This is a genomic window from Micromonospora sp. NPDC047738 (genome assembly GCF_040642675.1).
Taxonomy (GTDB): Bacteria; Actinomycetota; Actinomycetes; order Mycobacteriales; family Micromonosporaceae; genus Micromonospora.
Window position 1 is genome coordinate 1 of the sequence record NZ_JBEYSO010000028.1, and the last position, 57,671, is coordinate 57,671.

At 68.2% G+C, this 57,671-nt stretch carries 49 protein-coding genes and 2 pseudogenes; 21 read left to right on the forward strand and 30 right to left on the reverse strand.

The features are described from left to right. Positions 1–461, reverse strand: a 461-nt coding sequence (locus ABZ783_RS30150) for a transposase (RefSeq protein WP_357444040.1), incomplete at its 3' end; no start/stop codon positions are given. 194 nt (positions 462–655) lie between these two features. Here ABZ783_RS30150 and ABZ783_RS30155 point away from each other — a divergent pair. From ABZ783_RS30155 to ABZ783_RS30165, 3 genes are all read left to right on the forward strand, one after another. Then, positions 656–1,747, forward strand: coding sequence for a LacI family DNA-binding transcriptional regulator (locus ABZ783_RS30155; RefSeq protein ID WP_357444042.1), 1,092 nt, complete (start codon positions 656–658; stop codon positions 1,745–1,747). A gap of 319 nt (positions 1,748–2,066) precedes the next feature. Then, positions 2,067–5,825: a carbohydrate-binding domain-containing protein gene (locus tag ABZ783_RS30160; protein WP_357444044.1), complete on the forward strand. Its 3,759-nt coding sequence runs from the start codon at positions 2,067–2,069 to the stop codon at positions 5,823–5,825. 68 nt (positions 5,826–5,893) lie between these two features. Further along, positions 5,894–6,085, forward strand: coding sequence for a hypothetical protein (locus tag ABZ783_RS30165; RefSeq protein WP_357444046.1), 192 nt, complete (start codon positions 5,894–5,896; stop codon positions 6,083–6,085). A 10-nt stretch (positions 6,086–6,095) separates the two neighbouring features. Here ABZ783_RS30165 and ABZ783_RS30170 read toward each other — a convergent pair whose 3' ends face one another. After that, complete coding sequence (locus ABZ783_RS30170; protein ID WP_357444048.1) at positions 6,096–8,021, reverse strand: Hsp70 family protein; 1,926 nt, start codon at positions 8,019–8,021, stop codon at positions 6,096–6,098. Positions 8,022–8,315: 294 nt separating this feature from the next. On the opposite strand from ABZ783_RS30170, the gene ABZ783_RS30175 reads away from it, so the two are divergent. Beyond that, positions 8,316–10,943 carry a transcriptional regulator gene (locus ABZ783_RS30175; protein WP_357444050.1) on the forward strand — a complete coding sequence of 876 codons (2,628 nt, stop codon included), beginning with the start codon at positions 8,316–8,318 and terminating at the stop codon, positions 10,941–10,943. A gap of 173 nt (positions 10,944–11,116) precedes the next feature. On the opposite strand, the gene ABZ783_RS30180 is transcribed toward ABZ783_RS30175, so the two are convergent. Next, on the reverse strand, positions 11,117–12,385 hold the full coding sequence (locus ABZ783_RS30180; RefSeq protein ID WP_357444052.1) for a hypothetical protein: 1,269 nt from the start codon (positions 12,383–12,385) through the stop codon (positions 11,117–11,119). Between the two features lie 779 nt (positions 12,386–13,164). Here ABZ783_RS30180 and ABZ783_RS30185 point away from each other — a divergent pair. Next, a pseudogene (locus ABZ783_RS30185) lies at positions 13,165–13,561 on the forward strand (electron transfer flavoprotein subunit alpha/FixB family protein); the annotation flags it as partial. A 41-nt stretch (positions 13,562–13,602) separates the two neighbouring features. Here ABZ783_RS30185 and ABZ783_RS30190 read toward each other — a convergent pair. Continuing rightward, positions 13,603–14,304, reverse strand: coding sequence for a GntR family transcriptional regulator (locus ABZ783_RS30190; RefSeq protein WP_357444054.1), 702 nt, complete (start codon positions 14,302–14,304; stop codon positions 13,603–13,605). 128 nt (positions 14,305–14,432) lie between these two features. Here ABZ783_RS30190 and ABZ783_RS30195 point away from each other — a divergent pair, with 128 nt between their 5' ends. The 6 genes from ABZ783_RS30195 to ABZ783_RS30220 all read left to right on the forward strand — a co-directional run bounded on the left by ABZ783_RS30195 (position 14,433) and on the right by ABZ783_RS30220 (position 21,236). After that, the gene (locus ABZ783_RS30195; protein ID WP_357444171.1) at positions 14,433–15,290 is read left to right on the forward strand and encodes an oxaloacetate decarboxylase; all 858 of its coding nucleotides are present in this window, start codon (positions 14,433–14,435) and stop codon (positions 15,288–15,290) included. A 40-nt stretch (positions 15,291–15,330) separates the two neighbouring features. Further along, positions 15,331–16,335 (forward strand): tripartite tricarboxylate transporter substrate binding protein, encoded by a 1,005-nt coding sequence (locus ABZ783_RS30200; RefSeq protein ID WP_357444056.1) that lies wholly within the window; start codon positions 15,331–15,333, stop codon positions 16,333–16,335. Next, on the forward strand, positions 16,332–16,904 hold the full coding sequence (locus ABZ783_RS30205) for a tripartite tricarboxylate transporter TctB family protein (RefSeq protein ID WP_357444058.1): 573 nt from the start codon (positions 16,332–16,334) through the stop codon (positions 16,902–16,904). Before ABZ783_RS30200 ends, ABZ783_RS30205 begins: the two co-directional genes overlap by 4 nt. Continuing rightward, on the forward strand, positions 16,904–18,439 hold the full coding sequence (locus ABZ783_RS30210; protein WP_357444060.1) for a tripartite tricarboxylate transporter permease: 1,536 nt from the start codon (positions 16,904–16,906) through the stop codon (positions 18,437–18,439). The genes ABZ783_RS30205 and ABZ783_RS30210 overlap by 1 nt, the downstream gene beginning before the upstream one ends. Positions 18,440–18,460: 21 nt before the next feature. Next, on the forward strand, positions 18,461–19,885 hold the full coding sequence (locus ABZ783_RS30215; protein WP_357444062.1) for a bifunctional 2-methylcitrate dehydratase/aconitate hydratase: 1,425 nt from the start codon (positions 18,461–18,463) through the stop codon (positions 19,883–19,885). A 535-nt stretch (positions 19,886–20,420) separates the two neighbouring features. Continuing rightward, the gene (locus ABZ783_RS30220) at positions 20,421–21,236 is read left to right on the forward strand and encodes a maleylpyruvate isomerase family mycothiol-dependent enzyme (protein ID WP_357444064.1); all 816 of its coding nucleotides are present in this window, start codon (positions 20,421–20,423) and stop codon (positions 21,234–21,236) included. A gap of 222 nt (positions 21,237–21,458) precedes the next feature. On the opposite strand, the gene ABZ783_RS30225 is transcribed toward ABZ783_RS30220, so the two are convergent. Continuing rightward, a complete protein-coding gene (locus ABZ783_RS30225; RefSeq protein WP_357444066.1) occupies positions 21,459–22,145 on the reverse strand; it encodes a Type 1 glutamine amidotransferase-like domain-containing protein in 687 nt (228 codons plus the stop codon). Positions 22,146–22,213: 68 nt separating this feature from the next. On the opposite strand from ABZ783_RS30225, the gene ABZ783_RS30230 reads away from it, so the two are divergent. Together ABZ783_RS30230 and ABZ783_RS30235 are read left to right on the forward strand one after the other, a co-directional pair. Then, complete coding sequence (locus ABZ783_RS30230; protein WP_357444068.1) at positions 22,214–22,339, forward strand: hypothetical protein; 126 nt, start codon at positions 22,214–22,216, stop codon at positions 22,337–22,339. A gap of 122 nt (positions 22,340–22,461) precedes the next feature. After that, positions 22,462–23,136 carry a YdcF family protein gene (locus ABZ783_RS30235; RefSeq protein WP_357444070.1) on the forward strand — a complete coding sequence of 225 codons (675 nt, stop codon included), beginning with the start codon at positions 22,462–22,464 and terminating at the stop codon, positions 23,134–23,136. A gap of 6 nt (positions 23,137–23,142) precedes the next feature. Here the strand turns inward: ABZ783_RS30235 and ABZ783_RS30240 are convergent. The 14 genes and pseudogenes from ABZ783_RS30240 to ABZ783_RS30305 form a co-directional block, all read right to left on the reverse strand. After that, positions 23,143–23,589: pseudogene (locus ABZ783_RS30240) on the reverse strand (XRE family transcriptional regulator); the annotation flags it as partial. Between the two features lie 209 nt (positions 23,590–23,798). After that, on the reverse strand, positions 23,799–24,362 hold the full coding sequence (locus ABZ783_RS30245; protein WP_357444072.1) for a helix-turn-helix domain-containing protein: 564 nt from the start codon (positions 24,360–24,362) through the stop codon (positions 23,799–23,801). A 332-nt stretch (positions 24,363–24,694) separates the two neighbouring features. Beyond that, positions 24,695–25,729: a C40 family peptidase gene (locus tag ABZ783_RS30250; protein WP_357444074.1), complete on the reverse strand. Its 1,035-nt coding sequence runs from the start codon at positions 25,727–25,729 to the stop codon at positions 24,695–24,697. 426 nt (positions 25,730–26,155) lie between these two features. After that, positions 26,156–27,145: a DUF932 domain-containing protein gene (locus ABZ783_RS30255; RefSeq protein ID WP_357444076.1), complete on the reverse strand. Its 990-nt coding sequence runs from the start codon at positions 27,143–27,145 to the stop codon at positions 26,156–26,158. A gap of 76 nt (positions 27,146–27,221) precedes the next feature. Continuing rightward, positions 27,222–28,439 carry a helix-turn-helix domain-containing protein gene (locus tag ABZ783_RS30260; protein ID WP_357444078.1) on the reverse strand — a complete coding sequence of 406 codons (1,218 nt, stop codon included), beginning with the start codon at positions 28,437–28,439 and terminating at the stop codon, positions 27,222–27,224. A 169-nt stretch (positions 28,440–28,608) separates the two neighbouring features. Then, complete coding sequence (locus tag ABZ783_RS30265; RefSeq protein WP_357444079.1) at positions 28,609–29,340, reverse strand: hypothetical protein; 732 nt, start codon at positions 29,338–29,340, stop codon at positions 28,609–28,611. 85 nt (positions 29,341–29,425) lie between these two features. Beyond that, positions 29,426–30,127, reverse strand: coding sequence for a hypothetical protein (locus ABZ783_RS30270; protein WP_357444080.1), 702 nt, complete (start codon positions 30,125–30,127; stop codon positions 29,426–29,428). 297 nt (positions 30,128–30,424) lie between these two features. Then, the gene (locus ABZ783_RS30275) at positions 30,425–31,276 is read right to left on the reverse strand and encodes a replication-relaxation family protein (RefSeq protein WP_357444081.1); all 852 of its coding nucleotides are present in this window, start codon (positions 31,274–31,276) and stop codon (positions 30,425–30,427) included. Between the two features lie 205 nt (positions 31,277–31,481). Beyond that, the gene (locus tag ABZ783_RS30280; RefSeq protein WP_357444083.1) at positions 31,482–33,941 is read right to left on the reverse strand and encodes a DUF87 domain-containing protein; all 2,460 of its coding nucleotides are present in this window, start codon (positions 33,939–33,941) and stop codon (positions 31,482–31,484) included. Next, the gene (locus ABZ783_RS30285; RefSeq protein WP_357444173.1) at positions 33,941–35,644 is read right to left on the reverse strand and encodes a DUF87 domain-containing protein; all 1,704 of its coding nucleotides are present in this window, start codon (positions 35,642–35,644) and stop codon (positions 33,941–33,943) included. The genes ABZ783_RS30280 and ABZ783_RS30285 overlap by 1 nt, the downstream gene beginning before the upstream one ends. Before the next feature lie 44 nt (positions 35,645–35,688). Continuing rightward, the gene (locus ABZ783_RS30290; protein WP_357444085.1) at positions 35,689–36,579 is read right to left on the reverse strand and encodes a PrgI family mobile element protein; all 891 of its coding nucleotides are present in this window, start codon (positions 36,577–36,579) and stop codon (positions 35,689–35,691) included. Further along, a complete protein-coding gene (locus tag ABZ783_RS30295; protein WP_357444087.1) occupies positions 36,576–37,493 on the reverse strand; it encodes a conjugal transfer protein TrbL family protein in 918 nt (305 codons plus the stop codon). The genes ABZ783_RS30290 and ABZ783_RS30295 overlap by 4 nt, the downstream gene beginning before the upstream one ends. A 10-nt stretch (positions 37,494–37,503) precedes the next feature. Further along, entirely contained in the window at positions 37,504–37,800 is a 297-nt protein-coding gene (locus ABZ783_RS30300) for a pilin (RefSeq protein WP_357444089.1), read from the reverse strand. 597 nt (positions 37,801–38,397) lie between these two features. Then, positions 38,398–39,348: a YafY family protein gene (locus tag ABZ783_RS30305; protein ID WP_357444091.1), complete on the reverse strand. Its 951-nt coding sequence runs from the start codon at positions 39,346–39,348 to the stop codon at positions 38,398–38,400. Positions 39,349–39,411: 63 nt separating this feature from the next. On the opposite strand from ABZ783_RS30305, the gene ABZ783_RS30310 reads away from it, so the two are divergent. Then, positions 39,412–40,557, forward strand: coding sequence for an epoxide hydrolase family protein (locus ABZ783_RS30310; protein WP_357444093.1), 1,146 nt, complete (start codon positions 39,412–39,414; stop codon positions 40,555–40,557). 127 nt (positions 40,558–40,684) lie between these two features. Next, a complete protein-coding gene (locus ABZ783_RS30315) occupies positions 40,685–41,854 on the forward strand; it encodes a winged helix DNA-binding domain-containing protein (RefSeq protein ID WP_357444095.1) in 1,170 nt (389 codons plus the stop codon). A 620-nt stretch (positions 41,855–42,474) separates the two neighbouring features. Here ABZ783_RS30315 and ABZ783_RS30320 read toward each other — a convergent pair. After that, complete coding sequence (locus tag ABZ783_RS30320; protein WP_357444097.1) at positions 42,475–42,762, reverse strand: hypothetical protein; 288 nt, start codon at positions 42,760–42,762, stop codon at positions 42,475–42,477. A 264-nt stretch (positions 42,763–43,026) separates the two neighbouring features. Between ABZ783_RS30320 and ABZ783_RS30325 the strand changes: the two genes are divergently transcribed. Continuing rightward, entirely contained in the window at positions 43,027–43,227 is a 201-nt protein-coding gene (locus ABZ783_RS30325) for a hypothetical protein (protein WP_357444099.1), read from the forward strand. Beyond that, the gene (locus ABZ783_RS30330) at positions 43,220–43,642 is read left to right on the forward strand and encodes a hypothetical protein (protein ID WP_357444101.1); all 423 of its coding nucleotides are present in this window, start codon (positions 43,220–43,222) and stop codon (positions 43,640–43,642) included. The genes ABZ783_RS30325 and ABZ783_RS30330 overlap by 8 nt, the downstream gene beginning before the upstream one ends. Before the next feature lie 116 nt (positions 43,643–43,758). On the opposite strand, the gene ABZ783_RS30335 is transcribed toward ABZ783_RS30330, so the two are convergent. The 4 genes from ABZ783_RS30335 to ABZ783_RS30350 all read right to left on the reverse strand — a co-directional run bounded on the left by ABZ783_RS30335 (position 43,759) and on the right by ABZ783_RS30350 (position 47,151). Beyond that, on the reverse strand, positions 43,759–44,286 hold the full coding sequence (locus tag ABZ783_RS30335) for a VOC family protein (RefSeq protein WP_357444103.1): 528 nt from the start codon (positions 44,284–44,286) through the stop codon (positions 43,759–43,761). Between the two features lie 215 nt (positions 44,287–44,501). Continuing rightward, entirely contained in the window at positions 44,502–45,032 is a 531-nt protein-coding gene (locus ABZ783_RS30340; RefSeq protein WP_357444105.1) for a GNAT family N-acetyltransferase, read from the reverse strand. Positions 45,033–45,192: 160 nt separating this feature from the next. Next, positions 45,193–45,681, reverse strand: a complete 489-nt coding sequence (soxR, locus tag ABZ783_RS30345; RefSeq protein ID WP_357444107.1) for a redox-sensitive transcriptional activator SoxR — start codon at positions 45,679–45,681, stop codon at positions 45,193–45,195. Between the two features lie 39 nt (positions 45,682–45,720). Beyond that, the gene (locus tag ABZ783_RS30350; protein ID WP_357444109.1) at positions 45,721–47,151 is read right to left on the reverse strand and encodes an MFS transporter; all 1,431 of its coding nucleotides are present in this window, start codon (positions 47,149–47,151) and stop codon (positions 45,721–45,723) included. 522 nt (positions 47,152–47,673) lie between these two features. On the opposite strand from ABZ783_RS30350, the gene ABZ783_RS30355 reads away from it, so the two are divergent. The 4 genes from ABZ783_RS30355 (at position 47,674) to ABZ783_RS30370 (ending at position 50,787) form a co-directional block, all read left to right on the forward strand. Continuing rightward, a complete protein-coding gene (locus tag ABZ783_RS30355; protein WP_357444111.1) occupies positions 47,674–48,186 on the forward strand; it encodes a SigE family RNA polymerase sigma factor in 513 nt (170 codons plus the stop codon). Next, positions 48,167–48,721 (forward strand): DUF4362 domain-containing protein, encoded by a 555-nt coding sequence (locus ABZ783_RS30360; RefSeq protein ID WP_357444113.1) that lies wholly within the window; start codon positions 48,167–48,169, stop codon positions 48,719–48,721. The genes ABZ783_RS30355 and ABZ783_RS30360 overlap by 20 nt, the downstream gene beginning before the upstream one ends. Before the next feature lie 435 nt (positions 48,722–49,156). Then, complete coding sequence (locus ABZ783_RS30365; protein ID WP_357444115.1) at positions 49,157–49,981, forward strand: sigma-70 family RNA polymerase sigma factor; 825 nt, start codon at positions 49,157–49,159, stop codon at positions 49,979–49,981. Positions 49,982–50,040: 59 nt separating this feature from the next. Continuing rightward, positions 50,041–50,787 (forward strand): hypothetical protein, encoded by a 747-nt coding sequence (locus tag ABZ783_RS30370; protein WP_357444117.1) that lies wholly within the window; start codon positions 50,041–50,043, stop codon positions 50,785–50,787. A 214-nt stretch (positions 50,788–51,001) separates the two neighbouring features. Here the strand turns inward: ABZ783_RS30370 and ABZ783_RS30375 are convergent, their stop codons facing one another. The 6 genes from ABZ783_RS30375 to ABZ783_RS30400 all read right to left on the reverse strand — a co-directional run bounded on the left by ABZ783_RS30375 (position 51,002) and on the right by ABZ783_RS30400 (position 57,479). After that, on the reverse strand, positions 51,002–51,757 hold the full coding sequence (locus tag ABZ783_RS30375; RefSeq protein WP_357444119.1) for a hypothetical protein: 756 nt from the start codon (positions 51,755–51,757) through the stop codon (positions 51,002–51,004). Positions 51,758–53,279: 1,522 nt separating this feature from the next. Then, positions 53,280–53,666, reverse strand: a complete 387-nt coding sequence (locus tag ABZ783_RS30380; RefSeq protein ID WP_357444121.1) for a hypothetical protein — start codon at positions 53,664–53,666, stop codon at positions 53,280–53,282. Between the two features lie 365 nt (positions 53,667–54,031). After that, on the reverse strand, positions 54,032–54,625 hold the full coding sequence (locus ABZ783_RS30385; RefSeq protein WP_357444123.1) for a hypothetical protein: 594 nt from the start codon (positions 54,623–54,625) through the stop codon (positions 54,032–54,034). 449 nt (positions 54,626–55,074) lie between these two features. Then, the gene (locus ABZ783_RS30390; RefSeq protein ID WP_357444125.1) at positions 55,075–55,206 is read right to left on the reverse strand and encodes a hypothetical protein; all 132 of its coding nucleotides are present in this window, start codon (positions 55,204–55,206) and stop codon (positions 55,075–55,077) included. Positions 55,207–55,478: 272 nt separating this feature from the next. Beyond that, positions 55,479–56,216 carry a hypothetical protein gene (locus ABZ783_RS30395; RefSeq protein ID WP_357444127.1) on the reverse strand — a complete coding sequence of 246 codons (738 nt, stop codon included), beginning with the start codon at positions 56,214–56,216 and terminating at the stop codon, positions 55,479–55,481. Between the two features lie 429 nt (positions 56,217–56,645). After that, complete coding sequence (locus ABZ783_RS30400) at positions 56,646–57,479, reverse strand: hypothetical protein (protein ID WP_357444129.1); 834 nt, start codon at positions 57,477–57,479, stop codon at positions 56,646–56,648. Positions 57,480–57,671: the final 192 nt, after the last annotated feature.

Sequence of the window (57,671 nt, forward strand, 5' to 3'; positions counted from 1 at the left end):
GTCGACGGCTGCGCCCCTTCGGGCAGGGGCCGCGACCACACGATGTCCAGCGGGGTGTTCATCTTGGCCAGCGTGAGCTGACCGTCACGCCAACGGAACGCGGAGCGGGTGTACTCCGCCGACGCCCGCGACTTGCGCTTGGACTTGAACCTCGGATACCGGGCCCGCTTGTCCCAGAACGCCACGAACCCCGCCTGCAAATGCCGCAGCGTCTGCTGCAACGGCACCGACGACACCTCGTTCAGGAACGCCAACTCCTGCGTGCGCTTCCACTCGGTCAGCCACCCCGAGGACTGCGCGTACGTGGTGCGCCGGCGGTCCACCGCCCACGCCCGAGTGCGTGCTTCCAACGCCCGGTTGTACACCAGACGCACGCACCCGAAGGTGCGGTTCAGCTGTTCGGCCTGTTCAGGAGACGGGTAGAAGCGGTACTTGTACGCCCGCTTCACCACCTCACCCACGCCTCACACCCTACCAACCGTCCATGTAAGACGATCACTGAGGGGAGGGGCGGCGTTTCCTCCCGGCCGTAAACGGCCGGGTTTCCACGCCGCAATTCCGATGAGCCGCAGCCGCCGCCACGGTGGCAAACGGTTGTCGTCTGTTGTCGCACAACCTAGGTTGAGCGACGTCCCCGTAACCTCGAGGAGGCCCGGTGGCAGCTTCGGCCGGCAGCGACGGGCGGGCGGCCCCCACCATCTACGATGTGGCCCGCGCGGCGGGCGTTGCCGCGTCGACGGTGTCCCGGGCATTCGCCCGCCCGGGCCGGGTCAACGCCGACACAGCCGGGCGGATCCGCAAGATCGCGGCGGAACTGGGCTACCGCACCAATCCCGTCGACCGCGCGCTGCTCAGCGGACGTTCCTCGATGATCGCGCTGGCCATCTCCGACATCACCAACCCGTATTACTTCGAGATCATCCGTGGTGCTCAGGCGGCAGCGATGGAGGCCGGCTACACGATGCTGTTCGCCGACGCGCAGGAGTCCGACCAGCTCGAGCGGGAGGCGTTGGACCGGGCCGTCCAGACGGTGGAGGGCATCGTGCTGGCCAGCACCCGGATGTCCGACACCTCGATCCGGATGATGGCCAAGCTCCGGCCGCTGATCGTGCTCAACCGGGCCGTCGCGGGCGTGCCGTCGGTGGTGACGGATCACCGGCAAGGCATGTGGCAGGCCGTGGACCACCTGCACGGCCTTGGTCACCGCCACATCACCTATCTGGCCGGGCCGGAGGCGGCGTGGTCGGACGGGATCCGCTGGCAGGCGTTACGTGAGGCCACCGTCGAACTGGGCCTGCGACTGCACCGCCTCGGCCCATATCCGCCCACCGTGCTCGGCGGCGTCGCCGCCGCTGCCGACTACTGCCGGCGCCCGAGCAGCGCGGTCATCGCCTACAACGACCTGCTGGCCCTGGGACTGCTGCGCGGCCTGTCGGCCGTCGGGGTCCGGGTGCCACAGGACGTCAGCGTCGTGGGGTTCGACAACATCTTCGGTACCGACCTGGTCACGCCCGGCCTGACCACCCTCGCCGCGCCGCTGCACCTCCTCGGACACACCGCTGTGCAGGGCCTGCTCGCTCTCATCTCCGGCGCCCAGCCTCCGGTCGACAAACCGCTCACGATTCCGACCCGCCTGGTGGTCCGCGCCTCCACGGATCAACCGCGGCGACCCGGATCGGTCCCTACCCCAACAGGCGGAATTCCCCGCCCCGCGGCAAAGCCCGTCGGCCAGGAACAACACGGATAGGCCAGGTCGGACCCGGAGCGGATCGCCGCCGTCTGGGCACCCGAGCTCGTACGCCGACACCGGCGTCGACTCTGCGGCACGCGAGCCGGCGCGGGATGGTGGCCCAGGCGCGGTGGGGGAGTGCCCGACGGGACGGCCGACAGCGACATCCGCTCGGGGTGCGGCGGGGTCGCCTCCTGCGGCCCTCACCACGCGCCATGGCAACTCACGGCAACTGGTGGTGTGCGGGCCCGCACCGGAACTACGGTCAGGTGCGACTCTTCCCCGGGGTCGGCGAGCCCACGCTGCCAGGCGGAACGAAGGTAGAGGTCGTGGAACGATGACGAACGCCACCCGCGCGATATTCCTGACAAGTGCATTGGCGGCTCTGGTGCTCTCCATCTCCCCACCCGCCCTTGCCGCAGGCGGGCGGCTGCCTGACGCGGCACCAGTCGCAGCGCCGGCACCGGTCAGCCGCGCCACTGTCCCGGATTCCGTGGCCGTCGTTCCCTCGGCAGAGGGCATCCACGTCCTTGACGTCTCGAGCAGCACCATCACCCTGGTTTCCGGTGACACGTTCATCTACACCGTGGACACCGCGGAGGGTCAGGGCCGCACCACGCTTGAGGTCAAGACGGTGGACCAGCTGCTGAAGGAGATCACCGCCAAGGACGGCTCCGCTCAGACCTACACGGTCGAGGACTCGCAGGGTGCGCAGAAGCAAGGCACCGACCGCGTCGTGCCGGGCGACGTCCTCACCGTGACCGCCGGACACACGACGCACCAGTACACGATCGACATCGTCAAGGGTGCCGTGCGCGGCCAGCTGGAGCTGCAACACGACGCCATCACCGCGAACACCGCCTCGGACGTGGTCCTGAACTTCACCTCCGGGATGAGAAGCCCCGCCACCGACGTGCGCGTGAAGGTGCCGCGAGGGATCCGCGCCACGATGGACAACACGACCGTCAACGTCATCGGTCGCGGAGAAGTCAGACTGTCCGGGCTCGCGACACAGTCGGTCGGCAGGGTCGCGGCGGGCTACCGGTTCCAGCAGGTGGGGACAGCCACGATCGAGGACGCTCGAGACGGCAGCCAAGTCATCACGTTCCGCGGGCTCGACCTCAGGCCATCGAACGGCGTCGACCTGCAGATCCGGTTCACGCACGTCTCGGTCAAGCAGGGCAGCTACTCGTTCGAAGCCTCCTACACCACCTCGGAGCCCGAGAAGCTGACGAGCCCGGCAGTGACGGCGACCCTCCAGACCGTCAAGACCGTCAGCGACTTCCGTCGGGTGCTGGACAAGAGCCTGACCTACCGGGAAACCCTGGACACGTACACGAAGGCACGATTGCGGTGGACGGCGCCCCAGCACGCGGCGTCCGTCAGGTTGCTGCAGTCGACGGACCAGGGCGCAACCTGGACGCAGAGCAACGCCACGGTCGACCGCCGCGCCGGCGAGGTCGAGGTCAAGGGCCTGACACCGAACACCGAGTACGACTTCAAGCTGGACGTCAGAGGCGGTGAGAACCATGGCGAGTCGAACGTCGCGTCGTTCTACGCCGGCAAGCTGAACGCCAAGCTGATGGGGGCCAAGGGCGACGGGCTTGCCGACGACACGGAGGCGATAAATCGGGCGATCCGCTACCTCAACGAGATCGGCGGCGGGACGCTGTTGTTCGAGAACGGCACGTTCAACGTCCGGACTGTCCACCTGCTCAGCAACGTCTACCTGTACGTCGACAGGGACGCGACCATCTCCGCGATCAAGGGCGCCGACGCCCCCGAGGCTTTGTATTTTTCCGACAAGGCGTATCGCTCGGGTACGTCCCCGACCGACCCCGGACCCTATGAGGACCCCGAGAACTACACGACCAAGCAGGATGTCGGCCACACGTACTTCAGGAACAGCATGTTCTTTGGCGAGCGGGTCGACAACGTCAAGATCATCGGGAACGGTCGGATCACGGGCAACGGCAACATCGTCACCACTGACAAGGTCATGGACAACGCGCCGGACCTGAGGGCCGACAAGATGGTGACCCTGAAGCTCAGCACCAACGTCGAGTTCGGCGGGCTCGACAACGGCTTGGACCTCTGGTACGAGGAGACCAACTCACCCACGACCGACCAGCCGTACTACATCAAGAGCCTGCACAAGGACGGCACGACCGAGTCGAAGCAGACGGACATCAGCAACATGCTGAGGGTCGACAACGCCGGACACTTCGCACTGCTGGCCACCGGCACGGACCACATCAACACGCACGACTTCTACTACGACAAGGGCAAGGGTGGTCAAGCGCGAGACGTCTTCGACTACATGGGGAGCAGTTACGTCACCGCCAGGAACATCTACGCCAAGGGGACGTCCGACGACATCGTCAAACCCGGCAGCGACTCCTCCCTGGGGTTCACCAGGCCGGCGACCGACTTCTACGTCCGGAACATCATCGGCGACACAAACTGCAACCTCTTCCAGATCGGCAGCGAGACAGCCGACGACATCAGGAACGCCTACGTCGACAACATCTATGTGCTGGCCGGCAACAAGGCCGGTTTCTCCATCTCCACGAATGACGGCGCGACCGTCGAGAACATCTACCTGAACTCGGGTAAGACCGGACCGGTCCACCACCAGGCGCAGATGCGGCGCACGCGAGCACCCTTCTTCATTTCGATCTCCAACCGGGGCCGGGTGATCGGCGGACAGGCGCAGCGAACGAAGTTCTGGGAGAACGGTGTGCAGCGGGACGAGTTGCTGAGCACCAACGTCAACATCGGGCATGTCCGCAACGTGCACATCAAGGACGTCAACATCGAGGAGGTCTACGGGGGCAGCCAGTACAGCGACCCCTCGAAGCGATGGGTTCCCTACACCAACCAGAACAAGGCGACGCCGATCATCGCCGGCTACAAGGTCGGTGAGGGCGGACCGGGCCTCCCGGACGGCCGCACCATCGGTTACGTCGAGAACGTCACGTTCGAGAACGTGAACGTGCTGGTGAAGGGCGGCAACAGCTACGAGGACTCGCAGGTCAGTCCTCCCGAGTTGGGCGCGGGTAAGTACAACGTCGCCGACTTCGGGGTGCAGCCCTCCTACGGGTTCTGGGCGCGGCACGTGCAGGGGTTGAGCTTCAAAAACGTGACGACGAACTTCGAGAGCAGCGACGACCGCTACGCCTTCGTGCTCGACGACGTCAAGAACGCGGAACTTGACGGCCTGACGATGGTGAGGGGAAGGAACAACCCCAGCGTCATCGCATTGAAGAACGCCACCAACATCACTGTCCGTAACTCCGCCTTCTACGACGGCACGTGGGGAAACGAGCTGACTCCACTCCAAGACCTCACCAACGTGACAGTTACGGACGCCCAGGCCTATCCGCCGAGGGTGAAGGACCCGCACAACACCGCCATCCAGCTCAAGCGGAGCGGCCACGAAAACGTGACAGACCTGAACACCGAAACGATGGTCGTCACGACGGTACTGGGGTCCACCACGGCCGACCTGACCACGCAGATCGAGTCGACGGACGGCAGCGCCCAGACGTATGCGGTCACCGATCCCGACGGCCGGCCGAGGAGCGCGGAAGCGTTGATCGACACCGGGGACACCCTGGTCGTCACTGCGGAAGACGGCACGACGCGAGCGGAGTACCGGATCGCCGTCTCACCTGACCTGGTGATCGAGGGAGAGTCGCAACTCGGCTCGGTCGAGAGGAGCGTCCCCAGCATCACCCTGTCCACCTCCTCGACGAACGGGAGGACGTACCTGCAGACCAGTTCGGTGCCGGCCGGGGAGTGGATCAAGTTCCTCGTCGATGTTCCCGTCGCCGGGACCTACGACGTCTCGTACCAGTACAAAACAAACACGTCCGGGAGGGCGACGGTCCAGGCTCACGTGGACGGCGTCGCGAGCGGGGCGGCGGTCGACCAGAACAGCTCGACGGCCAACCAGTACATCCCGGTGAACTTGGTGCGAGTGACCTTCGGAAACGCCGGACAGCATCCGATCCGCTTTGAGGCCGTGAAACCAGGGTCGATCGTCATCGACTACATCAAGCTCACGAAGGTGGTCGGCGGGCAAGCAGGTTGACGCGCCTCGCGGGGATGGCACACCCAGGTCGGTGCCATCCCCGCTGCCCGGATGAGCTACGCCCTATCGTGATCATTCCGCTGGCGAGCCACATCGAGCAGATGGTCGAGGTCGCTTCGCGGCCGTCCGGTGGCCATCGCGAGCGCCCCGAGCGGGTCGGCCTGCCCGCGACCGGTCAGGTCCTCGAAGACCGTGAGCTGCCGGCCGATGCGGTGTGCGGTGGATCCAGCTACCGCGTGGCCAGCGGGCGGCCCAGCTGACCGGAGCGCGTCAGGTGTCTCTTCCGTCGACGATGCGGCGGAGGGCTGCGCCTGCGGTAGGGAATGCAAGTTGCAGTGTGTGTGCGGTGAGGCGGATGCCCCACCAGGTGAGGGCGACGAGGTAGCCGACGATGAGCGCGCCGTGGGTGTTGTTGGTGAAGACGATGGCGTAGCCGATGGCGAGGCCTGTTGCGGTGATGGTGCGGATGGTGCGGCTTCGGCTGGCGGTCAGGCCGGTGCCGACGCCGACAAGTGCTGCTCCGATGCTGCCGATGAGGCCTTCCATGCCGGTCAGGTCGACGGGCGCAGTGATCGTGAGCGCCGCTCGCATGAGGTAGATGCCGGCGACGGCGATGGCGGCGTGGATGATCGCCGGTCTGGTGCGCGCGAGCCAGGCGGGCAGGGCGTGGACCGGGATCCGGGGTGCGGCGGCGGCGATGACGGCGGCGCAGGCCGCGAGAGGTAGCGCGGAGCCGAGTGTCCATTTCAGGTATTGGCTGTAGTCGAATTGGACGGAGGTGCCGGTGGCGAGGCCGTAGAGGGCGGCGGTGACCGCGCCGCCGACGGCGGCGGCGAGGTATCCGCGCCGGATGAGGCTGCCGGCCGCGGGCTCGGGTGTTGCTGTGGTGGGTGTTCCGGCGAGCCAGGTGGTGGGGGCGAGGTGCGCGACGGCGAAGGCAGTGAGCATGGCGAGTGCGCCGGCGGTGCCCAACTGGGGTAGGGAGGTGCGGACGCCGACGACCCGGAGAGCGTAGGTGGTGGTGATGTCTGCGGTGAAGATTGCTTGGAGCAGCAGTGTGAGGGAGCAGGCGCCGAGAAGGAGGGCGCTGGTCAGGTCCCGGATGCGGAGTCGGACGCGTGGTAGCTGCGTGTTGGCGGCGGTGGGTGTGTGGTGGTGTGGCGCGGTGAGAGCCAGAGCGCCGTCGGCGAGGGCGTGGGAGTGGCCGGTAAGGGTGGTCGGGGTGCGGCCGGTGGCGGTGGCGAGGCGGTCTTGCAGGCCGGGTATCGCTTCGGCTTGCCGGAGGAAGGCGCTGCTGAGGTGTTGCCTGTCGATGTCGGCGGCGTCGAGGATGTCTCGGACCGCGTCGTGGACCCTGTTGAGGAGGGGCTGCGCGGCGACGGCGACGTCGTCGTGGGTGATGACCGCGGGCTTGCGGGGTGCGGGGAGTAGCACCGGCGCGCGATCCTGGGCCGTCAACAGCTGTCTGGCATGTCGGATGGATTCCAGCAGCGCTCGATTGTTGTGGTCCTGTGTGGGGTGAGCGATCTCGGTTCGCAGTGGGTCGTCGTCCTCGGTGGCCGCGTCAACAATTCGCTGGGCGAGAACCTGGTTCACGTCGCGGGGCAGGTCGATCGATCGGGTCGCCAGCTCGCGGTACCCGTCGGCGCTGACCTGGAGGATCGTCAGGGTGACCGGATGGCGGTCGGCCTGGCAGATCAGCATGCAGGCGCCGTCAGGTGTAGCGACCCCGTGGGCCGCGGTGTAGGCGGCCAACGCTGCCGGCGCGGTGACCATGGCGGGGGCGGGCAGGCCGGCTTGGGTTGCTGCGTCGGTGAGCTGTCCTCTCCGGCGTGGTCCCCAGCTTGCCGGGATGGTCACAGTGAGTGTGGTGATCGGCTCACCGACCTGGCGGGCGGCCTGGTCGGCGACATGCCACAGCTGTGCGGCGAGCAGATGCACGCCGTCGACCGGCCGGTCGGCCTCTGTTCTGCCGAGCAGCTCCAGCGGGTCACTGACGAATTGATGGTCCGCCGACGGCTGGGACGCTGCGGCCACCCCGACGTGAACGTGACTGGCAGGGTCGAGGGCGACGCCGTGCGGCATGACGAGACCACCGCCGAGCATGACGGGGATCCGGGCGCCGTGTCGGTCGACGGTGGCGGCGATGGCCGACGAACTGAGATCGATGGATAGGCGGACGCCCCCGCTTGGCATGTGCGGCAGTTTCTCCCGACAGGGGAGTGGATCGTCAACCACCGTCCCGCGCAGTGATCTTTTGTGCGCGTATGGTGAGAATCCTTCTCGAGGAGATGGCCATCGACGGCCATTGTCGTGTATGCGGGAGGAAGATCAGCATCGGCGGATGGAGACAGCGTGCCGCAGCAGTCCCCGAACAGAGGCAACCGGCTGGCCGAATATGTGCGTCCCACGGTCTATGCCCCACACGAATCATCATCGCCCCGACCGCCAGAGCGGCGGTCGGCTGCCGTTGGGGTAATCCGCGCCGTCGTGGGCGCTCTGGTCTTCCTGGTCGGGGTACCGGCTCTGCTGTGGATCGTCGGTGGTGCCCCGGTGCGACGGTTGCCGACGTGGCCGCAGGTTGTCACCTGGTTCGACGAGCCCAGCGGCCGATTCACCCCGGATGTGCTTACTGGCGCAGCCATCTGGATGCTGTGGCTGTTCTGGGCAGCGTTCGCGCTGCTCCTGACCGCAGAGCTGCTCGCGGTGTTGACCCGGTGGCGGATCCCAGCGCTGCGGCTGCCGGCACCGCTACACCGGCTCGTGTTCGGCCTTGCCGGCACCGCCGCAATCGCCGTCACCTCCGTCGGATCCCTCAACACGGGCGAAGACGGTGGCAGTTCGGCGTCCGTCGTCGCCTCCGCTGACAGCACCGGCGTGATTCCTCGACAAGCCGTCGCGCGAGGACCCGCGCTGATCCACGTCGCCGACACCCGCTACGTCTACACCGTTGAGCGGCACGACACCCTGTCCAAGATCGCCAAGGAGTGGCTCGGCGACACCAAGAGGTGGCCGGAGATCTGCCGCCTGAACAAGCACCGCCACTTCCCTCAAGTCGGTGGCACCCTGCGCGACTGCAGCCTCATCTACCCCGGCTGGGAACTGCGGCTCCCCGCCGACGCCCGCCCGCCGAACGGTGCCACACCGGCGACGCCGCCCGCTGCGCCAACGCCACCGCCGGTGACCGCGACTCCTTCGGCATCGCCGAGTGCCGCCCCAGACTCGCCGAGTCCCACAGTGCCGCCCGCCACGACCGAACAAGAAGCAGCAGCAATCCCCAGCAGCACACCGACCGCCACCCCGAGCCCGCCAGAATCCACATCGCCTACCCGACCTGCCACCGCCACCCCCACCGCATCAGCGTCGCCGACCGCCTCGCCCGGCATCAGCGACACGCAAAGCCCGACCGTGGCAACCGACAAGCACGGCGTGCAGCTATCACCGTCCAACTGGCTGCCCTGGTCACTCGCCGCCGCGATCAGCGCAGCCACCCTGCTGGTCTGGGCACAACGCCGCCGCCGATACACCGGCGAGCCCGCAGCCGACCCACCCACGCAGCTACCACCACCGGTGCGCCACCTGCGCCGCGTCGTGGCCCGCAACCCCGAACTGCCGAATCCGAACACCGAGCCGCCCGCACTCGTGCCCGACCTCGCACCGCTGCCACCCGGCGGCACCGGCATCGTCGGCAACGGCGCGCACGCCGCCGCCCGCGCCACCCTCGTCGCCGTCCTGGCATCCGGCGGCCCGCACCACCCCGACGCCCGCGGCGAAGTCATCATCGATGCCGCCACCCTGGAAACACTGCTCGGTCCCGACGCCATGGCCCTCAGCCCATGGCCGCGGCTCCACGTCACCGACAGCGTCGACGACGCGCTCGCCGTGATCGAAGCTAAACTCTTGCACCGCAGCCGCATCCTCGACGAGCACGCCCTCACGGATCTGGACACCCTGCGCCAACAGGCGCCCGACGAGGAAGCGCTGCCGCCGACCATGCTCATCACCGAAACCCCGCCCGCCAGCGCCCGCATGCGCACCAAGACCGCGCTCGCCCTCGGCGGCGACCTGCACGTGTCCGCCCTGCTGCTCGGCGAGTGGGCCGACGGCGCCACCGTCGAGATCAGTCCGGACGGCCACACCACACTCGTGTCGGGCCAGGCAGCCGAGCCGCTCCCACCGCGCCTGCCCGTACTTGAGCCCGACCCGGCGATCCACATCCTCACCACGCTGCGGGAGGCGCAGACCGGGGAACCACCCGCCGTCGCGTCAGCCGCGCTACCGGTCACGGTCGTCCCACTGCACGCCAACCGAACCGACACCGAGCCAGCCGACCAGCCTGCCCCCGTCACCACGCCGTCCGCCGACCCCAACAGCGGCAAAGCGCAGCTGCGGGTGCTCGGGCAGCCACACATCGACAACATCACCCAACCCGGCCGGCCGCTCCGCGCCAAAGCCCTCGAACTCGCCGTATTCCTCGCCTGCCACCCCGACGGAGTCACCACCCGCGAGATCGGCGAATACCTCGAACCCGACGCCCGCATCAGCCAAGCCGACCAACGCGTACACACCAACGCGAGCAACCTGCGACACGTCCTCGGCCGCGCCGGCACCGCCGAGACGAAGAACGCCTACCTCATCAAGACCACCGGACGCTACCGGCTCGACCCAGCCACCATCGACGTCGACGTCTGGACGCTGCGCGACCTCCTGCGGGCCGCAGCCATCGCCACCGGCCCACGCCGCCGCGAACTACTCACCGCCGCCTGCGACCTCTACACCGCACCCCTCGCAGAAGGCCAAGACTACGAATGGCTCCAGCCACACCGCGAGACCGTACGCCGCTGGGGCACCGAAGCCCACCTACTACTCGCCGACGACCTGCTCGACACCGACCCGCAGGCCGCATCCGACCTACTCACCAAGGCCATCGACCTGGACCGCTACAACGAAGCCCTCTACACCCGCGCCATGCACGCCCGCCACGCCCTCGGCGACGCCGACGGCATCCGCACCCTCCAGCGCGCCCTGACCAAAGCCCTCGCCGACCTCGACGCTGAACCCCAAGAATCGACCATCACGCAGGCGAACCAGCTCTGCAGGAGCCTGGCCACGCAGTGAGAGCACCACCGCGCCCTGGCGCACCGCCAGCCGGCACCCGGAATTCCCGGTCAAGCTGACATATCGATGCAGCATCAGTTGGGGCGAATGGGGTTATAGCCGCAACTTCGCCGCCCTGCTGGTCCGGCGGTCGAGAACCCTGGCAACCACACAGGCTACATCAAAGCGCCCAGTCAGGCAGGTTCTTGATGATCGACGGGCGAGGCGGGCATCTCGTCGGCGGTTGAGCGGAAGAGCGTCAAGTTGATCGGACCGGAGGCGACCACCCTGTCATCGTTGTACCGTAATTGCAGGCTCAGTTCATGCACCGATGACCGATCCGCCGCGATGCTGATGAGGAATCGGTCGCTCTCTCCTGGTGCCAAAGAATGGGATACCGGGAGAGTCTCGATGTAATTTTTACCATCGCTACGGAGTTGCACGAGATACTCGTGTGACGGCGGAAGTGGTGCACCGGCCAGGGGCTCGTTGAGGGATATTGCCGATCGAATCGCGTTCGTGCGACGAGTGTGCGATCCGTCTATCTCGGCTTGATCGTATTGCAGCGTTCCGGCGAGCTCCACATGCCCGTCGGGAAACGGGCCGAGGGCGCGACGTCGTAATGTCTCGTACTCGGCCCTGTCCAGCCGCCACAGCTGATGACCTGACGAGTCCTCGACGAGTCTGCCTAGCCCCACGTCCCTGCGTATTAAGTAATCTCCAAAGCTGTACCCTAACTGGCTCAGCTTCTCCAGTAGCGGTACATCGACGCCCACGTCAAGAAACTGCTCCTGCAAGGGCACGGTGGTCCCTCCACCTGCCGGCACGTCGAAGTGTGCCTCGAAGTCTTTCCCCCCGTCAGGGCCCCCGGGCCTTCGGAGTTGGAAACGCAAAGAGCAATTCGTCATAGGGCCCCAGCCCAAATTGAGGAGGCCAAAAAATGTGCCGTACGTCACCCCATGCAGCACCGGTACGGGGCGTGGATCTGGTCGGGACGCCTTGACGTGCAACGCTGCCTCGTGGAACAGAACTGTCCTGTTCGAGTTGTTGACGATTTTGATATCGAGGATCGGCCAGTGGAACGACTTCTCCCAAGGGCTGTGCCAATAGTGTAGTGGCGTGAGTTCGCCGCCATCGCGCACCGAATTCAGATAGGGGATCTCCGGCTCGATCAGCAGCATTCCGCCGTCGTGTCGAGCTATGTAACGCAGGCTCCCCGCGTCGTCGTCTCCCAGCAGGGTAGAAGTCCGGCCCTCGTGGGTGGACACGATCAAGGTCGGCTCCGCAGGCGGCGTCGGTCTGCGCGGCAGCAGAGCCACTGCCGCCAGGACAAGACTGCCAATCCCGGCTACCCAGCTTGCAAACTCTATCGCCTGGCCGCCCCAGATGAGGGAAGCCGTGATCAGGCAGGCCGTTCCAACCGCTGCGATTGTCGCCCACAGATACCATGGCCGGCGTCTCATCCAAGCATTTTCGTTGATACGACTGGCTGTGTCGAGGCTGGCCCTTCACCGGTGCCTGGACCATGAGGTCCTCGATGGCCTTAGCAACGCTTTCGTCAGGTGCGGCCGTAAGCAGGTAATGGCGCGTGCTGCTGGGGCCGGTCTGGAAGGTGTTGGAACCATCGGTTGTGATCTTGATGTGGCCGGGCTCGGATAGCTTGAAGAGCCCATCGGTGCCGCGCACTGCGACGTAGGCAGCCGTCAGGTCCCAGCTGCTGCGGTTGTTGCCCGCGCCGACGTAGTCCTCATACGCGTTCAAGACCGGGTTGTTGGGGTGGGTCTCGGTGAACGGGCGAGAGCCGATAAGGATGGTGTCACCGATCTCGAAGCCGCTGTAGACAATCGGCGTTGGCCAGTCCTTCGCGACGGTAGCTGCCACGGTCGGATCGAGCACGATATTCCACTCGCGTCCGCTGGGGAAGTGTGCGCCCATGACGACGAGCTTGTTGACCTTGTGGGCGACAAGTTCGGCGCCGGTCAACGGACTGTGTTGGTCGGGCCCGGAGGCGAGTAGTCCGCGTTGGAGGATCCGGCGGATCGTGGAGGGCCCTATACGATGCCCGAGGCCACGAGGCCAGCGGCCCCGCCGTCAAGACCCTGCTGACCCTGCTCACCGGTCGACCCATGACCGCCTCCTCAACTCGGAACAAATGAGCAGAGGATGGCGCGGCCAGCGTCGTTATGCCGACATCGCGGAGCAGATCACCTTACGCCGCGACGACTCCAGCAGCGACGTGCGGCGGGTCGCGGAGCAGAAGGGTGTCCGTCCCGAGCTCACCGAGGCGACGGTGGTTGTCTCCGGCGATCGTGGTGTTGGTAACGCGGACAGTACGCTGATGGATGAGTTGGCTGATCTGCTTGGCGGTGCGGTCGGGGGCGTCGCGCGCGGCGGCCGATTCTGGCTTCTACCCGCATCAGTTCCAGGTGGGTCAGACCGGTAAGACCGTCTCCCCGCAGATGTACGTCGCGTTGGGTATCTCCGGCGCGATCCAGCATCGGGCCGGCATGCAAACCTCGAAGCCCATCGTCGCGGTGAACAAGGACGCCAAAGCACCCATCTTCGAACTGGCCGACTACGGCGTGGTCGGCGACCTGTTCAAAGTCGTCCCCCAGGCCACCGACGAGATCCGCAAGCGCAATGCCGGATCTGGATCCGGACCGGTGGACCGGGTCTCTCCCTACCGACTAGCTGACGGTTCGTCTGGTATGTCGACCGTCGGTACGGTATGACCGGCCGCATGCACGGCGGATGTTGCGCTCTGGTCAACATGCAGCCGCATCGCGTGCTCGGCCCGGTCGGGGTCGCCGCTGGCCAGCGCCTCGTAGATCGCCTGGTGCTCGGCCACTGCTTGGTCTGGCCGGCCTGGTTCACGTGTGGACAGTGATCGGTAGCGGTCGACGTGGCCCCGGATCTGGTGCAGTAGTTGCTCGCACCAGCGGTTCTCCGCGATTTCGGCGATCCGGGCGTGGAACTCCCGGCCGATGCGCAGCACCTCGGTCTCGTCGCCGCGTAGCCGGTGCATCAGGTTGATCAGTCGGGTCAGCGTGTCGAGGTCCGGCTGGGTCATCCGGGTGCAGGCGTCCCGGGCCAGTAGTCCCTCGAGGCGGGCCCGGATGTCGTAGACCCGGCGGATGTCGGCCGGGTCGAGCGGGGCCACCCGGGACCCGCCGGTGGGCAGCTGGTCGACCAGACCTTCGGCGATCAGCAGCCGGAGCGCCTCGCGCACCGGGGTCCGGCTGACGCCCAGCGTGCGGGCAAGCTCCGGCTCGGTGAGCCGGCCGCCCGGTTCGAACTCACCTGAAATGATCTTGGCGCGCATCAACTCGTACACCGCCTGCGCGCCGGACTGCCGCCGCAGGATGCCCTGCCCTCTGTTCACCGTCTCATCCTGCCATGAATCACTGCGACTGCACTATTGCATACAAGTACCCACCAGGTTACGGTCTCGTTCTCAGCCGGAGAAGTTCCTGGTCCGCCGGCCCGCCAGCGAGGAGTGCGCCGTTGTCCATGAGTCCCGCCCAGCAGTTGCGTGCCAGGTTGGCCGGTCCAGGGATCGTCGTCGCTCCTGGCGTCTACGACGGGCTGTCAGCGCGGATCGCCGCCCTCGCCGGCTTCGAGGCGGTGTACGTCAGCGGCGGCGCGGTGGCCCGCAGCAGTGGCGTGCCGGACCTGGGACTGCTGACCATGACTGAGGTGCTGGGCCGGCTGCGCGAGGTGGTCGATGCGGTCGACGTGCCGGTCATCGCGGACGCCGACACCGGGTACGGCAACGCGCTCAACGTGCGCCGCACCGTACGGGAGTTCGCCCGGCTGGGGGTGGCGGCGCTGCACCTGGAGGACCAGGTCACCCCGAAACGCTGTGGACACTACGAGGACAAGCAACTCATCTCCGTCGACGAGATGACGGGCAAGGTCCGGGCTGCGGCCGACGCCCGCGGCGACGACGGCCCACTGCTCATCGTCCGCACCGACGCGATCGCGGCGGAGGGCTTCGACGCCGCGATCGCCCGCGCGCACGCGTACGTCGAGGCCGGCGCCGAGATGCTGTTCATCGAGGCGCCCACCTCGGTGGCACAGATCGAGCGGGTGGCCGACGAACTGCACGTACCCCTGCTGATCAACATGTTCGCCGGCGGGAAGACCCCCCTGATGAACGCGCAGGACCTGGCGCGGCTCGGCTTCAAGCTGATGATCGCGCCGTCCGACCTGCAACGCGCGGCCATCCGAGCGATGCAGGACACCGCCCGGGAGCTGCGCGAGAGCGGCTCCACCGACCGGTTGGCCGACCGGATGGCGACCTTCACCGAGCGTGACGACATCATCGGCCTGCCCAGCTACCGCGAACTGGAATCTCGCTACGCCTGACGAACCACGCCACTCCTTCATCCCCCAAAGGAGAAGCACCATGCGCATCACCAGAACCGGCACCATTGCGGCCGTGTTGGCCGCGCTCGTCGCGACCGTCTCCGCATGCGGCGGCGGGTCCGCCAAGAGCGGCGGCGATCAGGGCGCGAAGCAACTCGCCCGGCTCAACATCATCGCCCCGGCCGCGCCGGGCAGCGGCTGGGACCAGACTGCCCGGGCCGTACAGGACTCGCTCCAGAAGGCCGACCTGGCCCGCCAGGTCGAGGTGACCAACGTCCCCGGCGCCTCCGGAACCGTGGCGCTCGCCCAGGTGGCGCCGCAGAAGGGCAAGAAGGACCTGCTCATCATGTCCGGGCTGGCCATGATGAGCGGCGTCCTCACGAACGGCACGGACGTGACCCTGGACGATCTCACGCCGGTAGCCCGGCTGATCGGCGAGTACGAGACGATCGTGGTGCCGGCAAGTTCGCCCTACCAGAAGCTCGACGACCTGCTGGCCGCGATCAAGGCGGACCCGAAGAAGGTCCCGATCGCCGGCGGCTCGGCCGGCAGCGCCGACCAGATCTTCATCGGCCTGCTCGCCAAGGCGGCCGGAATCGACCCGGCCAAGGTGAACTACGTGCCGTTCTCAGGCGGCGGCGAGGCCACCACCGCGCTGCTGGGCAACAAGGTCGCCGCGGGCGTCGCGGGCACCGGCGAGTTCCAGGAGCAGGTGAAGGCCGGCAAGCTGCGGGCGCTGGTGGTCTCCGCCGCGAAGCCGGTGGAGAGCATGCCGGGCGTGCCGACCATCGCCGACGTCGGTCACCCGGGGGTCGAGTTCTACAACTGGCGCTCGATCATGGCACCGAACGGGCTGACCGCCGAGCAGAAGAAGGCGTACGTGGACGCGGTCACCGCGATGCACGCCTCGGACGGGTGGAAGACCACGCTGAAGGAGCGGGCCTGGGAGGACACCTTCCTGGCCGGTGACGAGTTCGGCACCTGGCTGGGCCAGGAGCAGACCCGGGTGAGCGGCGTCCTGACCGAACTCGGACTGGTGAAGTGACTTCTCCGACCGACCAACCCGGCACCGCCGGCCCGGTCGAGGGTCCGACCCCGGTCGGCGGGGCACCGCCGACCGGGGCCGCCCGGGGCCGGATCGCGTGGGGTGAACTCGCGTTCGGCGTACTCCTGTCGGCGGTCGCGGTGACCGTGCTGGTCGACGCGGCCGGACTGCCCGCCTCGACGTCGGCCTCCGGCGTCGGCCCGGCGTTCTTCCCAACCATCGTCGGGGTCGCCCTGCTCACCGTCGCCGCCGCCCTGATCGTCGCGGTGCTCCGGGGCCACCGGGGCACCCCCGACGAGGGCGAGGGTGACGTAGACCCGTCCCACACCCAGGTCCGTCCGGCGCTGCTCGTGGTCGGCGCGGTGCTCGCCCACGGGCTGCTGCTCGACCCGGCCGGCTACCTCGTCGCTGCGTTCGTCGCGTTCTGGGGCATCGCGTACGCGCTGGGCGCGCGCCACCCGGTCCGTACCCCGGTGATCTCACTCGCCGTGGCGGCGGTCGTCTACCTCGGCTTCACCTACGGCCTCGGCATCGACCTGCCTGCGGGCCCGCTGGAAGGGATCGGCTGATGGACGGAATCAGCGAGCTGCTCGCGGGCTTCGCGGTCGCCCTCACCCTGGCCAACCTCGGCTACGCGCTGGTCGGCACGATCGTCGGCACGATGATCGGGGTGCTGCCCGGCATCGGGCCGGCACTCACCATCGCCCTGCTGCTGCCGCTGACATACGGCCTCGAACCGTCCGGCGCGTTCATCATGTTCGCCGGCATCTACTACGGCGCGATGTACGGCGGCTCCACCACGTCCATCCTGCTCAAGACCCCCGGCGAGTCCGGCTCGATCATCACCGCGATCGACGGCAACAAGATGGCCCGGGCCGGCCGGGGAGCCGCCGCCCTGGCCACCGCCGCGATCGGCTCGTTCCTCGCCGGCACCATCGCCACCGGCCTGCTGGCCGTGGCCGCACCGAGGATCGTCGATCTGGCCGTGCGCCTCGGCGCCCCCGACTACCTGGCGCTGATGGTGCTGGCCTTCATGTGCGTGGGTTCGCTGCTCGGCGGGTCGATGCTGCGCGGCTTCGCCAGCCTCGGCCTCGGCCTGGCCATCGGCCTGGTCGGCATCGACTTCCAGAGCGGGCAGGCGCGGCTCGACTTCGGCCTCGTCCGGCTCCTCGACGGCATCGACACTGTGCTGCTCATCGTCGGGCTGTTCGCCATCGGTGAGGTGCTCTACGTCGCCGCGCACCAGCAAGCCAGCACCTTCGGCATCGCTTCGGTCGCCGGACAGCGGTGGATGACCCGGGAGGACTGGCGCCGGTCCTGGAAGCCATGGCTGCGCGGCACGGCGATCGGCTTCCCGCTCGGCACCATCCCGGCCGGCGGCTCGGAGGTCCCCACGTTCCTGTCGTACTCGCTAGAACGTAGGTTGTCCAGGCGGCCGGAGGAGTTCGGCAACGGCGCGATCGAGGGCGTCGCCGGGCCGGAGGCGGCGAACAACGCCAACGCCGCGGGCGCGCTGGTCCCGCTGCTCACCCTGGGCATCCCCACCTCCGCGACCGCCGCGGTGATCCTGGTGGCCTTCCAGCAGTACGGCATCCAGCCCGGCCCGCAGCTCCTGGACACCGAGCCGGCGTTGGTCTGGGGACTGATCGCCAGCCTGTTCATCGGCAACGCGATCCTGCTCGTGCTCAACCTGCCGCTGGTCGGGCTGTGGGTGAAGATGCTGCACATCCCCAAGCCCTACCTGTACGCCGGCATCGGCCTGTTCGCCCTGGTCGGCGCGTACGCGGTCAACGGCTCGTCGTTCGACGTCTACCTGCTGCTGGTCGTCGGTGTCCTGGGTTACTTCATGCGTCGCTTCGGCTTCCCGATCGCCCCGCTCATCGTGGGCGCCATCCTGGGCCCGCTCGCCGAGTTGCAACTGCGCCGGGCGCTGGACATCGCCGGTGGCGACCTGACCACCCTGGTCAGCACCCCGTTCACCGTGACGGTCTACAGCCTCCTGGTGCTCGTGCTGTGCGTCCCGGCGCTGCTGCGGCTGCGGACCCGGCGGGCCCAGCAGGCCGCCGGCGTCCCGACCCCCGACCGCGAATCCTCCACCGTCTAGCACGATCCGATAGGAGAGCTGATGTCCGCCGCCTACGACGACGTTCTGGTACAGATAGCCGAGTATGCCGCCCACCCGGAGCGGATCGAATCCGAGCTAGCCCTGCGAACCGCCCACCTGTCCTTCCTCGACGCCACCGCCTGCGCCTTCCTCGGGCTGGCCGACGCCGAGTGCCGGCGGACGGCGGAGCCGCTGTTTCCGACCGCCGCGCCGCACCCCAGCCGGGTGCTGGCGACCGGCTACGCCACCGACCCGGTGCAGGCGGCGTTCAGCACCGGCACGCTGATCCGCTGGCTGGACTTCAACGACACCTGGCTGGCTCTGGAATGGGGCCACCCGTCGGACAACCTGGCCGCCATCCTGCCCCTGGCCGACCACCTCGCCCAGCGGGCCCGGGCCGCCGGCGGCACCCCGCCGACCGTACGCGACGTGCTGGTCGCCATGATCCAGGCGCACGAGATCCAGGGTGTGCTGGCCCTCGGCACCGCGCTCAACCGGCACGGGCTGGACCACGTCGCGTACGTCCGGATCGCCTCGGCCGCAGTGGCCACCCGGCTGCTCGGCGGTTCCGAGGAGGACATCCGGCGGGCGCTCGGGCACGCCTGGGTCGATGGCGGTGCGCTGCGCACGTACCGGCACACGCCGAACGTGACCTGGCGTAAATCCTGGGCGGCCGGTGACGCTGCCAGCCGGGCGGTCCGGCTGGCCTACCTGGCGCTGCGCGGCGCGGAGAGCCCGCGTACCCCGCTGACTGCGAAGGGCTGGGGGTTCCAGGACTCGTTGCTCGGCGGGCACCAGGTCGCCCTGCCGCAGCCGCTGGGCAGCTACGTGATGGAGAACGTGCTGCTCAAGCCGTGGTTCCCGGCCGAGTACCACGGCCAGACCGCGGTGGAGGCCGCCTTCCGCCTCGCGCCGGCGGTACGCGACCGGGTCACCGCGATCGACCGGATCGAGATCCGAACGCATGAGGCGGCGGTCCGGATCATCGACAAGACCGGACCGCTGGCCAACCCGGCCGACCGGGATCACTGCCTGCAGTACATGGTGGCCATCGCCCTGCTGCACGGCCGACTCGACGAGGAGCACTACACCGACGAGGCGGCGGCCGAGCCCCGGGTGGACGCGCTACGGGAGCGGATGATCGTCACCGAGGACCCGGAGTACAGCCGCGCCTACCTCGACCCCGCCGAGCGGGCGGTGGCCAACGCGCTGCGGATCACCTTCTCCGACGGCACCGACACCGGCTGGCAGGAGATCCGCATCCCGATCGGCCACCCGCGACGCCGGCCCGAGGCCGAGCCGCTGGTGCGAGACAAGCTGCGCCGCGGGCTCCGCGCGGCGCTGGACGCCGAGCGCGCGGAACTGGTGGCCGAGCGCCTCGCCGACCGGGGCGGCCTGCTCGACACGCCAGCCGACGACCTGCTCGACCTACTCGTCGTGCGCTGACGGTGTGCCCACGCGCCTCGGTCGTCGTCTCCGCCGCGCACGGCCGGTCCGGACCGTGGCGCGGCCGTCACCGTCACGGGCCTCAGCGAGAAGCCGTGACCGGTGGTGCGGCCGCCCGGCCGCACCACCGGTCGGGGCGGTCCGCGCTGGTTCGCTGAAGGGATATGTCTGACCATCGGTCAGGAGCGAGCGGGGAGTCTCTACTTGGCTATGGTGCCACCGGCACCCCTGTGGGAGGCCGCGGCCAGGGCGTCGGCGGCTCTCCAGCGGACTGGGATGACTACTGGATGGTCGGCACGCTCAACACGGATACGGTCGGTCTGGTGGCCCAAGACCAATGTCTAGACCCGTCCGGGGCCGTCCGCCTGGTCCTGGTCCTCGAACGCTCGGCAACTCGATCGGCCTCATCCCGTCCGGTCCAGTCCGCCCCGCTGGCTCCCACGCGTGGCTCCCGGACTTTCAGCTCGGGAGCGCGCATCTACCAGCTGTTGCGTTGGTCGTCGTGTTGTCCTGGTAGGTGTTGGAGACTGTGGGGATGGACGTCTGGTCGGTGCCACCGATGGATACCCGGGGACTGTTCGGCGAAGAGCGTTGCGATCTTATGTCTCTGCTCGATCGATTGACGGCAGATCAGTGGGCCGCATCCACGCTTGCTGAGGGCTGGACGGTCAAGGACATCGCGTTGCATCTTCTCGACGGTGACCTTGGGCGGCTTTCTCGCGAACGCGACGCAGATACCACCGGACTGCTTCCGCACGGCGGTCCGGCGGCCACCTTCGCCGCCGCCTTGCATGAGAAGAACCAACGGTGGCTGGACGCAGCGAGACAGCTGAGCCCTCGGGTCACTCGGGACTTGCTGGCCTACTCCACCGAGCAACTGCAGGAGTGGACAGCCGAGGTAGTTCTGCTCGCACCCACGCGGGTGAGCTGGGCTAGCGATAAGCCCGTGCCAGCGTGGCTCGACCTGGCCCGGGAGTTGACCGAGACGTGGGTACACCACCAGCAGATCCGCGCCGCAATCGGTCGCGAGACCGGCACCGACCGGCTGCCGACGGTCCTCCGCACCTTCGTCTGGGCGTTACCGCACCAATACCGCGTCCCCGCCGAACCTCGAACGACGGTGTTCCTCGACCTCGACATCGGCGGACAATGGAGCCTGGTCGCCGGCAACGAAGGCCGATGGAGCCTTCACGAAGGCGCCATCAGCGATCCGGCCGCTTACGTCAGGTTCACGGCCGAGGCCGCTTGGCGATCCTTTACCGGCGCCGCGATACCACGTGGCGGGATCACTTACGCAGGCCCGAGCCAACTCACCGACCCAATGCTGGACGTACGCGGCATCATCGTCTAACGGCTGCTCACACCGAGCCGGATTCGTCTGGGAGTGTCAAGTTAACCAAGCGGCCGGATGCCCAGGTGCGTTTCGACCTTGAGTCCGATGGCTGGTTCTGTGGGCCAGTTCGGGTCCCACTTGTCGGGGTCTATGGGGCCCACGTCTCTTCGGCCGATTGCTGTGTTCGTGAGTTGTGGACCCGCCTTGTGTAGGGCTGGTTTGGCTGAAGGGACGTCTCGGTCAGGGGTTGATCAGTCTCCAGTCGCCTTCGGAGATGACGTCAACGGTGCCATCGACCACCTTGATGGCGGTGTTGTCGTCGATGGCGTAAGTCGGGACCGGGATTCCGGACGCCCACTTCTGGATGTTGGACAGCTCGGCGTCCTCCATGTCCGGATGATTGAGGTGGGGGTACAGCGTGAAATCCACCAGCCCCAGCGCCCGGTCGGCGCCCTGCGCCATGTCGCTGCCGTCCGGGACGAATCCGAGGTCGAATTCGGCGTCGCAGTTGTACGGGGTGACCGCAATGCTCCCGGCGCTGACCCCCACATAAACCGTGTCACTCAGCGACGGCAGGAGGTCGGCCAGGCCCGACTGGCGCAGCCAGTAGGTCAGGTACAGCACGTCGCCGCCCCAGACGAGGAGGGCATCGGCTTCCCGGACCGCCGGGACCCAGTTCTCTTCTCGAATGGTCGGCAGCGCGGTGAGCTCCAACAGCCCCAGGGATTTCCAACCCAGCTGGGACAGCGGGATGGGAGCCTGGCCGTGAATCGCCTTCCACGCCCTCTCACCTCCGCCGGAGAAGGGGTAGACACCGGTGGGGATGAACAGGGCCGTGGACTCGGCGATCGGCTTGCCCAGCAGGTCGACGAGCGCGTCGGAGATGCTCGGGTTACAGATGCCCGACGACGTGAGAAGGAACTTCATCAAAATCCGCTCTCCTGAAGCCACCGCATGACGGCGATCATGTTGCCCATTAGAACCAGCGTCCCGGCTTGCTGCACCAGCAATGGCCACACGAGCAGTTGTGGCGGATCCCGGGCATGGGCGCCACCCGTCACCGGTTGATCGACCTGCCCGAGGCGGCCGCCAACGGCGCGAACGGTGTCGGCCCTGCCTGAATGTCCCCGGTGCGCGGAGGAGCCGGAGCTGATTTGGACCGGACCGGCTTGTCCTACGCTGATGCAATGAGCGAACGGAGCGTGCAGCAGGCTTCGGTGATGGCCCTACCTGGCGGGCGCTGATGGACCGGCAGGCGGTGGTGCCGACTCACGTGCTCCCGGACGAGGTCCGGGCTGACGTGCGGACGTTGTGGCGCTACCACGACATGCATCACGAGCTACGCCCATGCGACGTCGGCATTGGGTTGGGCAGCCATGACCTCGGCGTTGCCGTGGTCGCAACGCGGCTGTTTCAGGCGGGCCTGTTCCCATGGATCGTTTTCACCGGTGCGAACGCCCCGACGACCGTCGAGCGGTTCCCGCAGGGAGAGGCGGTGCACTACCGCGAGTACGCCGTCGAGCAGGGTGTGCCCCCGGAAGCGATTCTTGTGGAGCCGCGTGCCACGAACACCGCCGAGAACCTCGAGTTCTCCCGTGCGCTCCTGGCCGAACGACAGATCCCGGTGCAGTCGGTGCTGATCATGTCGCGGCCCTACCAGCAGCGTCGGGCCTACGCCACCTGCAGGTTGATGTGGCCGGCGGTCGACGTGGTGTGCGCGTCGAACCCGCTCGAGCTGGACGACTATGTGAGCAGCATCGGCGATCCGCGGCGGGTGGTGGACATGCTGGTGGGCGACACGCAGCGGATCGAGGTGTACGCGCATCGCGGGTTCGCGATCCCGCAGGAGATGCCGGACGAGGTGCGGGCCGCCTTCGAGCGCCTGGTGGCGGCCGGCTACACGAGCCGGCTGATCTGAGCCCGGCTACCAGCGTGGCCCTCCCGACCGGACGCCCATCCGGTCGCTGAGTTCGACGGCCAGTCGAGGTGGCCGAGGGCGGGTGAGGATGTCTCGGACGAGGTCGCGGGAGAGCGAGTGGTAGCGCACCTGGTCAGGGCCGATCACCTCGGCGTCCAGAAGCGCGGCGAGCGCGTCGTCGATGCGGTTCCACCGGGCAAGGGCTCGGGCGGTTTCGATGGCGTGCCGAACCTGCCGCTCGACGGGCACGGTGCTGGTGTCGAGTGGGGCGCCGATGGCGATGGCGCGTTGCACGTCGCCGAGTTCCATCGCCACGGTCGTCTTGTGGATCGACACGTTGGTCGGCCCGAATGCAGTCCACACATGGTTGCCATCGGCGCCGAGCCGCTGCGCGGCGGCGTCGGCCTCGGCGATGTGGGTGTCGGCGGAGGCGCGGTCGTCGTCCCGGGCGGCGTCGGTGAGTGCGCCATCCGCCAGCCACCGATCGAGACGCGGACGCGCTGGCGCAGCGTGACGTCGGTGTACCCGGCCGGCCAGTAGAGCTGGGGCAATTGCGGCTGAGCCAGGGGCGTCCTGCCGCCGTGGGCTTGTGACAGTGAGGTCGCCGTGGCAGCGGCATGGGCTCTGATGCCGGGGTCCACGCCGCGCTGGCGTCGAACCGTTCACCTGCGCTCGATCGCCTCGGAACGGCAAGGGACGCAGCGGCCAGCGGGCTGACCAATATGCCCAGGACGCTGGCACCGGCCGCCGGCGTTTGGCGTGGCCGCGCGCCGCCAGTCGGTCCCGGCTGGCGCCGGAGCCCGCCGACTCGTCGGCAGAAGCCGCCGCCATCCCGCAGCGCTCACGGGCGCGTCACCCTTCAATTGGTCTTCAGTACTTCGGGTGACACTCTGGCTGTCACCCCCGGCAGGCGAATGTGTCACCCCCGACGCTTGTTCTGTCACCCCCGCTGCGGCGGTGGCCCGTCGATCCGTGTGCACCAATCGATAGACGCGGGTGGCGATGCCGGTGACCTTCGACACGACGAGACGACCCAGTTGCACGAGCTTGGCCAGGCATCGTTGCACTGTGCGCTCGGAGCAGCCGACGTACTCGGCGAGGGTGGCCACGGATGGCCAGGCGTTGCCCTCATGGTTGGCGTGGGCGGCGATGGCGATGGCCACCGCTCGCTCGTTCTTCCCAAGATCTTTCGTGGTGATCAGGGCAGCCTTGACGGCTTGACTCATGGCTTGCGGATCTCCGTCCGTCAGGGTCCGCGGCGCCTGTCGTGGCGCCCCGGGCCGATCTCTGGGCTGACACCGCCGGCACTTCCGGTCCGGCGGTTGGGTGATATTGCGGACTGTCGCCGATGGATCAGCCACCGGCGGACCTGATCGACGCTCAATCCGTCGCCGGGGTCAAGCCACGTCAGCCGGGACCGCTGGCGGACGCATCGGCGCCGCAGATCAGATGCTGAGCGATACGACGCACGGGTTCGCGGCGGCTGAGCGCGCTGCTGGACCGGGCCGCCGCCCTGGTGGAGTCGCCGCACCGCACTTCACCGCAGGTCGGCGCTCAATCAGCCCTCGTCTGACGGGGCGACGATGCGACGAAGTGTGGCGATCTGATTGATCCAGCTGCTCAGCCGAGTGATCCTCACGACGTCGCCGGTCTTCGGGGCTTGGATGACAAGTCCCTCGCCGAGGTACATGCCGACGTGACGTGGGTAGGCCATGGTGCCTTGGCTACCGGGAATGAGGATGAGGTCGCCCGGGAGCAGGAGCGCCGGGTCGGTTACGGGCTTTCCGGCGTTGGCCTGGTCGGTGGTGACGCGGGGGATCGAGATGCCGGCCGCTCGGTACGCCGACTGCATGAGGGACGAGCAGTCGCACTGTTTGTCGGGGTCGCCGGAGTGGGGGTCGGTGCATGATCCGCCGAAGTGGTACGGGGTGCCGAGTTGGTTTACGGCCCAGAAGATGGCGGTCGTGACGGCGGGCGGGGTGTTGGAGGGGAGCGTGAACCCGTCCGGGAGGGCGGCGAGCGCGTCGGTGGCGCAGTCCGCGAGGGTGCTGGTCAGCTGCTCCACCAGGTGCAGAGCGTCGTCGGTCCACTTGGCGTACGCGTCGGGGAAGGCCGAGGCCTGGACCGCCTGGGCGGCCTGGGTGAGGGGCATCGATTCCCAGCCGGGAATGGTGAGGAGCTTGTCGAAGAATTTGCCTGCCTGGTAGGCGGGCTCGGACAGTTGCGCGACGCTGCCCCAGCCCTGGCTTGGGCGCTGCTGGAGCACTCCGATGGAGTCGTGGTCGTTGCTGTCGCCGAGGTGGGGCAGGTTGCGCAGGCCGGATTCCTGCATGGCGGTGGCGACGGCGATGACCCAGCCCCAGCGGGGTGTGCCTTTGGCGACGCCGACGTCGATGATGGTGGCGGCGATCTCCAGCTGTTCGGTGTCCCACCTACCGGTGCCGGGTGGCTGCCCGGAGGGGCGCACGGCGGGAGCGGCGACGATGCCGCACCCGCCGGAGCCGCCGCCCATGACGGCCGACAGCAGCAGCATGGGCACGCCGAAGCACGCGACGATGACGACGGCGACGACGCCGATGATGACCTTGGTCATGGGGTGATTACCTCCCGTTCAAAACAGAAAGGGCCGGTGTCCGCGCGGGTGCGCGCGGTGCATAGCTCTCCTCGGGTCGTGAAACACAAAAGGGCGTGGGCCGCCGCGCGGGCGGCCCACCTTGAGCGGTCGGGTCAGTTGATGGAGGTTGGGAGTACGTGGGCGGCTTGGCGTAGGAGGTGCTCGATGATCACGCTGGCGTCGTAGAAGTCGTGCTGGCTGTCGATTTCTGCGGCGGCGGCAGGCCGCCCGCACACCGACTGCCGTCGGTGGCGGATGTGGCGGATGTGGCAGCTCAACGGCTGCCTGCCCGACCCGATCCCCATCTGGTCGTGCTCGGCTGTGCGATGGGGCGTGTCCCTTCCTTTGCGGGCCGGGGCAGCGGCAGGGTGACCGCCGTCCCGGGCCGGTGAGCGAGGGATGCGGTCAGACCTTCAGCAGGTCGAAGGCGGCCACCTTCAGGTCGCCGACGTTGCCGGTGAGCACCCGGTTGGCGCGGGCGGTTTCGTTCTTGGCGGGCTGGTAGTGGTCGAGGTACTCGGTGATGGCCTGGAATCCGGCCCACCGGCTGCCGGCGATGGCCTTCTGGGTGTCGGCCTCCCGGATCAGGTACTTGAGCGTGCCGAGCCGCTGCTTGGCGTTGTTCTTGGTCTTCTCGGAGGCGTTGTCTTTGACCGGCCACACCTGGGCCACCACGTTCTCGAACTCGCGCATGGTGAGCTCCGCGTGCAGCATCCGCTCGGCGGCCTTCTCGAAGGTCTCCATGTACTTCCACATCAGCCCCAGCGCCTCGCGGGCCTGGCTGATCTGGGAGTTGACGTTGGAGGTGTGCCGGAATGTGTAGTGCCCGACCGCGTGCGCGAAGGCGGCGCGTTGCGTGTTGGCGCATACGACCCGGATCGGGCTGGCGTCCACGCGCAGTGCGGCGGTGCCGTCGTGGGAGGTCGTGCCGATGAGGTAGAGGTCCATGCGGTCCACCCCGGCGATTTCCATCGCGTCGGGCAGTTTCATGGTCACGAACACGCTCTTGCCGCGGCGGAGGCTGCCGGCGGTTTCGAAGTGGGCGCCGCCCACCTGGTCCACGAGGCGGTCCAGCATTTCGGCGCATTGCTCGTTCTGGACCACGGTGTAGTCGGTGCCGACGATGCCCAGGTACTCCGTCTGGCCGGTGACCGGGTTGCGGCGTACGGTCATCCGCTTGTCGTCGGCGGGGATCTGCATCTCGATCCCGTCCACTATGTCGATGCCGACCGTGCGGATGGTGCGTACGCCCCAGTCGCCGAGGCGGGCGGCAGCCATGATCTCTTCGGCCCGCATGGTGTCCTGGGTGACGGTGCCGAGTTGGTGCCAGGCCGACAAGCGGGCGCTGGCGAAGGCGGTCGTTCCGTCAGTGAATGTCTCGAGTTCGTGCGGCACGGGGATTTCCCTCTCGATGCGCTGCGGGGGCCAAGCGCGCGGCTCGGCCCCCGGATGGGATTTGGGATGGGTGGGATCAGGGCTGCTCGGTGGCGTTGTCGCCTTGCTCTGTGCTGCCTGCGTCGGCGTGTGTCGGGTAGGCGAAGGTCAGCGGCGCGTCGGAGACCATGACGATGCGACCCGCGGCGGCGGCCTTGGTGCAGTTGTTGCGCACTGCCCCTGAGCTGACCGTGCGGCCGAGCTGCCCGCCGATCTCGGTGGCGATGTCCTGCGGGGTCATCGCCTTGCCGGGGTTGGCGGCCAGGACGTCGAGGGTCAGCTTCTCCAGCTCGCCGCGGCCGAACGGTTGGCTGCCGTCGGCGTTGATGGTCACGTCGCTGCGGCGGCCCACGCTCCTGGTGATGCCCGTCGTGCGGGTGGGCAGAGCGACGACGTGGGTCTCGCCGTCCGGCCCGACGACGTGCAGAGTGCCGTCAGGCCGGATGAGGGGTAGCACGGTCGCTGTGGCGCTCGGCGTGTTCGCCAGCCCGTGGATGACCTGGTAGCACAGCGGGCAGCGGGGCGGCTGCGGGTTCGGGTCGACCTCGCTGGCCTTGGTGGGACCGGCGACCCACCGCTGCGGTAGGCCGGGCAGGCGACGGGCGGCGTCGGCCTGTTCCATCGCGGTCAGCAGGCGGGCGGCGGTGGGGTGTCCGATGCCGCTCTCGGCCACGACCACGTCGAGCGTTGCGCCGTCGTCGTGGTCGGCCAGGACGCCCTTGATGGCCATGACCTTGCGGTCACCGGGGCGGCTGGGCTGGACGGAGGGGGCGTTGTTCGTGCTGGTGCACTCGTCGTGACCGTCGCGGTCGGGCTCGTCGGCGGGTTTCTCGGCCGGGTCCGTGGTCTGCGGCGAGGTGTCGCCGGAAGAGTCTTCGGCAGCGGGGTCGTGGTCGGTCCTGCTGCCGTGGTCCGTCTCGGCCGTGCTGCCGTCGTCGGTGGAGTCGATGTCGTCACCGTCATCGGGGTTGAGGGCGGCGTCGGTGGGGCCGGTCTGGTCTTCGGGCTGGGGCTCGGTGCCGGCCGGTGGGGTAGCGGGCCTCCACCTGGTGGGGGTGCCGTCGGCGGGGTCCGCGCCGGTGTCGACCGCGACGATCAGGCCGGCGTCGGCGAGGGTCTTGATGGCCTTGTCGGTGGTGGAGCGGGCCTTGCCCGACCTTTCGGCCATCTCGTGGACGTTGCCCTGACCGAGTGCGGTCAGCGCGTCGAGGACCGCCTGCGTGGCAGGCGACAGGGATGGGGAATGGTTATCCATGAATGGGTTCCCCCTTCGGGAACTCGTTGGGCAGCTCGGCACGGTTGTGCCGGGGCTGTGGTGCGCCCGGGGCGTGGGCCGCCGCCAGCGCGGCAGGCGCGGAATGGGCCGTGGCACGGGTGGCCGGTGGCTTCCGGTTTCGCGGATACGTGCCGGACAGGGGCCGTCCTTAGGCGGAGAGGCCGGCGGCTTCGGCCGGGGTCAGCTGGGCGGGAGTACGGTTTGCCCAGGCGGCCGAGTGCCGCAGGTGCCACCACCGCAGCAGCGACCGGCATGCGGCCGGGAGGTCGTTGCAGGTCGGCAGGTGGTAGGTGATGGCGGGCTGGGTGTCGCGGTGCTCCGGGTTGGTACATGCGACGGGCGCCCACCCGTCGTCGGTCTGGCAGACCTCGCCGACGACGCGGCACGGGTAGGGCACGTCGAAAGCGTTGGCGGCCTCCGGGTCGGGGAGTACCAGCCAGGCGTCCGGCGCGTGCCGGCGCAGCGTGGCAACGCCGTAGGAGGGGTCGCCGGGCTGCAGCAGTACGTATCGCTCGTCGCCGTCACCGCTGCGGTGGTGGTTGCGCCAGGCCCGGTAGGCGTTGACGAGCGTTTCTGCGAGGGCGGCGTGGCGTTCGCTGGCGGCGAGCACGTCGGTCAGGGCTTGGGCGTGGCTGGGGGTGTGCAGGTCCGCGTGGGCGGCAAGCTGCCGCTGCGCGGCCTCGGTCTGTTCGACCAGTCGGGCGAGGGCCTTGTCGAGGGTGGCGGTGTTGTCGTTGAACCTGAGGGTGATCTTGTGGAGCAGGCGGGCGAGATCGCCGTGGGGGTCGAGGGCGGCGGTGTCGTGGCGCCACAGATGTTCTCGGTGCACGTCGTTGGTTTCGGCGGCGATGCGTCGCAGCGCGGGATCGGACAGGAACACGAGGAGGCCCTCCTTTGCTGGGTTGGGGTGTGGGTATGGCGAAGGCCGGTCGCAGCGGGGCTGCGACCGGCCTTGGGTTGGGGTGTCAGGCGATGGCGACCGCGCATACTCGCGCGTTGCGGCGCAGGCTGCGCAGGTAGGCGCACGCGGCGTTGAGGAACCGGAACCGGTCGGCCACCGAGGTGGTGGCGGGCATGAGGAGTTGCCCGTCGGTGGTGATCAGCGCGTCGCCGATGAGGGCGATGCGCCAGTAGAGACCGACGTAGGTGACTTCGCCGGCCTGGTAGAGGGACAGTTCGTAGGGGTCGAAGGTGTGGCCGTCGGCGTAGCCGAGCATGGCGAGCACCCGGGGTTGCTGCTCGAAGCGGCGACGCGCCTCGGTCAGGGGGACTTTGCGTGGGTCGGCGTGGTGTTGGGCGAGGAAGTCTTCCCAGGGGCGGGCGGGACGGGTGGTGTGGGCGATGTGGGCGTTCCACGCCCGCCACCGCAGGCTTGCTCTGGTGGCGGCGCGGGCTGCGGTGCCGGTGAGGTCGAGGCGACTCTTGCGGCCGCCGGCGGCCACGGTGATCGCGCCGAAGCGGCGGGCTGCCTCGAGCAGGAAGTAGCCGAACCAGCGGGTGAACCAGCCGAGCAGGCGACGGTGGCGTACGTGGTAGCGGCGGGCCGGGATGCCGTCGGCGTGGAGCAGGTCGTTGACCTTCTCGCTGGCGGCGAACCAGTCGGCGTCCTCGCCGGGGGCGAAGCAGACGGTGACGACGCGGACGGTCATCGGATGGTTGGCGGGCATGGAAGATCCCTTCACGAGGAAGCGGACGAGGGGTGGTGTCACCGGGCGCGGCGTCTGGGCCGGGAAGCTGCCGGAGAGAGGGCGCGGGGCGGGGAGTCACGAGCCGACCGGACGGTGGGCGGGTGGTCCCGCTGGCGCGGGCAGATCCGAGAGAGGACAGACGGGCGGCGGTGCGAGCAGAAGAGAAACTGCCCAGCACCGTAGCTTCGTGACCTGACAGCCCCGGCCCTGTCAGGAACGGTGATCATGCCCGTGAGCTGCGGTGTCAGGATCGGGGGCGGTGCCGGTCAGGGTTTGTCAGATCGTGAAGACGCCGTCGATGAAGTTCGGGTTGTCCGCCACGGCCCGCCCGTGGTCGCTGGGCAGGTCGACCAGCCGGACCCGCTGGATGCCGCCGCTGGGCAGCCAGACCGACTCGGCCGGCTCGGTCTGCTGGGTCGCGGTGGCTGCTGGCACGTCCGCCGCTGCGCTACGGAGCAGTCGATGCAGGTGTTCTTCGCGTTCGGCGTTGGGTAGCCAGAACAGCACCGGGTAGCGGGGCCCGCCACGGCGGGGGAGTGGGGCGTACCGGTCGAGCTTGGCGACCACCCGGCCCAGGGGCTCGGTGCCGGTGTCGGCCTCCAACCAGAACCCTGCGATGGTGTCGCCGATGCTCCACAGGCCGTGGCCGTCGGCGGTGATGGTCCGGAACTGCTTGGTGGTGGTCGCCTCGGACCACCACCGGTCCAGCCGCGTTTCGGAGTGCTGGCGGGCGTGTGCGGTGAGCCGGACGAAGAATTCGTTGGCGGTGAGCAGGTGTGTCAGGTGCGGGTTGGCTGACAGCCGCTGCATGGTTTGGTGGCTCGTCCGGAGGGTGGGTTCGGGCCGCTGGTGGGCGGCGGCTTGGAAGCGGTGTCCGTTGTGGCCGAGGGTCCAGTGCCACGGTTGGCTGCCGCCGCCGTCGCGGGCGAACCGGAACCGGTCCAGCAGGCCCAGGGCGGCCAGCTCACCGAGCCGGATCTGACAGGTGCGGCGGGCGTGGAACAGCATGCGGTGGATCTGGTCGGTGGTGAGGACCTGGTGGTCGTCGAGCAGCTGAAGCAGCAGGCGGTCACGGCTGGTGATGTGCGGGTAGATGGCCAGCAGGCCAGCAGAGCGCGATTGCGGCATAGGTGTGTTCACCCCTGGAGAGAGAAATCCCGTAGGGAGTCTGGCTGAGTTGATCTTGCTTCCGATTCTGTTATCGGGCGGGTTTGGGCAGGTCAGGCACCTGACAGGCTGGGTGGAGGTGACTCGTGTGGGGTCTCGTTTCGTGGACACCCCCAAACGAGCCCCCCATGTCGCACCCAGCCGAGCCCCCGAACGAGCGAACGGGTCAGCGATCGCGGGAGTTCATGCGCCGCTTCATCGCCGTACGGGCGAGCTGCTGCAACGGCGGCTCGCCGCCGGTGCAGCTGTGAGCGGCGGCGCACTCCTGCCGGATCGCCGTCGCCTCACCCACCACCGGCGCCGGCGGATTGGTCACGAACGTGAACCCGGGCAGCTCCCGGTTGCCGACCAGCAACCGGGCGGCAGCGGTGTAGACGTCGAGGTGGGCAAGGTCGTGCTCGTCCAGCTCGGGTTTGGTGTGCCGGGACAACTCCCTGGCATCAGACGGGTCGACGGTGAAGAACAGCTTCGACCGCGCGTTGGCCGACACCGCCGCGGCGACATCCTTGGGCAGCTGCGCCAAGTCCTGGTGCGCCAGCACGAGCCCGAGCCGGAACCCACGCGCCTCGGCCAGCATGTCCCCGACACTGCCGGGCAGCGTCAGGAAGTTCTGGCACTCATCCACGTAAAGGCAGGCGTCTTTCCGCTGGTCCTCGGGGATGGCGGCCCGGGCGATGGCGGCCTGCCACACCCGGGCGACGATCATCGAGCCGAGGATGCGACTGGTCTCCTCGCCGAGGATTCCCTTCGGCAGCCGGCACAGCAGCACCCCGCCGTCGAGCACCTTGCCCATGTCGAACGAGCTGTGCGCGTTACCGATCACGCTCTTGACGAAGTCACGCAAGAGGAAAGCGCGCAACCGCGCCAGCACTGGGGCAATGACCTGCCCGCGGAACTGCTCGTTGATGCCGTCGTACCAGACCCAGAACCCACCGAGCCCGTCCGGGTCGTCCAGGCCGTGCGTGAACCGGGCCCGGAACGTCCGGTCCTGCAACAGCGACGGGACCAGGCTCAGGGTCGGCTTGGCGTGCCGCATCAGCGTCAGGCAGGCCACCCGCATGGTGTCGTCCATCCGCGGTCCCCACTGACCTTGGAAGATCTTCGCGAAAATCCCCACCAGGTTGTCCACCGCCAGATGCGGATCACCCTGATCGTCGAGGGGGTTGAAACAGCCCGGGTTCTCCTGGTCCGGGTCGATGATCACGACCTTGCGGGCGTACGACACTGGGAGCCGGTCGAGGATGTCGGTGATCAGGTCACCGCGCGGGTCGATGACCACCGTCCCGCGTCCGGCTTTGATGTCGCCGAGGATCATGTTCAGCAGCAGCGTGCTCTTGCCGACGCCGGTCTTGCCGACCACGTGCACGTGCTGGCGGGCGTCGGTGACGTTCAGGCCGACGCTGTGGTGGCCGATCTGCGACCGGCCCAGCACCTTCACGCCTCGCCCGCCGGAGGGCACCTGCACCGGCGCCGGCACCGCCTTCGCGCGGGCCCGATCGAGGCCCGGCACGGCGAGGTCTTGCGGCAGCGCGGCGAGGGCCGCGAGTTCCGGCACGGTGGCCAGGAAGCCGCGCCGCAGCCTGCGCCCGGCGAGGGTGGCGACCGGCTGTGGCATCTTCATGCGCCGTAGCCGGTTCGGGCCGGTGTAGGCCGCGGCGGCCGAGGCGATGGTGTGCCGAAGCTCGACGAGCCGTCCGCGGATCTGCCTGGCCCGTAGCGTGTCCGGTGGTGTCTTGTCCGCGTCGGCGGCCACGGCGAACCGGACCGCGATCTCGAAGTGCGGCACCCGCACGGCCTTGTCCACGATCGTGCGGGCATCCGCGGTCGCCACCGGGTCCCGCTCGACCGCACGCCCCACTGTCGCCGCGGTGCGCGGCCGCGACGAGCCGGGCGTGAACACATCCAAAAGCCACAGCAGGGGCTCGATGGCCAGCCGCGCCGCGCCGGAAACGACGCGGGCGGCCACATCGGGCCGCCCGTGGGGATGGTTACTGGTGGCCGCTGCTGCCCGTCTGGCGGCTCGCACGCGGCGGGCGGGTGCCGGGCGGGCGAGGATCTGCACGCACGCGTGTTCGCGGTTCCGGACCTCGGCGCCGGCGGCGAGCAGCGCCCGCAGCGGGTCGCTGTCGTGCTCGCTGCGCAGCGGCAGCCCGTCGGTGTGCTGTGGCCAGTGCGCCCCGCCCACCTCCTCACCGACCTCAACCAGGATCGGCGCGCCGGCGTCGGTGGTCGTCATCGTCGCGGCGGGCCAGGCCGCGCGGACGGCGGCTTCGACCGCGCCGGGCGGCACGGTTCCGGGTACCCAGACCCGGATGGTCAGGGCTCGGCCGGTCCACGTGTACTCCCACCCGACGTGCGGGTAGCCGAACACGCGCTGTTGCCACAGCGACGGTGTCAGCACGCCGACGAGGGTGGTCCAGAACGCGGCGGCGGCCCCCTCGGTGACCTCTGGAGGGGTGGCGATGGTCAGCCATCGCGCGCCGGCCGCGAACCGTCGGTGCCGCCAGGCGAGCAGCTGATCATGGGCGAACACCGTGCCGACGATCGTGGCGGCGGCGATGACGCCGAGCCACGGCCGGGCGATGATCCAGGGCCAGACCTCTTGAGGCCAGGTCGAGGTGGTCATCACTGCGCCTCCCCGATGCCGGTCACGGCGATCTTGTGTTCGGCGGCCGACCCGAGGGCGCGGAACGGAATCCGGCTACGGCCGGCGACGAGGAGGCCCTCGCCGCGCGGCGCCGACAGCAGCAGCCGCGCCTGGCCGGCGGTCAGGCTGAATGCCTCGGACACCGCGTCGATGGACTGCGTGCTCTGGCGCATCAGCACCTGGGTTGCGGCGTTGGACACCACGGCGAGGCCGAGGTCGGTCGACAGCACGTCGGCGGCGTCCTGGGTGATCACGCACAGCCCGGCGGACCGTTTCCGGGCGGCCTTGGCCATCCGGTACAGGAACCGGCTGCCTTCGCCGTCGCGCATCAGCAGCCACGCTTCATCGACCACGACGAGCTGCCGCCGACGGCGGGCGCCCGTGGCAGGGCTGTCGATGCCCGACCAGATCGAATCCAGGGCCAGCAGCGTGCCCACGGTGCGCAGCTCGTCGGGCAGGTGCCGCAGCGACCACACGACCAGGTGCCCGCGCGGGGTGGTGGTGGTCGGCCCGTCGAACAGGCTGGCGAAGTTCCCGACCGTCCAGGGGGCGAGCCGCGCGGCCAACTGCCCGGCGGCTGGGCCGCCGTCCGCGGCGAGCACTTCGGCGAGGTCCCGCAGCAGCGGGGCGGGTTTGGTCCAGGTGGCCGGGTCGCCGTTGATCCCGGCCCGGTGGTAGGTGGCGGTGATGGCCCGATCGAGGGCGGCTCGTTCGGCCGGCGGTGGGGTCGCCCCGAGCATGACCGAGATGAGTGTGTGCAGGTACAGGCCGCGCCGGGTGAGGGTGTCGGACCGGTTGTCGGCGGGCAGGTCGAGGGGGTTGATGCGAACGCCCGGCTGGCCGAGTTGCACGACGGTCCCGCCGACGTGCTCGGCGAGGGGCGCGTACTCGTCCTCCGGATCGATCACGCTGACCGTCGTGCCCTGGTACAGGTTCCGCAGCACTTCCAGCTTGACGAAGTAGCTCTTGCCCGCGCCGGAGCGGGCCAGGACAACCGAGTTGTGGTTGTCCTGCGCCCACCGGTTCCAGATCAGCACCCCGTTGCTGGTCGTGTTGACCCCATACAGCACTCCCTCAGGCGGGCCGACGGTGCCCGGTGCCGGGGCGGCGAGATCCGCCGAGGCGAGGGGGAACGCCGCCGCCAGGGCGGTGGTGTCGAGGATGCGGCGCATCCGCAGCGGATCCACACCGACCGGCAACGTGGAGATCCAACCCTGCTGCTGGCGGAACGTCGCCGGCTGCAAGTCCAGCAACACACTGGCGGCGGCCGACTTCACGCCCGCGGTGACGGTGGCAAGTTCGTCGAGGGTACGGGCGTGGATGGTGACATAGATGCCGACCTCGAACAGCTTCGCCGCCCCACGGGCGACACGTTCGGCGAGGTCGGCGGCGTCAGCCGCCGCCGCCTCGACCATCGGGTCACCCAACCGCCCCTGGTCGGAGTCCAAGCGGCGCGAGGACTCGAGGCGGGCGCGCTGGCGCTTGAGCATCGGCGCGGCCAGCTGCGACGCAACGGGGTCCAGGTGCACCGCCACGTCGACCCGTCCGGGGAAGGACAGCAGCGGATCCAACCAGGCGGGGCCAACCTCGGCCGGGTATCCGCACACCGCGTAGGTGGCGGCGTACCCGTCGCCGACCTGCACGTGTGATGGGGTGACCGACAACGCGGCCGGGGAGGGCATGCCGTCCCCGGCCGCGACGCTCTGTTTCTTGGGCGTCAACAGGTTCACGACGTGCTCCGTAGGGTGATCGGGGTGCCGGGCACCGCACGAGGGCCAGGCACAGGTGGGGAGAACGGATCGACCGCGCCCGCGAGCGCCGAGGCGACTGCCGGCCCGTCGAGAGCGGCGGCTTCGACACCGAGGCCGGACAGGGCTCGGACGGCCGTGTCGGCGGCGTGCTCGCCGGTGACGACGGCGAGGACCTGACGGCGCAACGGATCCCGCTCGCTGTCGAGGTCGAGCAGGAACTCGGCGTAGTCGTCGGCAGCAGCCTGCAACGCCGGATGCGGCAGGCGCGGCGCGTAATCGACGGTCGTCTGCGCGTAGACGGTCAGGTCGTGCCGCTGCGCGGCCACGACGATCTGCGCCGGCCCGGTCAAGCTGTTGAGGAACCGCCCGAACCCGTCCAGCAACGCGCCCTGCTCGCTACCGGTGCGCAGGTGAATGTTCGTGGTGCCGCAGCCGATCAGGACCTTGTCGCTGCCCTCACTGGTGAGGACTCCGGCCGGTGTGACCGCCGTGACCGGAGAGCGCAGCTGCGCCGGCACGCTCGGCTTGCCCACGACGGCCGCGACTGTGCTGGCGCGAGCCGCACCCGGCGCGAGCGTGCGCGGGCTACCGGCGAGTGTGAACCCGTGCCGCAGCCACACATCCAGCGGTAGGCCGTCACGGCGGCCGAGCGCCACCACGACCGCGACGGCGAACACGACGACCCCAGCGACGATCCACGCCACCGCCGACAGCAGGTGCCCGAACGTGCGGTAAAGACCGAACCCGGCCAGGCCGGCACCGCCGATGATGCCCAGCTGCCGGAACGTCAGCCCGAACGCGATGCGGTCGGCCTCGTTGACGTTGGCCGGAACGACAGCGCGTGGGGGAGTGTCCTCGTGGGTCATCGCCCACCTCGCACGGCGGTACGCCCGATCCGGCCGAGCGGTAGGTGGCGGGTGACGCCCTGGATGACCACCGCGCGCAGCAGAACCCCACCAGCGTTCGGCGACCCCGCGCGGCTGGCGTACCGGCGCACCATTCCGGGGATTTTGATCGTGACCCAGAGGACGACGATCACGAGCAGCAGGTTGAGGGTGTCCGAGCCGGGCAGGCCGAGCAGGATCGGCAGGTTCGACTCCGGGTCGATCAGCAGGTTGATGCCCGCCGAGAACGCGACCGCCTGCAGCGTGGGCGTGGCCAGGCAACCCAGCAGGGTGCGCCACCACAACTGCGCGGCACCCTGCGTCCACGGGGTGGCGTAGCACGCGAGGGCCACCGGCGCGACGCCGGCCAGGACGACCAGCACCCCGATCCGCACGAGCCAGGTGCCGACGAGCATGAACATCAGCACGACGATGAGCAGTCCGATGATGGCCATCAGGAGCCCGGCGCTCTGGTCGGTCATCGCCGAGGCGATCCGAGCCCGGACGAAGGTGACCGCTTCGGTGGTCGGCGCGGACGTACCGGCCATCGACACCGTCAGGGCGTTGGCGATGTCGATGAGCAGACGGGTCAGCGGGACCGCGAACGCGGACAGCACGAACCCGACGACAAGCCGGGGGATCAGCTCCTTGATGCCGTAGCGCATCTCGACCGAGTCGCCGACCATCGCAGCGATACCCACGGTGATGATCGCGAGGATGAAGCAGGCGTTGACGACCAGCGCGCTCTTGCCGGCGATCGACGTCACCTGCGGCAGGACGGTGACGTCCGGCGATACGAAAATGGAGGAGGCCAGGAAGGCCAGCAGGCTGCCGAGAAGGTCGGTGACCTTCTCGGCGAGCCAGCTGACCAGGCCGTTCATCAGCCAGTCGACCACGACAGCCGCCTCAGCCGCCGAGGATGCCCTGCAGCACCTGCAGGACAACCGGGGCCAGCACCGCGAGGGCGTAGCCGATCAGCGCGGACTTGACGTTGCCCTTCGCCTGCTCGACCTGCGCCGGGTCACCTCCAGCGGCCATGTACCGCAGGCCGCCGATGACCAGGAACATCGTCGCGACCACCGCGATGATGCCCATGACCCAGCCGGTGATGTTGGCGATGACCTGAGCAATGGAGTGGGGGCCTCCGTCGCCGTCAGGGGCGGGGGCGGCCAGGAGGTCGTTGAGGACAGAGATCATATGCATTGCGGCCCTCCACTAGGGATTGGTGGGCCGCCGCGGCGGGGACCGGGCGAAGGACTGTGTGGTCCGGTGGGGGCGCTCCTCCCTTGCATCGGGTGAAGGGTTGCGGTGTCAGTACGCCGCGCCAGCCGTGCCGGACCGTGAGCCTCGCCGGATGGGCGGTCCCCACCGGGCGGGCATGCCATGGATGACATGCACCGCCCAGGTCTCGGCTGTCAGGTCGATCGAACTCGCCGCCCACCTGTCACGACCTGACAGGACCTCACAGCGACTCACGGACGCAGATCGGAACTGCAAAGAGGCCGCCCCGGCCGGGCCTTCGCCCGAGACGGCCTCGCGCCGAGATCACGAGGGCAACGGCGGACGGCACACGTACAGAACCAGGCACGGATCGGAGTGCGACCCAGCAGCAGGTCGACCCTCCCGCGACGATCGGCTCTTCACGTCCGCCGGAGGTGATGGTCAGCGCGCGATGGGCAGACCCTGCCTGGCGGACGCCTGACCGCGGCTAACCGCTCAGCTTCCGGATCTACCGAAGCAAGTTGCCGGCAGTCGGTCGAGGCCGCTGGGCCTTGCCGTTGCCAGGGGCTTTGTTGGCGGTCAGCGGACGGCGTCGGTGAGTCGGGTGGTGAGGTCTCGGATGTGTGCGATGAGTTCGGGTGGTTCGTGGATCTGGAAGCGGAAGCCGAACGATGCGACGTAGATGGCGAGTTCGTCGAGGGAGTTGGATCCCGTGTGCAGGAGGCAGGTGTGCGGGTCGACTGCTTCGATGACACCGACGGTGGGCGCGATCCGTTCGGCGGCGGTCTCGGCCGGGGCGTGGAGGGTGATTCGGGCCTGATAGCGGTAGGGGGCGGTGGAGATACCGTGGGTGAGGTAGCCGGCAAGGTTGACGTCGGGTGCCGGCCGGGGGGTGAAGCGAGGGCCGGTCGGGATGCGGGGATGAATTCGGTCGACCCGGTAGGTGCGCCAGTCGCGCCGGTCGGTGTCCCAGCCGACCAGGTACCAGCGCCGGCCGGTGTGGACCAGCCGGTGAGGTTCGGTGTCGCGTACCGAGTCGGTGCCGTCGTGGCTGTGGTAGTCGAAGCGAACCCGCTCGTGGTCGCGGCAGGCGGCGGCGAGGACGGTCAGCACGTCCGGGTCCACGGTGGGGCCGGTGGCGGGGACCGTGACGGTGGCCGAGTGCAGCAGGTTGACCCGATGCCGTATGCGCGAGGGCAGTACCTGTTCGAGCTTGGCCAGTGCGCGTAGCGAGGTTTCCTCGATGCCGGTGACCGTGCCGCTGGCGGCGGTACGTAGCCCGATGGCGACGGCGACGGCCTCCTCGTCGTCGAGCAGCAGCGGTGGGAGTTTCGTTCCGGCGCCGAGCCGGTAGCCGGCCGCGCCGGGGGTGGCGTGTACCGGGTAGCCGAGGTCGCGCAGTTTCTGGATGTCACGCCGCACGGTCCGCACGTCGACCTCAAGACGCTGCCCAAGCTCTGCGCCGGTCCACTCACGCGGGGTCTGCAGCAGTCCGAGAAGCCGCAGCAGTCGGGCGGAGGTTTCCAACATGCCCAGAAGTTTGCCATCCGCCTAGGGCGAAAGCTGTCCTAGCTGCCTCATAGTGTGACTGCCATGAGCGAAGAGAACACCCCGTTCCGGATCAACATCCCGCAGGGCCACCTGGACGACCTGCGTCAGCGGCTCGCCCACACCCGTTGGCCGGGCGAGGTGCCCGGCGCCGGCTGGGCGGCCGGGGTGCCGCTGGACTACCTGAAAGACCTGGCCGACTACTGGCAGACCACGTACGACTGGCGCGCCCACGAGGCACGGCTGAACGAATTTCCCCAGTTCACCACCGTCGTCGACGGGCAGACGGTGCATTTCCTGCACGTGCGTTCGCCCGAGCCGGACGCGCTGCCGCTCATCCTCACCCACGGCTGGCCCGGCTCGGTCGTGGAGTTCATGAAGGCCATCGGCCCCCTGACCGATCCCGCCCGGCACGGCGGCGACCCCGCCGACGCCTTCCACGTCGTGGCCCCGTCCCTGCCCGGCTTCGGCTTCTCCAGCCCACTCGCCGCCCCGGGCTGGAACACCAACCGGGTAGCCCACGCCTGGGCCGAGCTGATGAACCGCCTCGGCTACGACCGCTATGGGGCGCAGGGTGGCGACACCGGAGCGATCGTCTCCCCCGAACTCGGTCGCATCGTCCCCGATCATGTGATCGGCGTGCACGTCAACAACCTGGGCACCTTCCCCTCCGGCGATCCGGCCGAGCTGGTCGGCCTCACCGAAGCCGACCAGGCCCGCCTCGCGCTGATGACGACCTGGGGCCGGGACATGAGTGGGTACGCCATCGTCCAGTCGACCCGGCCGCACACAATCTCCTACGCCCTCACCGATTCACCCGTCGGCCAGCTCGCGTGGATCGTCGAGAAGTTCAAGGAATGGACCGACCCGAACGCCGCCCTGCCCGAGGACGCTGTCGACCGCGACCTGATCCTCACCGACGTCTCGGTGTACTGGCTGACCGGCACCGCCGGATCCGCCGCCCGCATCTACTACGAAGACGCCCGCACCTGGGGCCAGGCCCAGCCACGCTCCTCAGTACCGACCGGGGTGGCGGTGTTCCCCAACGACATCACCATCCGGCCCCTCGCCGAACGCGACCACAACGTGGTGCATTGGACCGAGTTCAGCCGCGGCGGGCACTTCGCCGCCCTGGAAGCACCCGACCTACTCGTCGGCGACGTGCGCGAGTTCTTCCGTAAGCTCCGCTGACCGCACCCAGCCAGGCCGGCCGTCTCGGCGCCCGGACCGCCCGATCCGGGCGACGAGACGGCACGTTCCAGGCTCATCCGAAGCCTGGGAACGCCCACCCGAACCACGACGCCGGGAGACGTGCTCGATGACCAACCTTTCGACGATGCTGCCGCGGCTGTCCTGGCCCGATGTATGGGGCCGGCGGCTCGACCGGCACGGACTGTCCGCTCCGGTACACGGCCGGCCAGCCGATGCCGTCGCCGCCATGTGCGGCGCGCACGCTCAAGTGCTCTCCGCCGCTGAGGTGTCCATCGGGTTGCGCGTCGCCGGCATCACCCGCAACGACGTTCGAGACGCGCTCTGGAAGGAACGTAGCCTGGTCAAGACGTTCGGGCCGCGCGGCACCGTGCACCTGCTGCCGACGCATGAGCTGCCGCTGTGGACCGGCGCGCTCGGCGCGTTGCCACCGTCCTCGAACAGCCTGCCCGCCGACGCGCGGCTGACCAGAGACCAGAGCGACGAGGTCGTCTCGGCGATCGCGCAAGCACTGGCCGATGCGGAACTGACCATGGACGAGCTCACCGCAGCGGTGGTCGCCCGCACCGGCTCCTGGGCCGCCGACCCGGTCGTGCCCGGGTTCGGCGGCATGTGGCCGCGCTGGCGACAGGCGATACACCTTGCCGCACACCGCGGGGCACTCTGTTTCGGCCCGAACCGTGGACGGAAGGTCACCTACACCAGCCCGCAACGGTGGCTTCCAGGACTCCGGCCCGCACCGGCACCCGACGCCCTCGCCGGCCTGGTCCGGCGCTACCTGCACGCGTACGGGCCGGCAACACCGCAGCAGTTCGCGCAGTGGCTGTCCGCGCCCCGCCGCTGGGCGACCCAGTTGTTCGACTCCCTCGCCGACGAACTGCAACAGGTCGATGTCGCCGGCGCGGTCGCCTGGGTCCTGGCCGGCGACACCGCGCCGGCACCCGTGCCACCGCACGGAGTACGGCTACTGCCATACTTCGACGCCTACACCGTCGGCTGCCACCCGCGCGAGCAACTCTTCCCCGGACCTGCCGCGCAACGCGCACTCTCCGGCGGCCAGGCCGGCAACTTTCCGGTACTGCTCATCGACGGCACCGTTGCCGGGATCTGGCACCTCCGCCGCTCCGGACGCAAGCTCCACATCACGGTCGAACCGCTTACCACGCTCACCGTCACCGAGCGCCGGGATCTCGACGACCAGGTAGACCGAATCGGGGAGATCCTGGAAGGCAGACCACAGTTGACCATCGGCACGGTGACCGTAGGCGGCCACGCGTAACCACGCCAGCGCCAACCGATTCCGGACACATAGCGATCGGTCCGCGAGCGCCGACAACGCCCGCGCATGCCGCGGTCCGCGCGCTATGCGGCGTCACGAGATGCTGACTCGGCCGGCATACCCACATAGCCGATGAGCGGATGCGGGCATGGATCAACAAGCAGAATGTGCTGGCCCGGCTAATCCTCCCACCTGAACAGCTCAGGATGCTTAGCCGCCTCGGCTTGGAGGCGGGGAAGGTCTGCCGCGTGGAGCGTTACGAGGCCACAACTGACACAGGCCAAAGCGCGGACTGACGTCACGTCTCGAGTGCCCCATCCTCGCCGCGATGGCCGCCACAACCGGATCCTCTGCTGGTCTATGTCGGTACGTACGCCCGTAGCCACACGCGTGCCACCACACGCAGGGCAAGGCGAAGTCGGCGTTGGCAGATTCTCAGCCACGGCGGTATGTCTACCAGCCAGAGACAACGGCTGTCCCATCCGCACATCAGCCGCGATCTGGGCGTTACGGATCGTGACCACTTGCGTCCGGAGAAACGTCCGGACATGCCGACGACAGGATGCCTCGGTTCCAAATCTGCGCACACCCAGGCCGAGCGGAATTCGACTCAGAGACTGTTACTGGCTTTTCGCACGCTCGCGATCGGCGGCTTCCCGGACGTCGCGAAAGTCCAGGACGGCCTCCCGAGCGATGCGAATGAGCATCGCAAGATTGCCATGCGCCAGCAGCAGCACGTCGTCGAGGACCTGCGGGGGTATCTCAAGTTCGCGCGGGCCGTAGCAGTCGTGCCACGCCATGTCCGTGAGGTGCAGCAAATCGAGCGCGGCCTCGACCTCCCGGGAAGCGAACAGTGCCTTAATACGAGGTTTGCGTTCCTGACGGCGCTGCTCACTCCCGATCGCCATCGGATCCCCTCCCAAACGTGCCCGCAAGCCAACAGGATCTCCAACCACCGCTCGCGTCGGCAACGGTCTGCGGCCCTCGGGTCGAATCCCAGCCACCGAGCCACGCGTCCGCAACTGCCGCAGTCCGTGCGTGCTGACCGGTCAAGAGCGGTCACGGTCGGTAGATGGCTGCTGAGTCGAGCGGGCATCCTGAACTGCCGAGAACGGTGCATCGCGAGCCGGCAGGCGACACGGAGTCAGACCCAAAGCGGCTACGCTGCGCTCGTGGAGGCGGCCGACATCGAGCCGGGGGCCGTGTTCCGGTTCCCGCACGACGACAGACCGAACCGAGTGCTTCTTCGCGACAGCGATGTCGTCATGTATGACGCCTGGTGGCCACAGATCAAGGCATGGGGACTGGCAGACCTCGCGGCGATCAAGCGCCAGCGCATCAGCTACTACGTCACCACTGTGGACGGTGATTGAGGAGGCGGTCCATCTGCGAACGGCGCCCTTGGCAGCCGACGAACTGGCGGTGCACCGGCCTGACCTGCCCTACGCCGCGGTGCGGGACCTGGTGATGACGTGGTCCTCGGGCGATGCCGGTCGGGTCACCGACGCTCCGGCAGAGCTGAGTGCGGCCCAGATTTACTTGTTGCCGTTCGGACCCGGCGGCGGTACCAAGGCCGGGGTTCGAGTTGCCGCAGACAACGGCAGTGCCTTCACCGTCGGGGAGTTGTTCCGCAAGGCCCAGGCCGTCCAGGCTGGGCATTCGGGTCATGTGCTGCCAGGCGCGGGAGTCGGGATCTATCGGTGCGGGCTACAGCGCGGACTGCCCGCCTACTACCTGTGGGGAGCGGTGAGTCGACTTCATGAGCACCTCGCCGCACATCGTCGATAACGGCGCACGATTTTGGCCGTCGTCCGTGCGTGGTGACCGATCAAGAGCGGTCGCCACGGGTAGTTGGCCTCTGAGTCGAGCGGGCATCCTGAAACTGTCGATGAGCGGATGTCTGATCATGCTGAGCCGGGTTCGGGCCTGCGGCTTCTGCGCGAAGATGTGGTCCGTGACGAGCGTGGGGCATCGGCAACGCCTGGACGGCCGCCTGCTGGCCTGTCGGGGTCGGCCAGGTCGGGGCTGGCCCGCCGCGGGGGCGCCTCGTAGGAGATGAACTCGAGCAGGCTTCCATCTGGATCGCGAAAGTAGACGCTCGTCCCTGTTCCGCCGGCACCGAATCGCGGAACAGGTCCTGTTTCCACCTCGACATTGTGTTGTCGCAGGTGTGTCACCGCCTCCTCGATCGGCCCCTCCCAGACGAAGCAGATGTCACTGTTCCCCGGGCGGACGGGGAGACGGGCAACGTTGTCCGCAAGGTCGACACCCGGCCCATGAACGTTCAACTGGTTGGGACCGACTCGGAACGCAACGCGGTCGCCGCCAACGCTGATCACCTCAGCACCGACGACATCACGATAGAAGTCGGTGGAGACCCGCCAATCCGAGACAGCAATGACGGCGTGGTCCAGCCGAGTCACGGGCACCATCTCACGACCTTACTTCGCGAGGTCGCGCCCACGGTCGTCCCGGATCTGCCGCCGTCCGTGAGCGTCAGCCGCGCGTGGCCCTCACTGCGGGTGGTCGGCGCTTCGCGACGCTCGGGCGTCCCGGATCTGCCGCCGTCCGTGGGCGTCAGCCGCGCGTGGCCCTCACTGCGGGTGGTCGGCGCTTCGCGACGCTCGGGCGTCCTGAACTGCCGAGATCAGTGCGTCTGCTTCTTCCCGCTCGGCGCATCGAACGGCGCAGTTGCGGGCTCATCGAGGCGCAGGATCGTTTCCTCGATCTCAGTGTTTCGCCCGTTGGCGAAGGACGTCTCCGTGCCTGTGATCGCGAATCCTGCTCTCTGCAGCACCTTCAGCGATCCCACGTTGTCACTCGCGACGCGGGCGAACAAGGGCCGGACGTGAACCGATTCCAGGAGGAGGGCCAGCGCTCGGGAAGCGATGCGCTGTCCCCAGAACGATCTGTCGATCCAGTAGGTAACTTCGGTGTCGCCGTCGATTACGAAGCTGGCGATACTGCCGACGAGCCGTCCATCGAGCGTGATAACGCGGTTTGTGACGTCGGGTGATGTCCTGACCTTCGCCATGTGGGCATCGAAAGCGGTGCGATCATCGGGATCTTTGGCGGTGAAGGCTGCCATTCGGACCGACTCGGGATCCCGCATCTGTTCGAACAGCGCGTCGAGGTCGGAGTCGTTGACCGGTCGCAGTGCCACCTCGGGCTCAGCCACAAGCGCCCCCAAACTTGATCCAGCTGTGGTACCAGAGGTCGCGCACCAGCGCTTTCCGCTCGGTTCGAGCGCCTTGCGGCACCACCAAGCCGCCCTGGCGCTGCCGACCCAGTATTCGTCCAGTCAGCGGCTTTGTCGCAGCAAGCCGTAGAGTCCCTCGTCATCTGGACGGGCCGCGAGGTCGCCGGTAGAGGGGGGTGCTGGGCTGCTGGAGCCGCACCGGCCCGGGACCGCGCCCCTGGAGGGTGTCGTCGGGGTTGAGGAGCAGGCATGCCTTCATCGACAGGCAGCCGCAGCCGATGCAGCCGGTGAGTTCGTGTTCGAGGCTTTCGATGACGCGGCGACGCTCCTCCAGTTGTTTCTTCCAACGCCGGGAGACTCGCTGCCAGTCCTTGTGGGTGGGAGCGCGATCAGCGGGGAGGCCGGCGAAGACCTCGGCGACGTCCGACAGCGGGATATGGAGGCGTTTGGCCACGATGATCAAGGAGATCCGGCGGAGCATGTGCCGGGAGAAGACCCGCTGATTGCCGCTGGTGCGTTCGCTAAAGATCAGGCCCTTGCGTTCGTAGAAGTGCAGGGCGGAGGCGGGCACGCCAGTCCGGCGGATGACCTCACCGATCGTGAAATGATCATCTGGACTGGCATGCACGGCATTACTCCTTGCTTGGTTCGTTCCGTGCGATGGCGGTCAGGTGGTGCGGCGGGACGTCGCGCTGCGGCTGTGAATGAGGACGGCCACGATGATCGATAGGACCAGGCAGAGCAGGCCGACACCGAGCTGGGTCATCTGCCAGGACCAGGTGAAGGCGTCCAGTTCCACGCTTTCGGCTCCGTCGGTGAGGCGTCCGGCGCCGACTGCGGCGGCGCGGGTGGTGTCGCCGAGCCTGGCCGCGAGAAGGCCGACGAGGGAGGCACTGTAGGCGGCGATCACCAGAGCCTCGGCCGCTCCCCGCAGCGTGTTGAGGAAGCCAGCCGCCATGCCGACGGCATCGGCATGGACCAAGGCCATGGCCTGGCCGTCGGTGATGCCGAAGGACACTCCCATACCGACGCCGATCATCACCAGTGGTGCCGCGACGGCCGCCACCGCGTCGTCGGCGTTCAACGTCACTAGCCACAGACTCCCGGCAGCGACCAGCACCAGAGCGACCACGATCAGCAGACGGGCCGGAACAGCTTTGTTCACCAGGGCCACGGCGACCATGGGCATGATCAGTACAGGGGCGGTCAGCAGCAGCATCGCCACCCCCGCGGCCAGAGGAGAAAGCCCGGCCGCCGCCTGCAAGTAGGTGGGCAAGAAGACGAGGACGCCGAGGAACCCGATGGAGGTTGTCAGGGTCGCCAGACTCCAGCCCAGGAAACCGCGATTGGTGACCAGGGCAGGCTCCAGCACCGGAGTGGCACTGCGCCGCTGAACGATGCCGAAGATGACGAGCACGACCAGGCCGGCAATACCGGTGAACAGAACGACCGGGTGCAACCAGCCGAGCGCGGGCGCCTCCAGGAGCGCGAACATCAGCAGTGCCAATGCCGCGACGAACAGGACGCTACCTGCCCAGTCGATCTGGTCGACACCAGTCGCGCGGGACTCACGGACACGAGTCCCGCCCGAAGCGACCAGCAGGCCGACGACGGCGAAGACCGCGAAGCTCCCCCGCCATCCGGCTGCGCCGATCAGCAGGCCCGACAGGCTCGGACCGATGGCGATCCCGACCCCCGCCATGGTGCCCATCAGGGCGAAGGCGCGATTGCGGGCCACGGCGTCGTAGTTGGAGGCGAGGATGGCACCGCCGGCCGCCATGATCCCGGCGGCGCCAACGCCGGAGACGATGCGGGCGATGTCGGTGACGACGATCGCCGGGCTCAGCACCGCCCCGAGGAATCCGGCCGCGAAGACCAGCGCCGAGACGACGAACACCCGTCGGCGGCCGATCCGGTCAGCGGCCGAACCCGCGATGAGTGTCATGGCTGCGAAGGCCAAGTTGTAACCGGCGACGACCCAGTTCAACGGGGACCCGGAGGTATTGAGATCACGACCGATGCTCCGGAGTGCCACCGCGGTCCCCGAGATGGACATCGCCACCAGGACGACGCCGACCATGACCACCGGAAGCGTCATCGGAGACGGTCGATCCGCTGGGGTCGGATGCGGAGGGGGCTCCGTGGCCGTGCTGTTCGCCATGGCTGCTCGCCTTCCTTGGTCGTAGGGCAGATGGCGAACAGCCCACCAGCTCAACCTCGGTTGAGGTCAAATACGCTGGTTAAGTATGCCGGTACGAGGTCGTCAAGGCGGCCTCATGCAGAACCGCAAGGTGTTGGCCGGCCGGATCCTTCCGGGACGTGGTGTGCGGGACTGGTGGGCACCGCCGGGAGGAGGAGTCAGGGCTGCCGCTGCCTATCGTGTCCCAGCGAGCTGGACCTACGGGTACGGGCAGGCCCAGATGGACGGTTGCCGACAGGAACGGCACTCCACCCCGGCGCGGGCGCAGGCCTGGCGCAGGGCGGCAGCTCGCGGCACAGCGTCAGGCCGGGATTGCTTCGATCAACCGGACAGGCAGCGCCACCGTACCGCCGATGGCTGTAACCAGGGCGCCCTCAGCGGTGTGTATATCGGTGACAGCCATGGAGAGGGACGGTGCGGATGGGTACGACCGACGACTTTGACGCCTTTTACACAGCGACCTCGGCGCGCGTCGTGCACCAGGTGTATGCCGTCTGCGGCGACCTTAGCGAGGCTCAGGACGCCGTGCAGGAGGCGTACGCGCGCGCCTGGATACGGTGGTCGTGGCTGTCGGGCTACGAGGACCCGGAGGCGTGGGTACGGACCGTGGCGTGGCGGGTGGCGGCCAACCGATGGCGCAGCGTCCGGCGCTGGCTGGCCGCGCGGGCCAGGCTCGGCCCGCCCGTGACGGCTGCCGAACCGACGCCGGACCGGATCGCGGTGTTGGTGGCGCTACGCCGGCTGCCGGAGGCGCAACGGCGGGTCGTGGTCCTGCACTACCTCTGCGACCTTCCGATCGCCGAGATTGCCGAGACCACCCGCATGCCCGCCGGCACCGTCAAGGTCTACCTTGCCCGCGCGCGGGCGGCGCTCGCTCCGCTGCTCGGCACCGACGACGAACGGAAGGAATCCGATGTCAGCACACATCCGTGAGGCCATTGCGGCCCTCAAGCACGACACCGCCGCCCTGAAGCTGGCGCCACCAGCGCAGGTTCGCGCCCGCGGAGAGACCTTGCGCCGGAAGCGTGTGGCCGGCGGCGTGGCGGCGGCCACCGTCCTCACCGCCGTTGGGGTGTTCGCTGCCGTTTCGGCCACGGCCGACCGCGGGACGAACCCATCCCCGCCACCCGTGGGTGCGAGCGCGGCCGTGACGTCGGCGGCCGCGGTGGACTGCGGCAGCCACGAGGTAGGCCAGTCCGAAGGTCTGCCGGATGCGGCGATTACCTGCTTCCTCGACGCGGTGGAGGCACGCCGGCCCGCCCGCCTCGCCGAGACCCGGCCGACGATCGAAGGTGACCCGATCCGCACCGTCTACGTCGCCGATGCCGACGGTGCCGTGCAGGTCACCATCGATAACCGACAGGACAGGTTCGGTAGCCGGGGTATCACCCGGCAGACGTGCACCGGACCCGTCGTCGACCACAGGCACATCGGCTTCGCGCAGTGCTCTTCGCCGAAAGCCGTCTGACCTGCCGGACGAGGCGCGCCATAACTGGTTGCCGCTCAAGACGGACACCCGCGCCGCCAGCGACGCTTGGTCACGGCAGCGCCTGCGCCGTGGCAACTCCCGGCCGCTGGTGGCTCGCGACCGGTGCGATGCTGACAGTCCTCGCCGCCGGACTGGTCGCCGTGGCCCGGTTGCCGCTTGCGACCAGAGCGGGCAGCGACCGAACGCGTGGGCCAGCCACGGGCCAGTAACTAGTTCGCCGAACGGTCACCAAGGAGGGGCACCAGCGGTCACCAACGCCAACCGGCTCAGCAGGCGATTCGGACATCGCGGGGCAGCGAACCACCGACTTCCAAACTGACGGTGCGGGTTCGATTCCCGTCGCCCGCTCAGCGATGGTGGCCCAGGTCAGACGACGTTTCCGACCTGGGCCACATTCATTCCTATCGCTTGCTCTTGCCGGCGGAGATCCAGGACCCGGGAGAACGGGCACGCAAGGCCAGTGACCTGATCGACGAGCATCAGGCGGCGGTCAACGAGCTGTCTCGGCTGCGCCAGGAGGCGTTGGACGAGATGGTGTCGCAGGGGATGACCCATGCTCAGATTGCTCAGGTCGTCGGGATGACCCGTGCCCGAGTCGGTCAGCTCCTGTCGTCTGGACCCCGGCCGGAACGGGCGATGCTCGGCACCGGACCGCTCACCGTGGCGGTCGGTGGCAAGTTCGAGGCGGACAAGAAGGACCCGTACGCGGTCGTCTCCGCCGAGATGCTTGCCGCGTACGAGAAGGTCTCCAACCTCGCTCGGGGCCTCGGGTTGAAGACCGAGTACGAGGTGGTGCCACCACCGGGCATGGTCGACCTGAACCGCACCAACCTGGTCGTCGTCGGCAGCCCTCGCATTCTGCCGTTCGTCGGGCAGGTGCTCGCCTCTGACTCGAAGCTGGGCTTCGGCAAGGTCGACGGCGGCCTGTACCTGGTCAACCACCAGACCGGCGAGGAGTTCCACTCGCCGTCAGACAAGGGCGAGCCGGTCGACTACGGATACATCGGCCGGCTGCCCCGCCCCGATGGCCGAGGCACGTTCCTGTACCTCGCCGGCATCCACGCCATGGGAACCGTCGGCGTCGCCCAGTTCCTCGAAGACCACCTGGACGAGCTGTACCGCGAGGTGAAGAACCGCCGGTTCTCCCTGCTGGTGTCCTGCACCTACGACCCGGCCAAGCGCACGATCAAGAAGGTCGACGCACTGACGCCGATCTACCGCAGCGAGGGCGTGGCCTGATGCGCGTCTCGACCGCCTCCGAGGCTGGCAACCCGAAGTCGTCCAACGAGGATTGGGCCATGGCCAGCGAGAACCTGATCGTGGTTCTTGATGGTGCCACCGCCCGCACCGGCACCGGATGTGTCCACGACATCGCCTGGTACGCGGCCAAGCTCGGCTCAGCACTCGCCGGGCTGGCCGCCGACCGCGACTCCGAGCTGGCCAACGCGCTCATGTACGGCATCAGGTTTACCGCCGACCAGCACCGGGACACCTGCGACCTCAGCCACCCCGGCACACCCTCTGCGGCAGCGGCCATGCTGAGGCTCAAGGACACCGCGCTGGAGTACCTGGTGCTCGGTGACGTCACGGTGCTCATCGACACCGCCGATGGCATCCAGGTCATCACCGATGACCGGGCGGACAAGACTGCCCGCGCCGAACGGGAGGAAGCCGATCGGCACCCGTTCGGTTCGGCCGAGAAGCAGGCCGCTCTGCTGCGGATGAAGCACGCCGAGTTGGCCGCCCGTAACCAGCCCGGAGGCTACTGGGTGGCAGCCGCGGACCCGTTCGCTGCTCAGCACGCCGTCACCGGAGAAGTCCCCCTCGACAGTGTCCGACGGGTCGCCGTGCTCACCGACGGAGCCGCCCGCCTGGTGGCCCTGTTCGGCCTGCTCGACTGGCCCGACGTGCTCGACGTCCTGGAGCAGAACGGCCCCACCGAGCTGATCAGCCGGGTACGCGCCATCGAGGCCGCCGACCCGTCCTGCATGAAGTGGGCACGCAACAAGCGCAGCGACGACGCCACCGCCGTTTACGCAGCCTGAACAGCCATCTCGCAGATCGACCGGCCGGCTGCCGGCAATGCCTGGTCTCGCATGATGGTTGACGAAACGGCGTCACCTGATGCCTTACACGATCACGACCGAGACCGCCCGATCCAGGGTGGAACTGCCGGCCCTCATGCCGGCCCAGGACGTGCCGCTCGCCCTGTTAGAGGGGGTTGGTTTAGTGCCTGTATATGCGCCCTATTTGGGGGTATCAGAGAGGCAGCAGGTCCTTGGCAAGGTCCCGCTTCACGCGCCACTGGCTTCGTGACTCGGTCGGCCACGGGAAGCCCCCGTGATCGAACACCCAGTTCAGGTAAGAGACGAACGGCATCGTTGTCCCGCCCACGAAGAGCCCGTCGACGCAGCCGTCAGGTAGGACCATCCCGTACGGTGAGCCCCCGCTGACGTTCTCCTTGTGGAACCGGTCCGGTGCGAGTGGGAGCACGAACACGCCGGCGTCGGCGTCTTCCGCCTGCCATTCGCGCCAGCCGTTCCATTCTTCGTCGAAGTAGTCGCGAATCGACGCCGTCCCGGGGTGGAGCGAACCCTCCAGCTCGATCACGAGTGGATCGGCCGAAGCGGAGCTGGACCACTGCGGATGCGTTCCGACCAACCAAACGTCCCCGACGAGCCGCACCCAGGACCGCAGGGTCATGGGTACCGCACCGAAACGTTCCTGGAGCCAATCCGCCTGCTCCGCAGCTGTCGCCGTCGGGGCGACGTGGGGCGTCATGGGAGTCTGTTCGTCGTCATTGAAGTGGAAGCGGTAGCCGTCAGCCGAAAGCCGCTCAATGATGACCGCGACGTTTTGCTGGGCCCGGCGAGCCATCTCGTCGCAGACCTGCTGCGCCTCCTCGGCCAACTCGGAATGCTGCCGGATCGTGCTGCCCAGTTGGCGCAGCTCGTGCCACACCTGTTCCCGTTGTCCGGCAAGGTAACGGCTCAGCCACTGCGGGGAGGACACCATGGCGGCAATCCTGCCGCACCAACAACTGGTTGCACCGGGCAGGTCGTGGATCGTGTCGGATCAGCGATCATGTAAACCATCAAGTGAGGCCGCCGTGTCAACCATCAACCGGCGCAGGACAGCCGGCTGCCGGCAAAGTGGTGAGAACTTTCTGTACGTCTTCAGGCTTCCCGGCAAGCGGGCCGCACGCGCCGCCGCCAGGGCGCGCTCTCACTGAGCGACCGATCTCACGGCTGCTCAGGCGGTAGGCCAACCTGCCGACGCCAGTCGACGCAAGGCACCTTCCAAACTGCCCGCGTGAGGATGAGTGGCCATGAGCCCCAACGCATGGAGCTTGCTCGATGGCAGAGCTGAGCGGGCAAAGCGCTTGTGGCCAGCGATCAAGTCTGCGCTGCCTGTGGGTGAACGAGTCTGCCTACCGAGGCGGCCGATGATATTTCGTTCCGTTCGTCCGCAACTCTTCAGCGTACCCAACCCGCGTTCTGTGGGCAGATATCAGCGCTGTGGTGGACAGCCCAATTGCGAGGGTGCCCACAATTTGGCCGAAAATGTCAAGCAGGTTGATCGGGCCGCTGAAAGCGACGACCACGAGAGCCGCTGCCTGCGGCAAAACGATTAGTATCAGCCCGGACAAGAGGAGCGGACGAGCGAATCCGCCGCTCCGAATATGCAGATAGGATTCAGAGTTGTTCCACTGGATGGGTAGATCCCGCCCCGGATAGTTACGGTACAGCCAACCAGACAGTTCTATTCCTAGATAGCGCGCCAATGCGCCAATAAAGATTGTGTGCTGGCTGTATAGCTGACTCGCGCCCATTCCTAATAGCGGGATCGCATAGAGTACGGGGCGGTAGGGATCGTTGAGGGAAACGCCGAATAGGCTGGCGCTGCCAGCAAGGAAGAGGAACAGGACAGCGTCCCGTAGGCCTACCCTGTGTGATATTTCTGCCCGTGCGCTCGCGTGAGATTGGAAGGCGATCTGAAGTAGGTCGCTTTGGTCCTTAGAGGATGACGAACTGGCCACATCACACTCCAATCATTGGAAGCCAAGGGTAGGGGTTGCAGTCAACGAAACGTTTACAGCGCGCCTCCTTGGGGCTCGCCTGGCTCTCGTCTGACCAGCCCCTTGCCCTCAATTGAGTGACTGACTAGCTGGATGACGACCACAACGGACCCGATGGACGTTCATGCACCCTGTGGAACCGTCATGGCTGCCAGGAGCCGGTGATGCGGCAGGTGGCAAGCCTGTGTTGGTGCCTGGGTGGTCAAGCGGTCGTGTCGGCGTGTCGCCGAGGGGAGCCCCAAGATCAGGCCGTCTCCAGGCCGTCAGAGGTGGACCAAGAGCAATGAACGTTGACCACCGACGACCAATGAACGGGCAGCTCAGACGGCATCTTGGCCGTGCTGATCGACTATGCCCTCACCTTTGATCAATACAACGCCAAATAATCGGGGCAAGTGCTCTGAAGCGGGATCGTCTCGGGATGTGGGTGACACATCCGGCCAGACGATCATCAGTGCGTCAGGGTGAGGGATCGAAGTTGCTCGCGCGGGCGGGCGGTGCGTCAGCGCGCTGTTGATGCGGGGTGTTGAGCGCAGCCTGGACAACGGGCTTCCACTGGGCAGCGAAGGTTTCGGCGAATCGTTCATGGTCCGATCGTCGCTGTATATTGCCCACCTTCCGGGCGCGGTGTTGGAGCAGATGATGGCCAAGCTCGTGCAGCAGTACGTCAAATCGCATGAAGTCTCGCAGCCGCGCCGCCTCGTGTGCCGGTTGCTCGTAGAGGACGATCTCGCCTGGTGCTCTGGTCTTGCCGTAGACCACCAGTCCGGGGTCGAAGTCCTCGGTCTGCCGCAACTCGATGACGCGTAGCCCGTACCATGCGGAAGCCCCGATGGCCTCCAGCACCTCACGAACGTCACGTCCACTTGCCGGATGCACGAAACCAGGTCGCGGTGCATGAACGTGGATCCGTACCCGGTCTGGCCCCGGAGCGCGACGGAGCGCCTGGCGGGACCGCGGATCTGTTTGCAGGCTTCGGCTCACATCGCCCATGTTCGGCGGCCCCACGACATGCAACAACCGATTTCACCGCGGAAGTCACGTATTCCCCGGGAGTCAGGGGCCGCCAGACCGACGCCCGGGCTCGATGTGTCATGCAGGTCCCGAGACCGGACACAGCTCTGCCGGCGTGTCGGGCTTCACTAGATGCGTGACGGATTGTGCTCAGTTGATCCGTTACGCATCCGGCTAGACAATCTTGCACGCCCGGGCTAGGGCATCGATACGTTGCGCGGCCAGTCTCTGAGGTGCGGGAACTGGCGTAGGTAGCGCTCGCATCTCTGGGCGAAGTCGCCCGGTTCATGCGGTAGTCGAGTCACCGTGACGACGTGACGCGGGTCCGTGTGACCAGGCCGCAGCATCTGGATCTGTTCGTCGATGAACTCTCCGCCCCCGAGCTCGGCGACGGCAAGCGCCATGGCCGTCGCTACGACAACACTCACACAGGTGCGGTACGGACTAAAGACCGCGGCGACCTCGCCGCCGGCCACTGGAGCATGGTCGATGACCATGAGCCATACGCCGTCATTGCAGTCCGAAATATCGATCTCGTAGTGGATCGAGCCAGGCGAACCGTTGGACTCCGGCTCGATGGGGTCGCCGATGGTGGTGGACAGCAGTTGGGCCTCACCAAGCCGCCGGCCGGCACTGACACGACGCCCCTGCTCGTAACGCCGGTCAACGACCACGCTCAGGTCCGGTGTCGCGTCCACGCCGAGAAGCTCCGCCAGGGTGCTCCTTGCGGCAGTCAACACGTCAGTAAACAGGACCGGACGTGGCACCGACGCCTCAAGGTCAATAGACACCCAGAAACCGTAGCGGCCCTTCCTCAGAGCCAGCCAATGCCGTCACCCATCTGTGAGGCTCGTGGTGGTGGTCCAGGGTGGACTGCTGCCAAAATCGGTGCCGGGTGATTAAGGGCTGACCCCTCACGCATCTGGCCGTCTCCACGTGCCTTGCGCTTGACCTGTCGTCTTTGATCGCCGGCCGGCCTGGCTCACCGTCTGGCCTGATCAGAAGCTTGCCCGCCATGCGGCGTGGCTCATCACAGAAGTGCCGTAGGTGTCTCCACCCAGGCCGGTGCCAACGTCAGCCACCGCCCTTTGGGAAGAAGCAACGGCCGAATGCCCATGCTCGCAGAATCGGTCGACGCCGTCATCGGCGTGGACACCCGCACCGACACGCACACCGCATGCCTGATCGACGGCGCCGGCAGGGAGATAGCCACCGCTACCATCGAGGCGAGCCCGGACGGCTACAGCGACCTCATCGCCTGTCGCTCCTGCATGTTCCACCACCTCAGCAGGCATGCCCCCAGACGGCGCACCGTCCCCTCGCCCACCGCGTACCGGGTGCCGCGCAGGGCCGCCGGCACGTCCTCTGTCATGCTGGCTCAACGCCGCCCATCCGGATAAGCCGGTGCCGCAACATTGTCAGACGAACTGCCGGCGTGCCCGACACGTGCCCGATCTAGCGGTCAACACCGGCGAACAGCGGTGCTCCCGCAGGTCTCAGGCCCTACCGCCTCGCAGTGCCCGACCAGTCACACGGCTGCTCATGCGGTAGATCAACCTGTCGAGGTCAAGCTGGGCAAGGCACCTTCCAAACTGACGGTCACGGCTGGTTGGCCCGGTCTTGGCTATGGGAGGGTGCTGTGGCCTACCTGGCGGCCAGCTGCCATGCCGCATAGGCGGTTCCGATGAGCGCCGCGGCCGCCAGCGCGAGCCGGAACATCGAAGGATTTCCCGTCAACTCACTGTCCAGCGACTCCACGGTGCCGGGGAGTTCCGGTAGCGAGGAGGGTCGGAATACCAGTGCACCGACACGCCCCTCGGGCACGGGGATGGAGTTGCGGACTCGTCGCCCCGGACTTCCGTCACGACGCGGCACCCAGGCCACGACGTCGACGGCGCCGGCTGGGACCGCGACATCGTACGGATCCCAGCCGGGCAGCCGATACTCGACGTCCGCGACGGCGACGACCGGCGCGGCGTCGTCGGTAGAGGCGTCTTCGTCGAGCCACCACTCAGGCTTGACCGGAATGACCCGTAGCACGCCCTGCCTTGGCGCTATCGGTACGGTGGCGGGCGCAGCCTCCTTCGCGGTCAGGTCGCGCACCGCTTGCGGGGTGAGCATTTTGTTGGGTACGATGAACAGCTTCGTGGTCAGGTTCGGCCCCAGCACGGCCATTAGTAGTAGCAGCGTGACGATCAGCGCACCGGCGCCCGCGAGATAGAACCCGATCACGGCCAGCAACCGGCCGAAGAGCCCGCTGTCGCGGACGTGCTCGGCAAGCATGAAGAGGCCGACCGTCGCCCCGCCGAACGCGACGGCGGCGGCCAGCATGCCGATGGCGGAGCTGGCGGGAGTTCTCAGAAAGCGCCGGACGGCCTCCATGCCGCCGACCCTAACCGTGGTCAGCAACGCCCCCGCGACCAGCCGGACCGGCCACCCGGACGCCGACGACCACACCGAGCCTGGAGGCAGCGATCAGGCAGCAGAATCTTTGATCCAGGCGGGTACGGGACAGCAGAGGACGCCTAGCGTCAGTTGCTCGACCGCACTGGTCGGCAACAATCGGCACAAGGTGACGAGCGGTGTCCGGCTCCCCCCAGCGGGGGTCGGCCTGGGTCGCCGGCAGGTCGGCTGTCGACAGCAACGCTGACAGCAACGCCGCCGGACGGCGGCACACTGACGAGCGCTGGCACGGACGAATCGCTGAGCGTGCAGCCGTTGCCGGACGTGCGCGGACGCGACGCACAGAGCTTGTAAGCGAGTGGTCCGGCCCAGCGTCGGGCCGGCTCTGGCCCGTATGTGGCCGAAGCCTCAAGCTTCCGCGCCGGTCGGTCGGACTGCGGGCGCCCGGGCCAGTCGCCACCGCGTCGCGCCGTAGCCGAGTAGGAAGACGATCGCGGCCGCGCCCAGGCTCGGAATTAGGGTCGCGGCGAGGGCCGGTCGGTTCGGAGCAGTCAGGGCGCCGAAGAACGGGTCAGCGGTCACGTACAGCGACCCGCAGATTGGGACGACGACGGCCAAGGTAACCGCCCACCAGCGGTTGAGTAGCGCGGCCAGGCCGATCCCAACGATCGCGAACAGCGGGACACCGGCCGCCGCGCGAAGCACCACCGGCCACACCGACTCGTCGGCCAAGAGCTGTACCGGCAAGAAGATGTCCTTCGAGGCCATTTCGCGCCGGACCCAGTGGTCGGCGACCACTCTGGGCGCCAGCGGCAGCACTGCGGCGAGGTCGGCCACGGCGAGGAGCACACCGAACAGTGCGGCCACGCCTGCCTTCGCCATTAGGTACCGGCCGGGCCACGGCGGCGGGGGGAGCCGGGCTGGCGGGGATACCAGGGCCGGCAGGGAGAGCCGGGCCGGGCGGCCGGGCAGTCGTGGATCACGCAGCACCAGGAACGCCCCGGCCGCCAGCGCGGCCAGTTGAGCCCAGCCGAGGCCCGAGGTGTGGATCGCCTTGACGTCGAAGTGGTACGCGTCAAGCTGTTCCGCGAAACTCTGCGGGTCGTAGTAGACGTAGAACATGTAGGCGTCGTCGTTGAACCAAAGACTGGCCAGGCCGGCGAGCGCGACCAGGGGCGGCAGGAACCACAGCGCACGACTGCGGGCCAACCCGCGCAACTCCTGACGCAGCGCACCGCTCATCGGCGTCAATCTACCCGTAGTGGCCGAGCTGGTTCGCGGACGGCGCGGGTGGGGCCAGTTCCTGCTTACGTCTGCCTTTGACGGCCACGTGGCGAACAGATCCGCTGTCTCACCGGTCGCGTTGCCGTCCGGGATGATCGCACATGGGCACCGTCCGATCCGCACCCGCGAGCAGCCGCTCGACCGCCGGTG

Coding starts and splice junctions, on each gene's coding strand:
- ABZ783_RS30160 (WP_357444044.1), top strand. CDS start 2,067: ATGACGAACGCCACCCGCGCGATATTCCTGACAAGTGCATTGGCGGCT.
- ABZ783_RS30170 (WP_357444048.1), bottom strand. CDS start 8,021: ATGCCAAGCGGGGGCGTCCGCCTATCCATCGATCTCAGTTCGTCGGCC.
- ABZ783_RS30180 (WP_357444052.1), bottom strand. CDS start 12,385: ATGAGACGCCGGCCATGGTATCTGTGGGCGACAATCGCAGCGGTTGGA.
- ABZ783_RS30195 (WP_357444171.1), top strand. CDS start 14,433: ATGAGTCCCGCCCAGCAGTTGCGTGCCAGGTTGGCCGGTCCAGGGATC.
- ABZ783_RS30200 (WP_357444056.1), top strand. CDS start 15,331: ATGCGCATCACCAGAACCGGCACCATTGCGGCCGTGTTGGCCGCGCTC.
- ABZ783_RS30210 (WP_357444060.1), top strand. CDS start 16,904: ATGGACGGAATCAGCGAGCTGCTCGCGGGCTTCGCGGTCGCCCTCACC.
- ABZ783_RS30215 (WP_357444062.1), top strand. CDS start 18,461: ATGTCCGCCGCCTACGACGACGTTCTGGTACAGATAGCCGAGTATGCC.
- ABZ783_RS30220 (WP_357444064.1), top strand. CDS start 20,421: ATGGACGTCTGGTCGGTGCCACCGATGGATACCCGGGGACTGTTCGGC.
- ABZ783_RS30225 (WP_357444066.1), bottom strand. CDS start 22,145: ATGAAGTTCCTTCTCACGTCGTCGGGCATCTGTAACCCGAGCATCTCC.
- ABZ783_RS30235 (WP_357444070.1), top strand. CDS start 22,462: ATGGACCGGCAGGCGGTGGTGCCGACTCACGTGCTCCCGGACGAGGTC.
- ABZ783_RS30245 (WP_357444072.1), bottom strand. CDS start 24,362: ATGAGTCAAGCCGTCAAGGCTGCCCTGATCACCACGAAAGATCTTGGG.
- ABZ783_RS30250 (WP_357444074.1), bottom strand. CDS start 25,729: ATGACCAAGGTCATCATCGGCGTCGTCGCCGTCGTCATCGTCGCGTGC.
- ABZ783_RS30260 (WP_357444078.1), bottom strand. CDS start 28,439: ATGGATAACCATTCCCCATCCCTGTCGCCTGCCACGCAGGCGGTCCTC.
- ABZ783_RS30270 (WP_357444080.1), bottom strand. CDS start 30,127: ATGCCCGCCAACCATCCGATGACCGTCCGCGTCGTCACCGTCTGCTTC.
- ABZ783_RS30275 (WP_357444081.1), bottom strand. CDS start 31,276: ATGCCGCAATCGCGCTCTGCTGGCCTGCTGGCCATCTACCCGCACATC.
- ABZ783_RS30280 (WP_357444083.1), bottom strand. CDS start 33,941: ATGACCACCTCGACCTGGCCTCAAGAGGTCTGGCCCTGGATCATCGCC.
- ABZ783_RS30285 (WP_357444173.1), bottom strand. CDS start 35,644: ATGCCCTCCCCGGCCGCGTTGTCGGTCACCCCATCACACGTGCAGGTC.
- ABZ783_RS30290 (WP_357444085.1), bottom strand. CDS start 36,579: ATGACCCACGAGGACACTCCCCCACGCGCTGTCGTTCCGGCCAACGTC.
- ABZ783_RS30300 (WP_357444089.1), bottom strand. CDS start 37,800: ATGCATATGATCTCTGTCCTCAACGACCTCCTGGCCGCCCCCGCCCCT.
- ABZ783_RS30305 (WP_357444091.1), bottom strand. CDS start 39,348: ATGTTGGAAACCTCCGCCCGACTGCTGCGGCTTCTCGGACTGCTGCAG.
- ABZ783_RS30310 (WP_357444093.1), top strand. CDS start 39,412: ATGAGCGAAGAGAACACCCCGTTCCGGATCAACATCCCGCAGGGCCAC.
- ABZ783_RS30315 (WP_357444095.1), top strand. CDS start 40,685: ATGACCAACCTTTCGACGATGCTGCCGCGGCTGTCCTGGCCCGATGTA.
- ABZ783_RS30320 (WP_357444097.1), bottom strand. CDS start 42,762: ATGGCGATCGGGAGTGAGCAGCGCCGTCAGGAACGCAAACCTCGTATT.
- ABZ783_RS30335 (WP_357444103.1), bottom strand. CDS start 44,286: ATGGTGCCCGTGACTCGGCTGGACCACGCCGTCATTGCTGTCTCGGAT.
- ABZ783_RS30350 (WP_357444109.1), bottom strand. CDS start 47,151: ATGACGCTTCCGGTGGTCATGGTCGGCGTCGTCCTGGTGGCGATGTCC.
- ABZ783_RS30355 (WP_357444111.1), top strand. CDS start 47,674: ATGGGTACGACCGACGACTTTGACGCCTTTTACACAGCGACCTCGGCG.
- ABZ783_RS30360 (WP_357444113.1), top strand. CDS start 48,167: ATGTCAGCACACATCCGTGAGGCCATTGCGGCCCTCAAGCACGACACC.
- ABZ783_RS30370 (WP_357444117.1), top strand. CDS start 50,041: ATGGCCAGCGAGAACCTGATCGTGGTTCTTGATGGTGCCACCGCCCGC.
- ABZ783_RS30375 (WP_357444119.1), bottom strand. CDS start 51,757: ATGGTGTCCTCCCCGCAGTGGCTGAGCCGTTACCTTGCCGGACAACGG.
- ABZ783_RS30390 (WP_357444125.1), bottom strand. CDS start 55,206: ATGACAGAGGACGTGCCGGCGGCCCTGCGCGGCACCCGGTACGCGGTG.
- ABZ783_RS30395 (WP_357444127.1), bottom strand. CDS start 56,216: ATGGAGGCCGTCCGGCGCTTTCTGAGAACTCCCGCCAGCTCCGCCATC.
- ABZ783_RS30400 (WP_357444129.1), bottom strand. CDS start 57,479: ATGAGCGGTGCGCTGCGTCAGGAGTTGCGCGGGTTGGCCCGCAGTCGT.